This is a genomic window from Streptomyces sp. NPDC058864, assembly GCF_042742985.1.
GTDB lineage: Bacteria > Actinomycetota > Actinomycetes > Streptomycetales > Streptomycetaceae > Actinacidiphila.
This window is the reverse complement of sequence record NZ_JBHYMQ010000029.1, coordinates 1-57301: the sequence shown is the minus strand read 5'-3', so window position 1 is coordinate 57301 and position 57301 is coordinate 1. Positions and strand designations below refer to the sequence as shown.

The following is a 57301-nucleotide window of genomic DNA, read 5'->3' as shown; positions in this document are numbered from 1 at the left end:
CCACGAGGTGGACGGCGTGCGCGAATTCCGCGTCCTCCGGCCTGATCCGCAGGCCGGCCTCCTCCTCCGCTTCCCGGACCAGGCACGCGACGGCGCTCTCCCGTTCGCAGTGTCCGGCGGGGAAGTGCCACTGGCCGCCGGCGAATGCGGAGTCGGGGTGGCGGAGTCCGAGCAGGACCTCACCGGCGGGGTTCTCCAGGTACAGGTGCGCGCCGACGACGTTCAGCACGCTCCGGCCGCCCGCCGGGGACCGCGTGCCCGGCGCGGCGGCCGGGCCGGCGTGCCGGCGGACGAGCTCCAGGGTCGCGTGCCCCAGCCGGAGCCGCGGCATGACCTCGGGCCGGAACCACCGGAGCATGACGCCTTCCGTCGGTTCCAGGCCGTCCGGGTCGCCGTTCCAGCGGGCGGTGAACACCTGGACCGGGAGGAGCGCCCCTCCCCGGTCGTGGACGTGCTCCACCGCGAAGGCGCGCAGCTCCGGCAGGTCGAGCCCTGCCTCCTCGCGCAGTTCCCGGCGGGCCGTGGCCTCCAGGGACGCGTCGTCCGGCTCACGGCCGCCGCCGAGCAGCGACCACGTACCGGGGTTCCGGATGTCCGGACGGTGGTCACGCAGGTGCAGGAGGTACTCGCCCCGGTCGTTGTGGACGAGCACCGAGGCGTTGCGGGGTTCTGCGGCCGGTTCAGCGGCGTGGATCGAGGTCAAGCGAGCCTCCAGGGCGGTTCCGGGGACGTGCGGTCACCAAGGTCAACGATCGGGTACGCCCAACGGCAGACCCGTTCCGGCCTTTCTGCGCCTCCCCCCGCCCGGACGGCCCGCGCGAGTCGGGAGCGGTGGCACCAACTCGCCGTTTCACCAGCTAAGTTGTGTGCAGATCAGATCGCGTATTCGAGTCTCCAGGGGATGGCCATGACCAGCGGCAGCGACGCTCCCAACGACTACGACTCCGCCGAGCAGCTCCGCAGGCGGATCGACACCACCAAGGCGCATCCGGCGCGCGTCTACGACGTCTTCCTCGGCGGCAAGGACAACTACCCCGTCGACCGCGAGGCGGCCGCGGCCGCGCTGGCCGCCAATCCCCGGGGCTACCTGGACGTGCGGCACAACCGGGACTTCCTGCGCCGCGCGGTGAACCACATCGCGGGCGAGACCGGCATCCGCCAGTTCCTCGACATCGGCACCGGACTGCCCACGCAGGAGAACGTGCACCAGATCGCGCAGCGCATCGTCCCCGAGGCGCGGGTCGTGTACGTCGACAACGACCCCGTGGTGCTGGCCCACGCGCGCGCCCTGCTGACCAGCGGCCCCGAGGGCCGGACCGACTACATCGACGCGGACCTGCGCGACCCCGCCGCGATCCTGCGCGAGGCGGCCGGCACGCTGGACCTCGCCGAGCCGGTGGCGCTCGTGCTCGTGGCGGTCCTGCACTTCGTCGAGGACGACGAGGCGTACGGCATCGTCAAGCACCTCGTCGACGCGCTGCCCTCGGGCAGCCACCTCGTGCTGAGCCACCTCACCTCCGACCTCAACGCGGAGCAGATCGCCAAGGTCGCCAAGACCTACCAGGACCGCGGCTTCTCGTTCGTGCTCCGCGAGCACGCCGAGGTCCTGCGCTTCGTCACGGACAACGGCCTGGAGATCGTGGAGCCCGGCCTCGTCCCCGTACACCACTGGCGCCCGGACAACGCCGACGACACCCTCGCCACCCACGCCGACGCCTCCCCGGAGTTCGTCGAGGGCCTCGAGGACATCGACGCGATCCGCTACCGCAGCATCACCGACGTCACCGACGCGGACATCAACGTCTACGCCGTCGTGGCACGCAAGCCCTGACGTCACGGCGCCCGGCGCCGCCCTCCCGGACCGGTGAACGGGGCGGCGCCGGGAGGCGGTCAGTCGCGGCGGTAGATCGTGATCGAGTGCCCCACCTCGTCGACCGGCTCGCTGCCTGCGATGAGCTCCGCCAGCCGGCCCTCCGCCTTGGCGACGGCCGAGTCCGACACCACGAGCAGCCCGTGCACCCGGTCCTCGGGGACCGTGCGCGGGTCGGCGGCGTGGATGCCGTAGTGGGCGGGCACTCCGCTGCCCTTGTAGACCAGCCACACCGTCTCGCCGGGGTACTCCTCGCGGAGCCGGTCGGCGAGACGGCCCAGGTCCTGGCCCCAGTCGACGTTGGAGTCGTGCAGCCGCAGATGGGTGTTCGCCGTGCCGCCGAAGGCCTCGTTGGAGTACTGCAGGTAGAAGGGGAAGGTCCGCAGCGAACTGACGGCGACGAAGACGACGAGCGCCGCGGCCGCCACGTGCGCCCACCGCCGTCGCAGGGCCGTGACGCAGGCCGCGGCGACCGCCCCGAACAGCGGCAGGAAGACCACGTAGCGGACCCCGAAGTCCCGCGAGCCGGTCATGGCGGCCGCCGTCAGCACGGCCGCGGGGACGAGCAGGTACGGGGCGGCGGGGCGCAGCCGGGGGACGGCGAGCAGCGCGGCGGTGCCGGCGAGCCACAGGGCGAGCATGCCGAGCGGGGTCTTCACCAGCACCGCGGCGGGCAGGTAGTACCAGAGCGCCCCGCGGTAGTGGCGGCCGAAGAGGAAGCCCTCGAAGGTCGAGTCCTCGAAGCCGAACTGGACCGCCATGCCGTCCCGGTACGCGCGGGGGAGCGGGAGCGCGTCCACGGCCAGGGCCCGCAGGCCGTGCAGGGCCGGCAAGGTGTCCGGCGCCGTCCAGCGCAGCCGCGGGTCGACGACGAGGTAGGCCGCCCACACCACCGCGACCGCGAGGAGCCCGACCCCGCCCGCCGCGATGGCGGCGCGCCGCAGCGACCGGGCGGTACCGGGCCGCTCCGCGCCCCGTCCGCCCGCGTGCCACACCGACAGCGCGGCCAGGAGCAGCAGGACCGGCACCGCGGGCAGCGCGCTCATCCGCGTGGCGAGCGCCGCGCCCAACGCCGCACCGGCGAGCGGCAGATGGAGCCGGGGACGCTGCCGGGCCCGCCACAGCGCCCACACCGACGTCAGCAGGAAACCTGCCGCCGGGACGTCCAGCGTGGCGAGCGAGCCGTGCGCGATGACATCCGGTGAGAACGCGTACAGGGCGAGCGCGAGCAGCCCGCCGGCGGGCCCGGTGAGGTCGCGCGCGAACGCGAGGACCACCAGCCCGAACAGCAGCGTCAGCACGATCACCGGCAGCCGGGCCGCCAGCATCAGGCGCCACGGGTCGTTCCCCGACTCGTAGAGCACGCTGCGCCCGAGCTCGGTCTGGTCGCCCTCGAAGGCCGGGTCGAGGTGCGGGTGGGCGAACACCAGGCCACTGGCGATGACCAGCTTGCCGAGCGGCGGGTGCTCGGGGTTGAAACGCAGGCTGTGCTCGTGCAGGTAGACCGTCGCGGTGCCCACGTACACCGGCTCGTCGATGGTGGGCGTCTGCTGGACGGCGGTCGTGACCATCGCGAGGGCCATCTGCGCGAGGAGTGCCAGCACGGCAAGGACGTACAGCGGGCGGCGGTGCCGCGGCGCAAGAGCCCGGAAGCGGCGGACCGGAACGGCGGTGACGGCGGCGGGCGTCGCCGGTTCGGGGGACACCGCGGCGGGCGAGGGCCGTTCCTGCGTCATGGTGCGCTTACCCCGTCGCCCGTCCCGGTGGCGCCACATCCGCGCGCCGGCGCCCTCCCGACGGGTGCCGCGGGACACACTAGCCCCGCCGCAGCCCCCGCGTGCGGGGTTGGGGCTGTTGCGCGGGGCGCGGGCCGGACGCCGTACCGTGGGCGCATGGCAGTCCCCGAGCTGATCCGCATCGTCTCCCGCTCCTCCCCGATGGCGCTGGCCCAGGTCGAGCGCGTACGCACCGAGCTGGCCGCGCTCCACCCCGCCATCCGGACGGAGGTCGTGCCCGTCACGACGTCCGGTGACCGCTGGATGGGCGACCTCGCCCGGCTGGGCGGCAAGGGCGCGTTCACCAAGGAGGTCGACGCCGCGCTGCTGGAGGGGAGGGCCGACCTGGCCGTCCACTGCGTGAAGGACGTGCCCGCCGACCGGCCGCTGCCCGCCGGGACGGTCTTCGCCGCCTTCCTGAAGCGGGACGACATCCGTGACGCCCTGGTGCATTTCGGCGGCCTCACGCTCGACCGGCTCCCGCCCGGCACGCGCATCGGCACCTCCTCCGTGCGCCGTATCGCGCAGATCATGGCCTCGCACCCGCACCTGACCTGCGTCCCCATGCGGGGCAACGCCAACCGCCGCCTGGAGAAGCTCGCGGCGGGCGAGGCGGACGCGCTGCTCCTGGCCGTGTCCGGGCTGGAGCGGATCGGCAGGACCGACGCCATCAGCGAGGTGCTGCCGGTGGAGACGATGATCCCGCCGATCGGCGCGGGCGTCCTCGCCCTGCAGTGCCGGGAGGGCGACGGCGAGACGATCGACGTCGTGAGCGACCTCGGCGACCCGGCCGCTCACCGGGAGACCACGGCCGAGCGGATGTTCCTGCACGTCCTGCAGGGCCACTGCAACAGCCCGATCGCGGGATACGCCCACGCCGAACGCGACGGCCGGCTCTCGCTCCGGGCGCGGGTCTTCTCCCCGGACGGCAAGACCGTCCTCGACGCCCACGAATGGGCGGGCCCCCTCGACCCCGCCACCCTCGGCACGTCGGTCGCCGTGGCGCTGCTGCGGCAGGGTGCCCGCGAGCTGATCGACAGCATCGGGCACTGACGGGAGGCGCGCCGCCGTTGACACCGGGCCGCCGTTGACGCCGGGCCGCGGTTGACGCCCGGGCGGCGCCGGGGAGACTGGTGGGCGCCGCTCGCCGTCCGTCACCGTCCTGGGAGAGCCGATTGTCCCGCCGCGACCCCCGTGTGCTCGTCTACACCCGCACCACCGACTACCGGCACGAGTCGATCCCCGACGGCGTCAGGGCCCTCACCGAGCTGGGAGCCGGGCACGGCTTCCGGGTGGACGCCACCGAACGGCCCGAGGACTTCGAGGGGGCCGGCCTGCGGCCGTACGACGCCGTGGTGTTCCTGTCCACCAGCGGGGCGGTACTCGGCGACGCGGGCCGGGCCGCCCTCGCGGCGCACCACGCTGACGGCGCCGGTTTCATGGGCGTGCACGCCGCCGCCTGCACGGAGTACGACTGGCCGTACTACGGGGAGTTGCTGGGCGCCCGCTTCACCGGGCATCCACCGCTGCAGACGGGCACGGTCCTGGTCGAGGACACCGCCCATCCGGCCACCGCGCACCTCGGCGCGGCCTGGAAGGTCACCGACGAGTGGTACGACTTCGACCGCAGCCCCCGCCCCGGGGTGCGGGTCCTGGCCTCCGCCGACGAGTCCTCGTACTCGGGCGGTTCGATGGGCACCGACCATCCGCTGGTCTGGTGCCACGAATACGGCGGAGGACCCGTCTTCTACACCGCGCTGGGGCACTCCGCGGAGGCCTACCAGGACGCGGCCTTCCGGGCCCATCTGCTGGGCGGGCTCCGGTCGGTGCTGCCCGGCGCCGCGGACTGAGCGGGCCCGCCGCCCCCGCCGTCAGAGGCGTCGCAGCACGGCGACCACCTTGCCGAGGATGACCGCCTCCTCGCCGGGGATCGGGTCGTAGGCCGGGTTGTGCGGCATGAGCCAGACCCGGTCGCCCTCGTGCTTGAGCCGCTTGACGGTGGCCTCGCCGTCGATCATCGCGGCCACGATGTCGCCGTGGTCGGCCGCGTCCTGACTGCGGACCGTGACCCAGTCGCCGTCGCAGATCGCGACACCCGTCATGGAGTCGCCGACCACCTTGAGGGCGAACAGCTCGCCCGCGCCGACGATCTGCCGGGGGAGCACGAAGACCTCGTCGATCTGTTCCTCGGCGAGGATCGGCGTACCGGCCGCGATCCGGCCGACCACGGGCACACGCGCCGACGGGGAGGCACTGACGGGCTCCGCGCCCGGCCCGGAGCCGTGCTGCGACGGCCAGGAGCACCGTACGCGGTAGGCGCGCGGCCGGTGCGGATCCTGCTCGAGCACGCCCTTGCGCTGCAGCACCGCGAGTTGATGGGCGACCGAGGACGTGCTGGCCAGGCCCACGGCCTCACCGATCTCGCGCATCGACGGCGGGAACCCGCGGTTCTCCACCGAGCTCAGGATCGCCTCGACGATGCGGGACTGACGGTTGGTCAGCCCGTCGGGGCCGGGGTTGTCCGAGCCCTGCGGGCGCCCACGGCGCACTGTCGTAGTGGTGGGCTCCATGCCCCGTCCCTCCCTGTGCGGATCTTGCTGCGATACGTAACGTTACCCTGCTCCACGGCGCTTTTGGAACGCGTGTACGAAATTCCGTGAAGATCTGTACACACACCGCGCGGGACCCGTGCGGATCGGCGGCCGATTCCCGCTGTCACAAACGGGGCCGCTGCCCGGTCGAAGAAAGGGGATCGTGCGTCCGGGGGCCGGAAGCGGAATGCGTCTCGAATGCGGGCGGAATTCCCGCGCCCGGCCGGGAACGCCCGTTCGGCCGCCGGCGTCGCCCATTCACACGCGCCCCCGGAAACACACCGGGCGCGGTGGCCCCACCCCTGAACTGCGCGGACCGGGCCCGGACACGGAGCGCCCCCCGGCCCGGAGGAAAACGCCCGCTGTGTAGGCTGGAACGGCCGGCCGGGCGGATGTGACGGTGGAGGAAAACGCGACGATGCAGCCAGCGGACGCAGAGCACGACGGCTCGCTCGACGAGGCCGCGGCGGTCTTCACGGCCCTGCGCTCCCGATTGTTCGGCATCGCCTACCGGATGCTCGGAAGCGCGGCGGAGGCCGAGGACGTCGTCCAGGACGTATGGCTCAGGTGGCAGGCCGCGGACCGCGACGCCGTGGAGAACCCGACCGCGTTCCTGACCACCGCGACGACCCGGCTGGCGATCAACGTCACCCAGTCCGCCCGTGTCCGGCGCGAGGGCTACGTCGGACCCTGGCTCCCCGAGCCGGTGGACACCCGTTCCGACCCCGCGCTGGGCGCCGAACGCGGCGAAGCGGTGGAGATCGCGGTGCTGTTCCTGCTGGAGCGCCTGACGCCCACGGAGCGGGCGGCGTACGTGCTGCGCGAGGCGTTCGACTACCCGTACCGGGAGATCGCCTCCGTGCTCGACCTGAGCGAGGCCAACTCCCGCCAGCTCGTCAGCCGCGCCCGCAAGCACATCGCCGCCGGGCGGCGCGAGCAGGTGGGCACCGCGGAGCACCGCCGGCTCCTCGAGGCGTTCGTGGCGGCCGCCAGGGCGGGCGACATGGCCGGCCTGGAGAAGCTGCTCGCCACGGACGTGGTGAACTACGGCGACGGCGGCGGAGCCGTCCGCAACGCCGCCAAGGTCCCCGTGGTCGGCAGTGTCAAGGTGGCGAAGTTCATCACCGCCTTCGCCCCGCGCTTCTGGGTCGACACGGAAGTGGTGTGGGTCGAGGCGAACGGGCAGACCGCGGCCCTCGTCGTCCACGCCGGCGCGCCGATGGCCCTGCTGTCCATCAGCGCCTCCGAGCAGGGCATCGACCAGCTGATGTGGGTGCTCAACCCGGAGAAGCTGACCGGCTTCAGCTCCGTCGCGGCGGGCCCGGCCGCGCCGTCCGCCTGAGTCCGGCCGCCGGCCGGCCCCCCGGCCGAACGGGAGGCCGCCGGGCGCGCTGTCAGGCGTCGGTCGTGGCCCGGCCGGTGGCGACCTCGCCCGCCCGCAGCAGCCGGAGGAAGGCCTTGAGGCCCGTGATGATCTCCTCGTTGTCGGTGAGCCGGTTGACCGTGGCCTCGAACTCCCGTGCCAGCGCGGTGATCCGGCGGTCGGCGTCCTCCGCCCGCTCGTACACCGCGACCCCCAGAGCGTCCACCGTGCGGCGCAGCTCGGCCAGGGCCCGGTACTGCTCCTCGGTCCTCTCCTCCAGGACCTTGATGCCGCTGTCCGTGTGCTCGACGCGCCGTTTCAGCTCCAGTACGTCGTCCCGCGGATGGGTGACGTCCTTCAGCAAAGTGCCCAGCCGCTGCCGCAGTTGTCCGAACCACGCCCCCGCCGGACGGAATACCGTGCTCAGCAGGAAGAACCCGGCGATCCAGTACCCGGCGCCGTGACCGGTCGCGACCGTGACGGCCACCACCCCGGCCGCCGTGAGCAGATGGCCCGCCAGGGCGACCCGCAGCATCGTCCGGGCGATCCGCGCGGCCTCGACGTCCCGCGCCTGAGGAACCGTCAGCCCCTTCTCCCGGCTCACCGCGATCTCGGCCAGCACCGCCCGTGCCCGGAAGTGGACGTTCCACGGCACTGTGAGCAGGACGAGCAGCCACAGCAGGCAGAGCACACCGGCACCCGCGCCCAGGACCACCGGAAGCGGCGCGCCCACCGCGTAGACCAGCGCAAGCGCCCCGGCGGTCACCGCCAACGCCAGCACCGCGCCCAGGAATCTCCCCATGCCCGTCTCCGACCTCCCTCTCCTGATGGTCCGTTGCCTCCATCGTCCTGGCACGGCGGGACACGGGCATGAGTACGCCTACTCACTCCGCCTCCGCCCCGGTGCGGTGCGGTGCCGCATGACCCCGTCGGGGGACCGCCCCGCAGCCGCGTGAATCCGTCCGCCGGAGCGTGATCCCGGTGCCCGGCGTGGCACTTCGCCGTGGAGAGCCACCTGGACGCAGTGTCCGGCTGCGTGCGCGGCTTCCTCGGGAACGTCGTCCACCGACCTCGCCGCGCCGGACGGGCGCTCAGGCCGGCCGGGTGATCGTCCGGTGCACGACGTACCCCTCGAGCCCGGTCGTACCGTCCAGGCCCGTCGCGGCCCCGTTGACGGGCACGGCGCCCGTACGCAGCCGGTGCGCGACGGCGACGGCGCGCTCGGGGTCGGCGGACCACACGCCGCCGGACAGGCGGTACTCCGAGTCGTTGGCCATCCGTACGGCGTCGCCGTCGCCGTCGTGGGCGATGACCGTCAGCACCGGGCCGGAGATCTCGTCCTGGGCGATGCGCATGCGGTGGTCGACGTCCGCGAGGACCGTCGGCGTCACGTAGTAGCCCTGCTCCAGGCCGGGAGGGACCCCGGAGCCCCCGGTCACCAGGCGGGCGCCCTCCTCGATGCCGAGGTCGATGTACGACATCAATCGCTCCTGCCGCTCGCGGCCGGCCATGGGCCCGATCGAGGTGTCCGGATCCGCGGGGTCACCCACCTTCAGGCACCCGACGGCGTCGGCGACCGCCGCGACGACCTCCTCGTACCGGCGGCGCGGGGCCAGGACGCGGGTCCGCGCGGCGCACATCCTCCCGTTGTCGCCGAGCGAGGCGAACAGCCCCCGCACCGTCCGCGCGAGGTCGGCGTCCTCCAGGACGATCGCGGCGGCCTTGCCGCCGAGTTCCAGACGGACCCGCTTGAGCTGGTCACCGGCGAGCGCGGCGACGCGGCGGCCGGCCCGGGTGGAGCCGGTGAAGACGATCGCGTCCACGTCCGGGTGGGAGACCAGGTACTCGCCCGTGTCCCGGTCTGCGGGCAGCACGCTCAGCGTGCCCTCGGGCAGCCCGGCCTCGGTGTACAGCTCGGCGAGCAGCCCCATGGCCAGCGAGTCCTCCGGTGTGACCTTCAGGATGACGGTGTTGCCCGCCAGGAGGGCGGGCGTCAGCCGCGCGGTGGCGGCGGAGAACGGGCACTGCATGGGGATGACCGCGGCGACGACTCCGACGGCCTCACGCCGCACGATGGTGTCGTACCCCGGGGAGGGGTCGCCGGGATGGACCGCCTCCTCCCAGCCCAGCTCCTCGGCGGCCTTGAGGCAGGCGTCGACCCGCCGGGTCAGGGAGGCCTGCTCCGCGTCCGCGAACCGGCGGGGCGTGCCCGTCGCGTCGGAGACCCGCGCGGCCGCCTCCGCGGCGCGCTCCTCGCGCAGCGCGTTGACCCGGCGGATCACCTCCTGCCGCTCCTCGGGGTCCGTGCGCGGCCACGGCCCGCCGTTGAAGGCCGCGCGCGCCGTGGCCACGGCGACGTCCGCGTCGCCCGGTGCGGCCTGGGCGGCCCGCCCGAGCAGGGAGCGGTCGTGGGGGGAGCGGATGTCCAGCGGCCCGGGATGTGCGGGGGCGGTCCAGACACCACCGATGTACAGCCTGTCGTACACGATCATCGAGTTTCCCTTTCGGCGTTCGGGTGTCCGGGTGTCCGGGGCCGGGTGCCTGCGGAGCGGGGTGCGGTACGGGCCCGCCGGCAGTGATCCGCCGCCACGAGGGGCGGCCGGCCGTCGTGCGCGGGCGCCTGGTCCTCGGGGCCACCGGCGACAGCGGGGCGGACCCGGCGGGGAGGCCGGTCCGCCCCGCCGGGCAACGCCGTCGCGTCGACCGTGGTGCGCGGTCCGCTGCGTGCGGCGCCGGCGGCCATGTCATGGTCCCGGCATGAAGACGGCCTTGGTCTCCAGGTAGGCCTCCAGCCCCTCGGGGCCGCCTTCGCGGCCCACACCCGAGGACTTCCGGCCGCCGAAGGGGACCGAGGGCGCCAGTTCAAAACCGTTGACGCCCAGCTGGCCGGTCGTCACCCGGCGTGCCACCCGGTAGGCGCGTTCGGGATCGGCGCCGTGGACGCTGCCGCTGAGCCCGAAGTCGGTGGCGTTGGCGATCGCGACGGCCTCGTCGACGTCCTCGTACGCCTGGACGGTGACGACCGGGCCGAAGATCTCCTCGCGGGCGATCGTCATGGCGGGCTCGACCCCGGCGAAGACCGTGGGCAGCACGTAGTGGCCGTGCTCGTGACCCGGGCTGCGTCCGCCGCCGGTGACCACCCGCGCCCCCTCGCGGCGGCCGGTTTCGATGTAGCCCAGCACGCGCCGGAGCTGCCGGCCGTTGAGGACCGGGCCGACCTGCGTCGTACGGTTCCAGGGGTCGCCGACCCTCAGCAGGCGGACGCGGTCGGCGTACGCCGTGACGACCTCGTCGATCCGGGAGCGCGGTGCGAGGATGCGGGTCTGCGCGAAGCAGACCTGTCCGGCGAAGGGCATGGTCAGCGGGGTGAGGGTGTCGAGGGCGTCGTGCAGGTCCACGTCGTCGAGCAGGATGGCGGCGGACTTGCCGCCCATCTCGAGGGTGACCCGTGCGAAGCGCTCCAGGGCGGCTCTGGCGACGGCACGGCCCGTCGTCACGCTGCCGGTGAAGCTGATCTTGTCCACGCCGGGGGAGGCGACCAGCGCCTGCGACTCCTCGCGATCCGCGGTGATCACGTTGACCACCCCCGGCGGCAGCCCGGCCACCGCGGCGCATTCGGCGATCACCAGGGCGTCCAGCGGGCTCTCCGGCGGTGACTTCACGACGACCGTGCAGCCCGCCGCGAGGGCCGCGGGGATCTTGTGCGCGAAGATGTTGAAGGTGGCGTTCCACGGGGCGAACAGCGCGGCGACGCCGACCGGTTCACGGGTCACCCGGGCGTGTCCCCGCGACGTGGGGCGGCGGTCGTGGAACGCGTACGAGCCGGCGAGTTTGGCGAAGTAGTCGAAGCGGCTCTCGCCGGCCTGGACGAAGCCCTCGGCGAACGCGACCGGCGCTCCGACCTGGGCCGTCCAGAGCCGGGCCAGCAGCGGCAGCCGCCGGCGCACCTCGTCGGCCAGGCGGCGCAGATGGGCGGCCCGCTCGGGTGCCGACATCCGCGGCCAGGGCCCCTGGTCGAAGGCCGTGCGCGCGGCGTCGACCGCGCGCTCGACGTCGCGGGTGTCCGCCAGCGGTACGCGCAGCAACTCCTCCTCGGTGGAAGGGGAGACCACGGGGGCCCGGCGGGTCCCGCTGGGGGAGACCCAGCGACCGCCGATGTGGAAGGCCTGGCGGGCCTCCCCGGACAGTGCTGAGGACAGGTCGATCATGGCGTCACCCCGAGGTCGGCCGGACCGTCGGCGCGCCATCGGCCGGGTCCGGCGACATGAGCCAGAGTGTCAGTGCGTTGACTGGGGGGATGTTTCACGGGAAACATCCCATATCGTGCAATTCGCCACCGGTTCGTCGTGCCGGGCGTTGCGCGGGTACGAAGAGCGGAAGCCGCGCCCACCGGTCTCCCGTGGGCGTGGCTTCCGCTTCCGTGAGGTGCGATCGCCGAAACGCTGGTCAGGGGCCTGTCGCGGCCGGTCGCCAGTTGTTCGGCGGGTGCCGGGGAACGGTCGTGGGCCGGTCTCCGGAGGAGGTCTTACCGACCGCCGCCACCGCCGCCGCCGTGGCCACCGCCACCGCCGCCGCCGTAGCCGCCGCCACCACCGCCGTGACCGCCGCCGCCACCACCGTGGCCGCCGCCGCCCCAGCCGCCCCAACCGCCGTAGCCGCGGTCGTAACCGCCGCCCCAGCCGCCGCCGTGGTCGCCGTAGCCGCGGTCATAGCCGCCGTAGCCGCCGCCACCATGGCCGCCGCCGCCGTAGCCGCCACCACCGTGACCGCCACCGCCACCGCCGCCGTGGCCACCGCCACCGCCGCCGCCACCGCCGTGTTCCGCGTAGCTGACCGCTGCTGAGGCCGGTGAGCTCGTCGGTGCCGCGACGGCCGTTGAGGCCGCACCCCCGAGCGCGAGCGCAAGGCCTGCCACTGCGGCGAGGGGCCACTTGGAAATACGCATGACAACTCTCCTAGCCAGGTCGGTTCCTGGGCGTGGACCTTGGTTCAAAGGCCACTGCGCCGGACGGTCCGCTCGGCACCCCACCCCCGCCGCGGGTCGTGAGGTCCCGCAGTCAAGTGGTGATGTTCGAAATGTTGCCTTTGCCACTATTCGTCCACGCCCCCCACGCTCCGACCGCCAGGTCGTGACGTCAAGGAGCGAGCCTGGTAGTGCCACTACCAGGCTCAGCGGAGGAAGGCCCCGGGGAGGCCGGCGACGCCGGCGGGACCCGGGACGTCAGTCGCTCGGCGAGTCGTCGTCGAAGGGTTCGTCGCTCCACCGGAACCAGGCCTGGTCGTCCTCGATGTGCAGCAGGAACTCGGGCACCGGACCCGAGGGCGAGGACAGCGTGACCACGCGGCGCACCTCCTCGTACGCCGACTCCCACGCGGCCCAGGGCTCGTCCTCCTCTGCGGGAGCGGTCATCGCGGCCTGCATCAGGGCGAGTTCCCGGGCGAACAGCGGCCCCACCCGGGCGAACGCCGGGGCGGGCGTGAACCGCCCCGACAGCCACGGGAAGTCGGCCTCCTCGACCGTGATGTCACCGACGGGCTCCCCGTCGCTCAGCACCCGCCAGACCTCGCCCACGAACCCCATCGTGTCCTCACCAGCCCTCAGTGACCCCCGGCGCCCGCCTGCTCGGGCTCCTCGTGCAGTGCGGAGTCGGCCGCGCCCCGGGTGAAGCCGGTGAACGCCACGCGCAGGCCCGCACGCTCGGGGGAGCAGCAGAACGGTCCCGCGCCGGCGTCGGCGTCCGGGGCGAGCGGCGCCAGCCGGACCAGCCGCCACGGATCGTCGTCACGGCGGGCGCGGATCGTCACCGCGTCGCCGGAACGGCTGGCGCGCACCGTGACGGAGTGCCCGGCCCAGTCGGGGACCGGAGCGAGCGACCAGTCGGACACCCCGCGGGTGACGACCGCGCCGAGGTGCGGCACGCCGTCGGACATCTCGATCCCGGCCTTGACCCAGGTCTCCGCGTCGACCCGGATCATGAGCCCGGCCTGGTCGTACAGCGTGTCGAAGTCCGCGCGGAAGGTCACCTCCATCGACGTGTCCGCCGGGAAGGCGGTGAGCAGGGCGTGTCCGTCGTCGCGGACGAAGCCGTAACTCGTGGTGCGCCAGAAGTCGCTGCGGTCGCGGGTGGTGACCAGCATCCCCGATCCGTCCGCCTCGGCGTGCTGCGGGGCGTTGAGCCACGTGGCCTCGTCCCAGTCGATCGGGCGCTGCTCGTTCATGGACCGTCCTTCCGATGGGGCGGGCCCCGGGACAGGATGCCGCGGGGCTGCCGCCGGCGTGGGCGGGCCCAGCGTAGATCAGCGTCCCGGCAGCGGAACACGGGCCGGGTCGACGGGGCGCGACGAGGGGTCATTTCCGCTCGGGGCCGAAGGGCGGCACCCGCGTGGAGGGACCGGGGTCGGGCCCGCCGGACAGCGCCGACGGCCCGTCGAGCACCCCCGGTTCGTGCGACAGGCCGATGCCCGCCGGCTCCCGCCGAACCGTGATCAGCGCGGCGTCGTCGCCGAGCCGTCCGCCGCAGTAGGCGAGAAGGTCCTCGCGCACGTGCCGCACCAGGTCCTCCGGGGTCCCCTGGCCCGGCCAGGACGCGACGCGCTCGGCGAGCGGGTAGAAGCGGCCGGAGGCGTCACGGGCCTCGGTCACGCCGTCGGTGTACAGCAGCAGGACGTCGCCGGGCGCGAAGGGGAAGGTGTCCACGCCCGGGTGCGAGGGCTGCAGCAGCCCCAGACCGATGGGCGGCGCCGGCTGGGTGGGGTCGAGCTCCGCCAGGCCGTCGCCGGTGAGCCGGAGCGGGGGCGGATGGCCGCAGTTGAGGATGCGGACCTCGGGCCGGTCGTCGGGGAAGTCCACCAGGATCGCGGTGATGAACGACTCCACCGACGCGTCCTCCGGCAGGCCGTCGGCGCAGCCCTGCGCGGCCTTCCAGGACACCGTCGCCTCCAGGTGCGCGTACATCGCGGGCAGCGGCGGAGCACGGTAGGCGACGCTGCGGAACGCCCCGAGCAGCAGGGAGGCGTCACCGATCGCCGGCAGGCCCTTGCCCCGGACGTCCCCGATGAGCAGCCGGGTGCCGCCGGGCGTGCGCACCGCCGCGTACAGGTCGCCGCCGATCCGGGCCTGGTCCTCGGCGGCCTGGTAGTCGAAGGCGATCCGCAGCGGGCCGATGCGCTCCGGCAGGGGCTGCAGGACGACCTGCTGCGCGGCCTCCGCCACCGAGCGCACCTGCTGGAGCTCGGCCTGGTGGCGTTCGCGGAGCCTCACGAAGAGCACGGTGAAGGCGGAGACGAGGACCAGCGCGATGATCTCGCTCTGGCGGTACGACGTGGTGATGGTGCCGTCCGCCACCGACACCACGGTGAGCGACGCGACCGCCAGCGCCCCGATCAGGCCGGTCAGCCGGAGCCCGCCGAACGACGCCGTCAGCGCGGGTGCCACCACCAGCAGAGGGCCCAGGTGGCCTTCCGTGGGGATCACCAGGTCACTGATGACGATCGCCACGATCAGCAGCACCGGAACCGCGATCAAGGCGGGGTTCCGCTCCGCGGACCAGTAGCTGCCTGCGCGTGGTGCAAGACGCATACCTCTTGCTTACACCCCTCCTGCCGACCCCGCCCGTGGCGGGACGCGGGGGGACACGGGCAACAGGAGCGCCGTCACGTTGTCATGGCCGCCGGCGTCCAGCGCGTGACCGACCAGCGAACGCGCGCCGTCCAGGGGCGCCCCGCCGCCCGCGGTGGCGGGCGTGGATGCCAGCCGGGCGCGCAGCGACTCCGCGCCCGGAAGGTACCGCCACAGTCCGTCGGTGCACAGCAGGAGGCGTCCGCCGACGGCCGGCCGGCTGCTGCGCAACCGCGGCGCGGGCTCGCCGTTCCCGGCGCCCAGCCAGCCGGTCAGGGCCTCCAGTTCGCCGGTGTCGTCGTCGGTCAGCGTGATGGCCAGGCCCGAGTCCGGCAGCCAGTAGGCGCGGCTGTCACCGATCCACGCGCACCACAGGCCGTCCGGACCGGTGACGCCCGCGACGAAGGTGCAGGCCGGTGCCTCGTCCGGGGAGACGGCCAGAGCCGCGACCGCGCGTCCCGCGCGCCGGGTGGCGTCCTCCAGCGCGACCTCGGGCACGGTGCCCGCGAGCAACGCCGACGCCAGCGCCCCCGAGGCGACGTCCGCGGCGAGCCGGGCGGCCCGCTCGGACCGGGGCGACATCGACACCCCGTCGCACACCACGCCGATCGTCCACGCGCCGGCCGTGGCCACGGCCATCGCGTCGGCGTTCACCTCACGCCGCCTTCCCCGGTCGGTGACCCCCGCCGCGCCGCCCGCGGTGACCTCCACGCGCGACCTGAACCCGGGCTGGGCGACGCCGCAGTCCCAGCAGTGTCCATCCGGGGCCACCGTCCCGCCGCACCGCTCGCACGCCGGCGTACCGCCCCCTTGTCGTCCGTCCATGGGAGGACCCTACGAGGGGCCGAACCGTACGAGGAAGGCCTGATGGGCCGGGATCAGGACGGCGCGTGGCGCAGCGGTGCCAGGGCCTTGGTCCAGGCCAGGACCTCGTCGAGGACGACGTCCAGTTCGCCCGCTCGGCGCGGACCGGGCTCGAAGCGGCTCATGTCGGCGAAGTCGCGGAAGAGGGAGAGCGCCACCTGCGCCCGGACGGTGGCCACCCGCAGTTCGGCCATCACCAGCCGCAGGTGCTCCACCGCGCGGCAGCCGCCGACGCTGCCGTACGCGACGAATCCGGCCGCCTTGTTGTTCCACTCGGCGAAGAGGTAGTCGATGGCGTTCTTGAGCGCACCGGGGATCGAGTGGTTGTACTCGGCCGTCACGAAGACGTAGCCGTCGAAGGAGGCGATCTTCTCCGCCCACGCGAAGGTGTGCGGACGGCTGTAGCGGCCCAGGGACGGCGGCAGCGGCTCGTCGAGCAGCGGGAGGTCGTAGTCGGCGACGTCGACCAGTTCGTACTCGGCGTCGCCGCGGAGCGCGGCGTTCTCGTACACCCATTGCGCGACGGCCTCGCCGAGGCGCCGGGGGCGTGTGCTGCCGAGGATGACGGCGATCCTGGTCATGGTGCTGCTCCTGGACGGTCCTGATGCGGTGGCCGGGCGGGGCGCCGGAGCGGCGGACCGGCGCGTCAGGCACCTTCCATGAGCGCCCGCCGGCGAACCGGGCGGGGCCGGGGGTTCACCCGATCGCCGACGCGGCCGGGGCGCGCCGCGCCTCAGCGGATCCGGGGCTCCAGGGAGATGCGGACCGTGATGCGCTTGCCCACCGGCTGGCGCTGCACGTCGAAGCCCTCGCACAGGGCGAGGATGATCTCCAGCCCGTGCTGGCCGATGCGCCCCGGCTCGGCGGCGCGGGCCAGGGGAAGGGTGCTGCTGGTGTCCCACACGGACACCAGCAGCGTCGCCGTGTCGACGTCCACCTCGAGGTCGAGCAGGCCGGGGCCCGGAGCGTACTTGCAGGTGTTGGTGACCAGCTCGCTGACGACGAGCTGCGCGGTCTCGACGGTCTCGACCGGCACCGGGACGCCGTGCTCGCCCTGGACGCGGCCGAGGAACCCGGCGGTGAAGCGGCGTGCCGCGGAGATCGCCTCCGAGTCGCCCTCGTGCGCGAACCCCGCGTGGATGCACGGCCAGTCGGCCAGGTGGTCGGCGCGGCCGTCCAGCCTCGGTTCCATGGTGGTGCCTTTCGTACTGCGTCCCGGCCGGCCGCGCGTCAGGCGCGGCCAGCCGTCCGTCTACCCCGTTTTCCGCGGCTGACGCCCACCCGCTTCCGGCCGCCTCACCGGCGGGGCAGTTTGGTGACCGTGTCCAGGTAGAAGGCGTCGATGCTGCGCACCGCCCGCTCGAAGTCGTCCAGGTTGACCGGCTTGGTGACGTACGCGTTGGCGTGCTGCCGGTAGGCGCCGGTCACGTCGTCGGGCGCCGCGGAGGTCGTGAGGACGACCACGGGGATCGCGCGCAGCTCCTCGTCGCCCTTGAGGATCGCCAGCAGCTCGTGGCCGTTCATCCGCGGCATGTTGAGGTCGAGGACGATCAGGTCGGGGTGCCGGTTGGCCGGGTCGCGCAGGTACTCCAGTGCGGCGAGGCCGTCCTCGACCTGGGTGAGGTTGCGGGCGCCGCGCTCGGCGAGGGCGTCCCCGATGAGCATGGCGTCCGCGGGGTCGTCCTCGACCAGCAGCACGTCATAGGGGCGGGCGGGGGCGATCATCATCATTGGCTCCGGGTCCGGTCGGTGCGCCGCGGGGGACGGTGGGGGGTGTCGCTGGTCACCAGGCCGGGCCAGCGGCGGCGGGCGCCCTGGCGGCTGATGTTGCAGGCTCGGCCGATCTGGGGGTATCCGGCACCTGCGGCGGCCGCCTGCTCGGCCGCGAGGTTCTCCAGGTGCCCGATCGCCTGCTGGAGGAGGTTGAGCATGTGCAGGTACGCCAGGGCCTCTCCCCGTGCTTCGGTACCGTCGTCGGCGGCGGTACCGGGGACGGTGAGCGGGCGGAGGGCGCGACGTGCCAGGCGCCGGGCGAGGTCGTCGACCGCGCCGATCGCCAGTGCGGCGAGATCCTCCTCCGGCAGACGCGGAGCGAAGTGGGTGCCAGGCATGGCCCCCACCTTAGGACCTGCCGAAACGCACGACAACAAGTGTTGTCGCAGGGCCGTTACAGTGGGTTCCGCCCTCGGGCATCCGGCGGCGGAGAGGGAAGCGGAGGACGCACAGCGTGGCAACGGGCGAGGGAATCGTGCAGGCGGCCGGCGGTCCGGAGGCGGCGTACGTCCCCGACGACGCCCGCGGTCCGGGACGGCTGTCGGCGTGGACGACCCGCCGGTGGCTCCGCGTCGGTGTGAGCCTCGCCCTCGCGGTGCTCGCCGTGCTCGGCGCGCTCGGGATATGGGCGCTGAACCGGAGCACCTCGCTGACCGACCAGCTGGTGGACCAGCGCTCCCCGGCCCTGGTCAACGCCATCCGGCTGGAGGCGGCGCTGGTGAACCAGGAGACCGGCGTCCGCGGGTACGGGCTGAGCGGGCAGCGGCAGTTCCTCGACCCGTACACCCAGGGCCTGGCGGACGAGCGGACCGCCCTCGACCGGCTGCGTCCCCTCGTCCAGGGCGACGCCCGGGCCCGTACCGACCTCGACGGCGTGACGGCCGCGGCCGGCGCCTGGCAGGGACTGATCGCGCGGCCGGTCGCCGCCGCCCCCGCCGTACCGGGGGAGCCGGTGCCGCTCGCCGTGCAGCGGGCCGACGAGGGCAGGACCGCCTTCGACCGGGTCCGCGACGCCCTCAGCCGCCAGCAGGAGCACCTGCGGCAGGCCCGCATCACCGCCGGCACCCAGCTCGACGCCGCCGTGCGGCTGCGCAACGGGGTGTTCACCGCCATCGCCGTGGTCATCGTGCTCCTGGCGGTACTCGTCTTCGAGGGGCTGCGCCGCGGCATCAACCGTCCCCTGGAACGGCTCGGCGCCGACGTCCGGCACGTGACGCGGGGCCGCTTCGACGACCCCATCACCGCGACCGGCCCGGCCGACCTGCGGCGGCTCGGCCGGGACGTCGAGGCCATGCGGCGCAGGCTCGCGGAGGAGCTCTCCTTCGCCGAACGGGCGCGGGAACTCCTCGACGAGCAGTCGGCCGAGCTGAAGCGCTCCAATGCCGAGCTGGAGCAGTTCGCCTACGTCGCCTCGCACGACCTGCAGGAGCCGCTGCGGAAGGTGTCGAGCTTCACCCAGCTCCTGCAGCGCCGCTACGGGGACCAGCTGGACGAGCGCGCCGACCAGTACATCGCGTTCGCCGTCGACGGCGCGAACCGCATGCAGACCCTCATCAACGACCTGCTGGCCTTCTCCCGGGTGGGCCGGGTCCACAACCAGCAGAACACCGTGGACCTCGAGCGGATCGCCGACGGCACGCAGGACGCCCTGAGCGTCGCCCTGGAGGAGTCCGGCGCGGAGATCACCCGCGACCCGCTGCCCACGGTGGTCGGCGACGCCACACAACTGGGCATGCTCTGGCAGAACCTGATCTCCAACGCGGTGAAGTTCCGCCACCCCGACCGGGCGCCGCGCATCCACGTGGAGGCCCGGCGCGACGGCGACCTGTGGCGGTTCTCCGTCACCGACAACGGCATCGGCATCGACCCCGAATTCGCCGAGAAGGTGTTCGTGATCTTCCAGCGGCTGCACACCAAGGACGCCTACCCGGGCAACGGGATCGGGCTGGCGATGTGCAAGAAGATCGTCGAGTTCCACGGCGGCAGCATCGGCATCGACCCGGAGTACGGCCCCGGCACGCGCATGGCCTTCACTCTCCCCGCACAGCAGCCCGGCCCGGGGCCCGAGTCCGAGACCGAGACCGAGACCGGGCTCGCCGCGGCGGACGGCGACGGGGGCACGGGGGAGCCCCGACCGTGACGGCACCCCCCACACCGCTCGCTCCCGTGACGCACCACAGGATCCTGCTCGTCGAGGACGACGCCGGTGACGCCCTGCTGGTGACCGAACTGCTCGCCGACACCTCCCTGCGGTACACCCTCGTCTGGCACAAGACCCTCGCCGACGCCTGCCACGAGCTGTCCCGGCGGCCCGCCGACTGCGTCCTGCTCGATCTGCACCTGCCCGACGCCGCGGGCCTCGGCGCCGTCGCCGAGATCCAGCGCGCCGACCCCGGTACCGCCGTCATCGTGCTGACCGGCCTGGCCGAGGGGCAGGCCGGTTCCGAGGCCCTCGCCACCGGCGCCCAGGACTACCTCGTCAAGGGCAGGGTCGAGCCGGAACTCCTGCAGCGCGCCGTGCGCTACGCGGTCCAGCGCAAGCAGGTCGAACGGGCCGGTGCCGACCTGCAGGCCGGCCGCCTGCGGGCGCAGGAGAACGCCCGCCTCGAACGGGGCCTGCTGCCGCAGCCGCTGCTGACCACCCCCGTCGTCACCGCCACCAGCCGCTACCTCCCGGGACGGGAGAGCGCACTGCTGGGCGGCGACTTCCTCGACGTGGTGCAGACCGACGACGGGCGCGTCCACGCCGTGATCGGCGACGTCAGCGGCCACGGACCGGACGCCGCGGCACTCGGCGTCTGCCTGCGCATCGCCTGGCGCGCGCTGACCCTTGGCGGCCACCACGGCCCGGAACTCCTGCGCCTGCTCGAGCGGATGCTCGTCGCGGAACGCTCGCACCCCGACCTGTTCACCACGTGCACCCTGCTCACGCTGGACTTCGCCGGGTCCCGGGCCACGGTGCACCTGGCCGGGCACCACGAGCCCCTGCTGACCACCGGCGGCGTCACGCGGCCGGCCGAAGCGGTCCACGGCGTCGCCCTCGGCATCGCGCCGGGCCTGGACCAGTGGCCCGCCACCGTCCTGGACCTGCCGGAGCGCGGCACCCTGACCCTCTACACCGACGGTCTCATCGAAGGCCACGCGGGCCCCGGCGCTGAGCGGCTCGGCTCGGAGGGCCTGCTGCGTCTGCTGGCCCGGACCCCCGTGACGGGGCCGGACGCCCATCTCGACGCGCTGATCGGGCAGGTCCGCGACCTCAACGAGGAACGCCACACGGACGACCTGGCGGTGCTGCGCCTTGACTGGGACGTGACGGCGGCCTGCGGTGCCGCCGTGCCCGCGCAGGCCGGCGGCGGCACGATCGGGCCCCGCCTGTCCGGCCCGGTGCCGGAACCCCCGCCGGACCGCGACTTCGGTACGCCGGCCCGCGACAGCTGACGGGCTGGGCCGTGTCGTCGAACGAGCTCCCCGGCGTGCGCCGGGAGGTGCCCCAGTGCGGTGCATCGCAGGGCAGAGCGTCGTCCTCGTAGTGGGCTGCTCGGACGATTCGACAACTCCGCCGGGCCGAAGGCCGGGGGAGAGCACATGACCGCACGACCTGGCCCCGGCAGGTGCGCCGGCACCGGCGGAAGAGACCCCGACGGTGACCGCGTCGGCCCCGCCGCCCCGTTCAGACGGCGCGGCGGGGCGCGGCCGGGGCCACTGAGTCCAGGCGCTCCAGGAGCAGCCCCTCGCGCGTGGACCAGGGGCAGATCTCCACGCTGTCCACGCCGCACATCTCCATCAGGGTCTCGGCCACCAGTGCCCCCGCCAGCGACTGACCGGCCCGGTGGCGTGAGATGCCCGGGAGCTTGGCGCGGCCCGCCGGGTCCTTGGCGGCCAGGACCGGCACGATCTCCCGCACCTGTTGCAGCGACAGCCGGTCCGGGCCCTCGTCGGACGTGCCGCGGGCGGCCGCGAGCCGCGCCAGCTGGGTGAACGTCTTCGAGGAGGCCAGCACCCGGCCGTCCCGCGGTGCCCGCGGCAGGGTGTCGCCCAGCTCGCCGACCGACGCGCGCAGACGGTCGCGGACCTCGTGCAGCCGCCGTTTGGAGGTCACCGCGTCCACCAGGTCCCAGCGCCGGTTGACGGCGCGGGCCCCGAGGGGGAACGAGTGGACCGCCCGCGGCTGCTCCCCGGTGCCGTCCGCGATCTCCACCGTGCCGCCCCCGATGTCCAGCACCAGCAGCGGCTGGCCGTCCTCCCCGGCCCACTGGCGGGCTGCCACGTAGGCCAGCCGGGCCTCCTCCTCGCCCGACAGGACCCGCAGCCGCGTGCCGGTGCTCCGGGCGACCTGCGCGATGACCTCGTCACGGTTCGGCGCGTCCCGGATGACGGAGGTGGCGAAGGCGTACACGGAGGGCAGCGAGTGCCCTCCGTCCGCCGCCAGGGTCCGGGCCACCGCGTGCTGGACGCTGCGCACGCCCGACCGGTCGAGCCGCCCCGCCGCGTCGAGCGTCTCGTGCAGCCGCAGCCGCACCTTGCGCGCCAGCACCGGTTCCAGCGGCGAGTCGTCCCGCCGTTCCACGACCGTCAGCAGGGCGCTGTGGCACCCGACGTCGAGCACTCCCGTTCTGCGTACCTTCCGTTGTGTCTTCAATCCCTGCCTCCACCCCGTTGTGGCATCGCATCTACCTCATTCCCCTCAACGACGGCTGTTCCTCCCGGGCGACGGGCAGCACGCCGTCCCATTCAGGGTCCGGCCCGCCGCCAAGTCAAGATCTTTTGACGAGATAGTTGCGGAGAGCACACAGCCGCTCACGGCCCCCGACGTGCCGCTGGAGCCCGTGGAGGGGAGAATTCCGCCCGGATGCCGGGCCGTTGACGGGTCACCGGGCCGGTCGCGCCAGTTGCGCCAGAGCGGCCGACGTCAGTGCGGTGACGCCCGCGGGGACGGCGAGCCGGGGGTCGGGACGGAACGCGGGGGAGTGGTTGGGGGGCAGGGCCGCCATCTTGGCCGCGGCCCCCTCACCCGGGGTCCGCGCCCACTGCTCCGGGCCGACGCAGCCCAGCATCCAGTAGGCGGTGCGAACGTGACCCGCCCCGTGGAGCGCGGCACCCGCCGGGCCGTACAGCGGGAAGTCCTCGGTGGCCGTGGACGCCGGCCAGACGGCCACGCGCCCCGCGCCCAGGGTCTCCTCGTGCGCCCGCCGTACGGCCGCGGCCGTGCCCGGGTCCGCAAGCGTGGGATGCGACGTCGCGAGGACCCGGACGGAGGGTTCGCGCGGGCAGCCGGAGGCCGCGCACTCGGCGGTGACGATGCGCCGCACGGCCGCCGTGACACGCTCCAGCGCCTCGTCGCCGAACGCGCGCACCGAGACCTCCAGCGTCGCCGACGGCGGCACGACGTTGCCCCGCGTGCCGGCGTGCAGTGAACCGACCGTCAGCACCACCTGCTCGGCCGGACTCGTCTCCCGCGACACCACGGTCTGCAGGCGCAGCACGATCGCGGCCGCGGCGACCACCGGGTCCACCGCCAGGTGCGGGCTGGCCGCGTGGCCGCCCGAGCCGTGCACGACGACCTCCAGCAGCCGGCTGCCCGCCAGCACCGGTCCGTGCGCGTGGGCGACCATCCCGGCCGGCAGCGGTGCGGTGTGCTGCGCCAGGACGGCGTCGGGGACCGGGAAGCGGGTGTACAGGCCGTCCTCCAGCATGGCGCGGGCACCGCCGAGGGTCTCCTCCGCCGGCTGCCCTACCGTCACCAGGGTGCCCGACCAGTGACCGGTGGCGGCCGCGAGCAGCGTCGCGGTACCGCCGAGGCACGCCAGGTGCAGGTCGTGCCCGCACGCGTGCATGACGGGCACCGGGCGGCCCTCCGCGTCGAGGCCGACGGCCTCGCTGGCGTAGGGCAGGCCGGTGGCCTCCAGGACCGGCAGCGCGTCCAGTTCGGCGCGCAGCATCACCACCGGGCCGGGACCGTTGCGGAGCACGCCGACCACGCCGTGTCCGCCGACGCCGGTGGTGACGTCGAGCCCGGCGCCTTGCAGTCGCTGCGCGTGCCGGGCAGCGGTGCGCTCCTCCGCACCGGACAGTTCGGGATGCCGGTGCAGGTCGAGGTAGTCGGCGATGGTGGGCCGCAGCACCGCGGGCAGGCCGCCGAGGACGGGGCCGTACGCACCGTTCGTGGAAGGGCTCACAGCTGGCTCCTGTCGAAGGGGAAGCGGGGCGGGAGGCCTGACAGCGGGGTGACAGCGGGACGCGCACGGATCTGCCAGCGCCACCCCTTAGAAAGGAACCCGGGTACGGCGCACGGGTGTGCGGTTGTCCGCAACCGGCGCCCGGAGCCGCGCCCTTGTCGTCGCGTTCACCGATGGGCCGACCGGCCCGTTCCCTCAGGAGGAGACACGATGCCGCAGAACTCGCTGGAGTCGCTCGCCCAGGAGATCCTGGAGCTGGAGTCCGAGACCTTCGAGATCACCGACTACTCGGACGCGAGCGAGGTCATGCTGGGCTCGTCGACCAGCTGCTCGAGCACCAGCACCTGCTCCAGCACCACCAGCACCACCAGCTGCACCGCCTGATCCTCCGGATCCGGGTCATCGCCCTCTGCGCCGCGGCACGCACCGCCGCGCAGAGGGCTTTGCCGTGCTCCGTCCCGGTCGGGGATCAGGGGAACGGGTGGGGGACGCGCCGCAGTTCGTCCTCCCCGAGGTCCGTCCCGCGCAGCCCCGCCCGGCGGAACGCCGAGCGCAGCCGGGGCATGTGCAGGGCACGCTGCCGGGTCCAGCCGAAGTCGATCGGCAGCAGCCCGGGGACCAGGGTGGACACGGTGCGCAGACCCAGTCTCTCCTGCTCCGGCGTCGTCTGGTCGACGGCGATCACGTCGAACCCCGCCCCGGTGAGGACGTCCCGGCACAGCCGGACGTCGTCGAGGAGGTCCCCGGTGCGCGGCAGTCGCCGCTCCCAGTCCGCGTACAGCTCACCCAGCGGACGTACGGCGGCCGGCCGCAGGTACGAGGCGGCGTGCACCGCCATCTCGGGCAGCCCGAAGAGCGCGGCATGGTCGGGCAGCCGCCGCACGAGCCCGAAGTCGCGGGCCATGGCAGCCAGTTCTCGCGGACGTTCGCGGACCTGCCCCGGCAGGTGGGGGATGTAGGTGAGGATCTCGGACACCGCCGACTCCACCGCGGTCTCCGGGTCGAAGGCCGCGCCCGCCGCGAAGGCCAGCGTGCCGGGGCCGCCGTCGCGGCGTACCGCGAGTCCGGTGGCGACCGGCACCGGCAGGTCCACCCGGTTGTCGAAGACGTGCACGTCGTATCCCTGCAGGGCGGCCCGGTCGACCATGGCGCGGATCGCCCCGCGGGTGCAGGATCCGAGGTCGATCTCCGTCAGCGGTGCGTTGCCGTACCAGCCGAGCAGGAAGGAGTCGCGCTCGATCAGCTCCAGCAGCCCGAACAGGACCGCCTCCTCCCAGCAGCTGCCGATGGCGCAGCCGTTGGAGCACTCGAAGACGAAGTTGTCCGCCGCCAGGCCCGCGCTGTAGTGGACGAGCCGGGCCGGGACGAGGACCGGCCTTTCGTCGCGCAGCGACCAGCCCCGCACCCACGGGATGGGGCGGTCCGGCGCGAACGGGCTCAGCATCGGGTCGTCGCGGTACGTCTCCGGCGCGTACAGGCCGCACTCGCGCGGATCGAGCGCCCGGTCGCCGAGAACGTCGTACGCCTCCGTCAGCAGCGGCCCGCGGCGCCGCCGGTGGGTGCCCGCGTAACGCTCCAGGCCCTCCAGGAAGGCCAGGTCACGGCTGGCCCGGAAGGAGTTGGCCTGGCCGCTCCAGGTGACGTCGGTCAGGCCCGCGTAGCCGCGCATGAAGACGCTCCCGGCGACCGGGGCGGTCGTCGGCGACTTCACGTCCGTCCAGGTGGTGGCGCCGAGGACCCCGCACACCGGGTTGGCCAGGGCATCGGCGGGCAGGCCGTACGAGCGCGGGGAGCGCAGCCGGTACGCCTCCGGCGACGGCTTGGGCCGGGGCGGCTGCGCCGTCACCAGTTCCGCGGCCGGTTCCGCCGCCGTCCCGTCCTCCGGGACGCAGTGCGGGCACAGCGGCTCGCCCAGCAGGGGCACCGTGGTGACCTGGAGGGTCGCCAGGTCCAGCCGGGTGACGCGGGGCAGCGGCCCGGACGGACCCGCGGTCAGCGCCCGCTCGTACAGGGAGGAGACGGCGTCGACGACGTAGCCGGGCAGGGCCGGCCACTCGCCCGCCGCCCGCGTCGCCGTGCCGGTCTCCCAGGCCTCGCGCTCCGAGCGGGTGCGCAGCCGCTGCCAGCGCATGGCCAGGCACTGGCCGCACGCCCGCTCCGCGGGGTCGGTGCCGCGCCAGGGGCCGATGAGCACGGCGTCCCAGGTGAGGTGGATCGTGGCGGCCGGGCGCTCGGCGCGGTGCGGATCGCGCCCGGGGACGAGGGAGTCGGCGGTGCCGAGCGGCACCACCCGCGGCGGCGCCGCGGGGTGGCGTTCGGCGAGGGCCGCGCGCAGCGCGCGGGCGGCGGTGTCCATCAGCGCCGCGGGCGGCGCCGTCGTGGGGGCGAGGTCGGCGGTCATCGGCGATTGCTCCAACGGAAGGTCCTGCCGGCGACCAGCGCGAACAGTGCTGCGAAACCGATGAGTCCGGCGCAGGACAGGGCGTAGTCGCCCGCGCTGCCGTGGTGGGTCTCCGACAGGACGCCGAGGACCCCGTCGTTGAAGTAGCGCAGCGGCAGGGCCAGGGACAGGTCGCGCACCCACGCCGGCATCAGGTCGGCCGGGAAGAACGAACCGGACAGGAACGCCATCGGCACCATGATGCAGTTGGCGATCGCCGCGACCGCCTCGGGTGTGTCCGCGAGGCTGCCCACCACCAGCCCCAGCGCCATGAACGTGGTGATGCCGAGCACCAGCACCGGGATCACCAGCGGCCAGCCCGAGGCCAGTTGCAGCCCGAATCCCGGCAGCAGCGCCACGCCGATGAACAGTGCGGCCTGCACCAGCCCCACCCCCACGGCTATGGCGTAGCGCGAGGCCAGCACGGACGTCAGCGAGGCGGGCGTGCGCCAGATGAGCCGCAGGATGTCGTCACGGCGCCAGTGCATCAGCGTGAAGGCCACGCCGAACATGGCCGCGTTGCCGACGCCCCACGACAGCACGCCGGGGGCGATGTAGTTGATGTAGGGAGGGCCGTCGTCCTTGACGGTCTGGCCCTGGAAGATCAGGCCGAAGACGATCAGGAAGAGGAGGGGGAAGGCGAAGGTGAAGAAGACGGTGGTCTTGTCCCGGACCGCGGCACGGTAGTTGGCCCGGGTCAGTGCGGCGTACGCGCTCACGGTCAGTGCTCCGATCCGGTCAGGGCGAGGTAGGCGTCCTCCAGGGTCGCGGTGCGGGTCTGCACCGCGTCGGGCCCGGCGATCTCGTTGACGGCGACGATCACCTGGCCGGCCACCCGGGTCTCCATGACGACCTCGCCGTTGTCCACCTCCGCGCGGTCCACGCCGTCGATGGCCAGGGCGCGTTCGACGGTGATGCGGTCGGCGGGCACCAGCACGCGGGTCGGTGCCTTGAGGGAACGCACCAGGTTGGCGGGCGTGTCCAGGGCTATCACCCTGCCGTGGGACATGATCGCCACCCGGTCGCAGAGGGCCTCGGCCTCGTCGAGGTGGTGCGTGGTGTGGACGATGGTGCGCCCCTGACCCTTCAGGCCCCGCAGCAGACTCCACAGCGAGCGCCGGGCCTCCGGGTCGAGTGCGGCCGTCGGCTCGTCCAGCATGATCAGTTCGGGCTCGTGGACGAGCGCGGTGGCGATCGCCAGACGCTGGCGCTGCCCACCGGAGAGGTCGTCGACGCCCGTGCCGCCCTGTTCGCCGAGCCCCACCTCGTTCAGCGCGCGGTCGGCGGCCTCGGGGCCGAGGCCGTACAGCGTGGCGACGGTCCGCAGGTGCTCCAGCGCGGAGAGCCGGGTGAAGAACGCGGAGGCCTGGGTCTGGACACCGAGCCGCCGCAGCAGCTCGGTGTTGCGCGGCCACGGGGACGAACCGAGCACGGAGACGGTGCCGCCGTCGGCGCGCCGCAGCCCCTCGACCATCTCGATGAGGGTGGTCTTCCCGGCGCCGTTCGGCCCGAGGATGCCGAAGAACTCCCCGCGGCGCACGGTGAGCGACACCCCGTCCACGGCCTTCAGGTCGCCGTAGCTCTTGCGCACGTCGTCGATCACCACGGCCTCGGCGGCCGGTTCCACTGGCGTCATCACTTGTTCCCTTGGTTCCCTTGCTGGGTGATGGTCGTCGCCGGCCGTCTTCCGCGGCAGGTGCGCGGTCACGGCGGGCGCGGTACCGGGTGGCCGCGCGGACCGCCGCGCGCCCTCGTCCCCGTCCGGCGGTGTGTGCTGGAGGCGCCCGGCGCGCGCGGCCAGGCCCAGCCGCCACAGCACGACGGCGGCCAGGAGGAGGAGCACCGGGGCCCAGCCGCCCACGGTGCCGTAGCGGTCGGCCAGCGTCCTGGCGGCCCGGAGCAGGAGCAGCGCGGCGGCTCCCGTGGTCAGGACCCCGGCCGCCAGGCCGTACGCGGTGTAGACGGCACGCGCCCGCGGCGGGTAGCCGCCGGTGCCCGGGCCGCGGCCGAACCGGCCCGCGACGGCCGCGCCCAGGTAGGTGCGGCTGCCGGCGGCGAGCCGCTCCACGCCCAGGCCGTACCCGAGCAGCTTGTAGCCGTCCAGCGGGGGCAGCGGCAGGAGGTTGGCGAGCGCGAAGACCAGGCCCACCAGCAGCGCGCCGCCGAGCGCGGAGTGCCATGCTCCGGGCGGTGCCCACACCCACAGCGGCCAGAGCGGCAGCAGGAGGACGAGGTTCATGGCGGGTCCGGCGGCGGCGGTCGCCATCTGGTGGCGGCGCCGGGCGAAGAACGGTACGTCCTGCACCAGGCAGTACATGTACGTCACCGGCAGGCGCCAGCGCAGCCCGATCTCCGTGACGGTGCCGCCGAAGGCGCGGCCCACCAGGCCGTGCGCCAGCTCGTGCAGAGCCATGCTGACCCAGAGACCGACGCCCACGGCCATCAACAGCACTGGTGTGTGGGCGAGTTGGTTCATGTCGTGGACCAGTGTGCCGAACTCGGCAGCCAAATGGATCATCATCGCGCAGACCAGCAGCAGCACCGTGCCCAGGAAGAACGGTGTGCGGGCGAAGGCGGTGCGCCGGTGCAGGGCCTCGATGAGCGCCCCGGCGTCGGACACCATGCGGACGTGCCCGCTCAGCACCGTGGAGCGGCCGGGCAGGGCGCCCTTCGGCACAGGTCCGGCGGCCGCGGGCGACCCCGCCGGGGACGCGCCTTCCGCGCCGGCCAGCAGACCGCGCCCGTACAGCAGTCCGAGCAGCTGCCGCCACTGGGCCTCACCGAGCCGCGCGCCGAAGCGCCCGGCGTACGCGTCGCCGACCTCTGCCAGCGTCCGTTCCCCGTCCAGGTGGTCCAGGACGAAGAACTCCTTGGCCCGCAGCTCGAAGCGGCGGCCGCTGACCGGGTCCTTGACGGGGTGCAGTTGCGCGGCCCCGCGCAGCACAGCGGGGCCGACGAGCAGGTCCGGGCGCCGCCGCGGCCGCGACTCCGGCATGCCGGGAGCTCTCATCCGGTCCCTCCCGTCGTCCCGTTCGCGTCCGTGCCCTCGCGCAGGGTGCGGGCGAGCACGTAGGCGAGGAAGGCCTCGTCGCGGATGGTCACCGAGAGCCGGTTGTTGGTCATGTGCATGTACGGGGACATCAGCATCGCCAACGCGTGCCGCTCGTCGGTGATGTGGAACTCCTCGCCCCCGCTCCAGCGCCGGAACACCAGCTCGCCGTCGGCCGCCAGCCGCCGCACCCGCCCCGCCAGCTCGCGGCAGTGCACCGCCCAGCCGCGCAGGAACGCCGGCAGTTCCTCCTCGGCGCCGCGGGCGATCGCCGCCCTGACCGAGGTGAACCGGCGGCCGAGTTCCGCGCCCATGTCCGCATAGGCACGGTCGTAGCCCTTGCGGGCGGTGAAGTCGGTCTCGGCGAAGGCACCGTCCCAGAAGGCGTGGTAGCGCTCAAGGAAGTGCGCCAGCTCCTCGTCGTCGTCCAGGAAGGACGCGGACATGACCATCATCAGCTGCGCGGCCGTCCCCAGCAGCACCGTGCGGACGTGCAGGTTCATGGTGCGCAGCGCCTCGATGACCAGGTCGCTGGAGCGCTGGAAGTGCCACTCCGCCAGGGCGACGCCCGCGGGGCCGCCGTACTTGCCGTACTCCGGCTCGTACGGTTCGGGGCTCACCGAGTTGTTGTCGCGCAGCAGCATCCGGCCGTCCGGTCCGAGCAGCTTCTCGCGCTGCTCCTGCGGGTACTCCAGCTCGAACAGCGTGTTGTAGAGGTCGGCGAGGAAACCCGCCTTGACCTCGTACAGCGCCGGGCGCGTGGTGAGGAAGCGCCGCACCGCCGACAGCGCGCGTTCGCGCACCTCGGCTTCGGCGGCCGTGGAGGAGGGCTTCAGGCGCAGCCGCACGTGCGGGCCCTGCAGCCAGTAGTTGATGAAGAAGTACCCGGAGAGCAGCCCGTCCCGGGTCAGTTCGTCGACCAGCGGCCTGACGCAGTCCAGGAGCAGCGGCCGCGGGCTCGCCGCGTAGAAGATGTGCAGGGCCTGCCAGTCGCCGGGCGCGCCGGGGCCGCCCGGTGCGGCGGGGCCGTCGGCGGGGCCGGTCAGGGCGGGTGAGGTCATGCCCGCTCACCATGTCCTTCCTCGTCGGGTACGGGGTTTGCCGGGCCGGTGGGGAAGAGCTCCACCGCGAGTTCCGCGACGTGCCGGCCGCGGTCCGAGGTGACGTGCAGGTCGTCCTCGGCGGGCAGCATCTCCTCCAGCACGACGCGCCCCGCGGGGTCCTTCACCAGGCCCTCCAGGGCCAGCAGCGACAACGGGCCGTCGAAGTCGACGTAGTGCGGCTTGGAACCGCCGGCCCAGCCCGCGGGCGCCCCGGCGCCGGGCAGCACCGTCGCGAAGGCCCGGGCGGGGACGCCGTGCCGCCGACGCCAGCGCTGCCAGCGCAGGAACCAGTCGGCATCGTCCTCCCCGGCGGTGCGCCGCGGCAGCGCCGTCGCGTCGGCGGTCCAGCGGCGCCGGCTCAGCACGACCGAGCCGTGGCGGACCCTCGGCCGTGTCGTCACCCCGTCGACGGCGGGCGCCTCGGGGACGCCGGTCCACACGTCGAGCGCCGTCTTGGAGGTGGGGGAGAGCAGCAGCAGGGTGCGGGGGATCTCGGGGAGCACCATCGGCACCAGATAGCCCAGGTAGAGCGGGACCACCTCCTTGCCGAGCCGGCGCGAGCGCACGACCAGCCGGTCCTCGGCCGTGTCGTGCTCGACGAAGAGGTCGTCGAGGTGGATCCGGGCCCCCGGGGGTGCCGAGCCGGTCTCCCCGGGGCACAGGATCTGGTAGTCCGTCAGCCGCCCGTGCAGGTTCAGGTTGGTGGTCGCCGAGCCCGCGGTGATCTCGGCGAAGACCGCGCCCTCCGGCTGCGCGGCGCGCAGCGTGGTGAGCAGGCGCTCCGACAGACCGGGGGAGTCGGCCGCGGTGTCGAAGCAGTGGGTGAAACGCGTGAAGGGGAAGCACAGGCCGCCGTAGGACCCGTTGAGGACGACCAGGGGGTCCCCGGCCCGGTCGGCGAGTTGCAGGAAGTGGCTCTGTGGCGCGAAACCCCGGGGGAGCGGGGCGAGTTCACCGGCGACCGCGTCCACGAGGCCGTCGTCGATCCGCAGCTCCCGCGCGCCCGGGCCCGTGTCCCGGTTCCGCCACGCCTCCCGCATGCCCGCCACGAAGGCGGCCCGCGCCCGGTCCAGCGCGGTGATCTGGGGCAGGCCCAGCCAGTTCTCCTCCGGCTGGTGGCCCTCCCGGCCGTCGTGCGGGGGACGCCGGGACGTGAAGAGCAGATACTGCTCGAACAGGTCCTCGTGGAAGTCGTGGACGAGCCTCAGCAGGTCGTCGCAGCGCCCGCCCCGGCCGTAGCGGGCCAGGAAGAAGCCCTTGAAGGTCAGCCGCTGCGCCAGGGAGACGTCGAAGGCCGGCAGGATGCGGGCGAGCGAACGGAGCGGCGCCCCGGCCAGCTCCGTCCACCGGCGCAGATCGGCGGTGACCGGACCGTCCGCGGCCCGCGCGTCCTCGTACAGCAGGGTCTGCGGCAGCGTCGTCCCGGAGGTGCCCAGCGACTCCACGACGGCGGGCAGTTCGCGCCGCAGCCCGCCCAGCAGTTCACGCCGCCGGTCCAGAGGCGCGCCCGCGTAGGCCGCGACAGCCGCCGCGGTCTCCTCCAGCCTCCCGGCCAGCGCCGTGGCCCACGGCCGGCCGACCTCGCGCAGCGCCTCCCGGAAGTCCCGCAGCGGGTCGCGGCTGTGGACGTCCGGGTGGAGGGAGTTGAGCTGCACGATGCCGAGCTGCAGCAGCGCCGACAGATACCGCTCCGCCTCCTCGGCGGTCGCGCCGCGTTCACGGCACAGCCACGCCGCCAGGTCCCGGTGGCGCAGTCGCGGCCGCTCGCGCAACAGGCCGAGCAGACCCTCCAGGGCGCCGCTGCGGCGCAGGAAGAACAGCCGGTCGCGGGCCGCGTCGAAGCTGACGGCGGCCGAGTCGTCGCCCGCGGTCACCGAGCGCCGGACGAAGCGCACCCGCTCGTCGTCCAGCTCCCATCCCGAGGCCAGGGAGACCAGCAGGTCCCCGCGGCGCTCCGGGTCGGCGGCGATCGCGTCGGCCAGCCGCCGCAGCACCACCACGTTCAGCCGGGCGTGCCCCGTCCAGCGTTCGGCGACGCGGACGCTCCCGCCGGGTTCGCCGTCCGCGCGGAACTCCCCGACCGCGACACCGGTGAAGGTGCTGAACGGGCTGGTCTTGCAGGCGGTGCGGTACAGGTACGCGAGCAGCGACCGCTCGATCTTCCGGCCCCTCTTGCCGGACGCGGCCGCGTCGCCCCGGACGTAGGCGTCGAGCTGCCCGTCCAGCGTCGGCGAGGCCAGCAGCAGCCCATTCCGCAACTGCTCCCCGGCGGCGAGCTCGCGCAGAGCCGCCCGCCCCTCGCCGAACGCGGCCTCCAGCACCGTCCGGCCGAGGGCGCGCCGCTCCTCCCACGCCTGCCGGTCGCGCAGCCAGGCCGACAGCTCCACGCCCGTCGGGCCGTCCAGCCGGGCGGCGAGCGCGAGGGCGCCCGGCACGTCCTGGGGGAGGCGGTTGTTGAACACGGCACGGCGCAGCCGCAGCACTTCGCGGCGCATCGCGTCGTCGTCGTTGTCCGCGACGAGCGCGGCCAGGGGGTCGCTCAGCCGTGCGCCGGCCCCGGCGAGCCGGCGCTCCTCGTCCAGGACGTGGTTGGCCCACCGGCGGGCGTCCGGGCTGCGCAGCCGCTGCGCGGCCTCGACCGGCAGACCGGCCAGCCGCAGCATGAAGCGCGGGGACAGGGCCGCCGCATCGCGGGCGGTGGGCCGTTCGAGTGAGGTGCTCACCTGGCCTCGCCCTCCCGGACGGCCTCGTCGCCCTGCCCGCCGCGGTCCACCGCGGACGGCACGAGCTCGTAGCGGAAGTCGGCGGGGCGCGGCCGCTCGTGGCCGACGAGCATCAGCAGCAGCGGGAACTCCCCGGTGCCGGTGAGCCCGAGCTCCTCGGCGAAGGCGACGCTGTCGAAGCCGAGTGCCACGCCGCAGGCGGTCCCCGAGGCCGCGGCGGCCGTGTAGACCGCCTGAGCGGCCGCGCCGATCGCCGCGCTCACGAGCCGGTAGCCCCGGTCCCCGGCGGCGTCCAGGACGGCGTGGGTACGGACGGCCGGCACGATCACGGCGGCGGCCTGCTCCAGGTTGTAGTTGTTGAGGAAGTAGTGGTCCTGGAGGAAGGCGCCCGGCGAGCCCTCCTTCAGCAACCGCAGTTCCGCCGTCCCGCCGTCGTACGCGTACACGCCCTGAGCGACGCCCTCGACGTGGTTGACGAAGACGTACAGCGACGCCAGCCGCGGGCCGCCGGCCGGGGTGACGTCGGTTGCCAGGGCCGCGCCGGCCCGCGCCGCCTCCAGCGCGGCGGCAAGGTGCTCGGCCGCCAGCGGGCGGATGCCGGTGAACCGGCCGAAGCTGCTCCGCCGTTCCCGCAGCGCACGACGCACGCTCAACTCCATGGGCGCCGGGGGCGGCAGCGGCTGCCGCCGTCCGCCGGGCGGCACGGCGGGGGCCGCCGCGTCCTCCAGTGCCTCCGGCCCCGGACGGGCCGCGGCGCCGTCGAGCGTGGCGCGGTGCACCTGCCGCACGGTCTCGAAGCCCAGCACGCGGCGCGACCGCTCCCGCTCGGTGCGCCGGACCCCGGAGGTGGCCGCACCGCCCGCCGCGGCGGGGGCCGGGGGCCCCTCCCAGCGCAGCGGAACGACCGCGAACACCCCCTCCTCGTCCGCCTCCGCCCCCAGCAGCCGGCCCAGGCGCGGCTCGTCGAACCACAGCACCGGGTCGATCCGCAGTCCGCGGGCCTGCGCCCACATCCGCCAGGTCTGCAGCAGCGCGCCGGTGTCCATGGTCACCACGTGGTAGCTGAAGCTGTTGTACTTGAACGCGTTCTGCCAGAACTTCACGCCGAGCACGAGGAACTGGTCGGTGTCCCGGTGCAGCCCGGCGTCCCCGATCGCGGCGCGGACCTCGCCCGACACGTCGCCCGTCAGCAGCCGCCGCACGGCGTGGTGCGAGGGCGTGTAGTGGTACACGCCCGGTGTCATCGGGCCGGAGGCACCGCTGACCCAGTGCACGCCCACCGGGTACAGGCCGCCGCCGGAGGCCGTGCCGCGCGACCAGTTGGCCTGCGTGTACATCGGCAGCGTGCCCAGGTCGGTGTTGGCCTGGACGGCCAGACGGCGGCCGACCAGTCCGTACGAGTCGCGCAGCATCCCGCCGAGCAGCGGCAGCGTGAACGGGGCGTCGCCGTGCGGCCCGGCCAGGCCCCGGCCGACGCCCGCGTCGTCCGGGAAGTCCCCGTCGGGCAGCGGAAAGCGTTCCGCGCCCGGGTAGTACTTCTCCTTCCTGGGCCGGTCCACCCAGTCGGGTACGAAGTCGGCGGGCTCCATCGCGACCCTGCCGCGCCGCATCACCGCGGTCGCGTACTCATGGGTGTGCCCCATGTCCGGTCCTCTCTGTCTGCGGGTCTGCGGCTGCTGCCGCTGTGCACGGGCGGCGGTTCAGGGGAAGGGGTGCGGGGCGAGGTTCAGCTCGCCGGTCCGCAGGTCGTGGTCGGTGAACCCGGCCTCGCGCGGCGCGGTGCGCAGCCGGGGCATGTGCAGGGCGCGCTGGCGGTGCCAGCCGAAGTCGATCGGGACCAGTCCGGGCACGAGGACGGACGCCGTGTGCAGTCCGACGTCCCGCTGCTCGGGCATCGTCTGGTCCACCACGACGACGTCGAACCCGCGCGCGGTGACGGCGGCCACGGCCGCCTCCAGGTCCTCGCGCAGGTCCGCGGCGGGCGGGCGGCCGGTCCGCAGGTCGGCCACGGCGAGCGGCGGCTCCGGCACCGGTTCCTCCCGGTCCAGCAGGAAGGCGGCGTGCCGGGCCATCTCCGGCAGCCCGTACATCAGCGGATGGTCGTGGAGCACGTGGACCCTGCCGAAGTCGGCCGCCATCGCCGCCAGCCGGTCGTGGTCCCGCTCGGTGCGGCGGCGCAGCTTGACGGCGTCCGTGGCGATCTCCGCCAGGCCCGCGGCGAGGGCCGCCTCGGGGTCCCAGGCGGCCCCGGCGCCGAAGCAGAGCGCGCCCGTGCCCCCGTCCACGCGCTGCGCGACGGCGGTGACGACGGGGACGGGGAAGGTGATCCGGGTGTCGAAGAACCGGGCGCGGTAGCCGTACATCGCCAGCCGATCGACCATGTGCCGGGTGGCGGCGCGGCCACTGCCGGCCGGGTCGATCTCCCGCAGCGGCAGCCCGGCGTACCAGGCGATGAGGAAGGCGTCCCGCTCGACGGCCTCCATCAGCCCGAAGAGTACGGCCTCCTCCAGACTGCCGCCGGAGGCACAGCCGTTGGAGCTCTCCTGCACGAAGCGGTTCTCCAGGCCGCCGGGCGCGTGGTAGTACGCCAGCACCTCGGGCACCAGCAGCGGGCGCCGGTCGCGCAGCGAGTACCCCCACACCCACGGGACCGGCCGGTCGGGCGCGAACGGCCGCACCACGTCCTGCGCCCGGTAGAAGGCGTCCGAGTAGACCCCGCAGGTCCGGGGGTCGAGCGCGTCGTCGCCGAGTTCGGTCAGCGGGGCCACGACGGCGGTCCGCTTGCCGCGGGCCCGCATCCCGGCCAGCCGTTCCATGCCCTCCAGCACCCCGACCCGCACGCTGCGGGCGTAACTGCCGGTGTGACCGCCCCAGTAGGACTCCCGCAGGTACGCCCCGGAGCGCAGGGTGAAGGCGCCGACGGTGGACGCGGTCGACGCCGAGGTCAGGTCCGGGGCCACCGACGGCCCCAGCATTCCGGTCACCGGGTTGACGAAGGCCTCCAGAGGGAGGTCGTACGCCTCGATCGGCCGGGCGCGGAAGCCCGCGGGATCCGCCTTCGGCACGCTGCGGGGCGTGACGGTCGCGCCGTCCGCGGAGTCCGGGACGCGGCGGTCGCAGTCCGGGCACTCGGCGTCGGGGACGACCACGGCCCGGTTCACCTCCAGGCTCTCCAGGTCCAGGAGGTGGACGACGGGATGACGGCCGGCCGCCCCCGTGCTTTGGGCGCGCTCCGCAGCGGCGGCCAGGAGCGCGGCGACCGCGTCCATCGCGAAGGCGGTGGTGAACGGCCACGGCCCCGCCGGCCGCGTGGCGGAGCCGAGTTCGAGGGCGTCACGGAGGATGCCGGGGCGCACGGCCTGCCAACGTCGCGCCAGGCAGCGGGTGCACGCCGCCGTCCCGTCCGCGCCGCTCACCGGCCCCACCAGGGCGTGGTGACCGTACAGGTGGACCGGCGCGGCGGGGGAGCGGGGCGTCTGCCCGGCGGGGACCCGCTGCTCGTCCCGGAAGCCGAGCAGTGTGACCCGCGGCGGCGCGCCGGCGGCCGGGTGGCGGCGCAGGCCGTCGCCCAGCAGCCCCTCCACGACGTCGGCGGCGGATGTCGGCACGCTCACGAGATCCCTCCCGGAACGCCCGGGCCGTCAGGCCGTGGAGGAACCGGACCTCTGCGGAGCAGGGCACGCGACGGGGTCCCGCTCCGGCGGCGAAAGACCGGCGGGCAGTGTGTCCGCCGTGCCGGGCGGGAACCGGGCGGGCACAACGGCGCGTTGCGGGAACCCGGCGCGCGCCACCTCCGCTCCGCCGCGCGCGGCCGGGCAGGTCCGGTCCCGGCCGGTGCCGAGGGAGTACGGCCTTGCGGGCCGCCGACCTGTGGGGCTTCCCGAGCCGGGAAGCCCGCTGCGTCAGCAGGCGGAGGGTTCACGTCAGAGGGCATCCACGGCCCCGTGCGTCAGCAGGACCCGGGCGACGTGGACACCGGCCGACCGCAGGTCGGCGGATCCGGTGGCGACGACGAGGGCGTCGAGGCCGTGCTCCCTCACCCGGCGCAGCACTTCGGCGCCGTCGGCGGCCGCAGTCCCGTCCTCCGCCTCGCCGGTGACGGCGACGGTTACGGGGTCGAGGTCGCCCAGGAGGGGGTCGCCGGTGTCGAGGGGCGCGGTCAGCGCCTCGTCCCGGCCGAGCTGCACCTGACCGAGGAGGTCGCGCAGCGCGCCGACCGCGGCCTCGCGCGCGGTGGGGGCGGCGTCGGCCGCCCAGAGCGCGCGCCCGGTGTGCGGGTCCGCCGCGCGGGCGAACATCACCGGGGCGAGTCCGTCGGCGCCGCCCAGCTCAAGCAGTTCGGCCTCCAGCCCGAGGTTCACCGCCGAACGGCGGAGGAAGACCAGCTCCGGGTCGTCACCGGACCACCGCGGGCCCGTCAGGGCCACCGCGCACCGGGAGCGCAGCGCCGCGGTCAGCGTGTGGAGGACCACGGCGGAGTACAGGGCGCGCACCGCGGCCCGCGACGGCGACGGAGCCGCGGCCGTCCCGGCCGAGGTCGCCACGAAGAGCCGGTCGTGGTTGTGGCCGCCGAAGGTCCGTACGGCCGCGGCCGGCACCAGGACGGTTCGGGCATCGCCGAGGGACGCGGCCGGGACCCAGGCACGTACCGATTCCGCGGTCGCGCCGGTGCCGGAGGCGATGTCCAGGGCGGCGGGGGCCAGCAGGGGCCACTTCTCGCGTGCCACCTCCAGCGCGGCGCCCGCCACGACCCCCCGCTGCGGGACGACGTGTTCGGCGTACACCTCCGCGGCCCGGTACAGCGCCCGCAGCCGCGCGCCCGCCACATGGTGGACGTCGAAAGCCGTGATCTCCCGGGGGCCGCCGTGCCCCACGGACATCCTGACGGTCCCGGCCTTGAGCGGGGTCTGCTCCCACGCGTCGTCGCCGAACGCGACGAACACCCCTGCCCGCGTGCGGGTCAGCACCGAGCGGGCGTCGAGCGCGGCGAGCGCCTCGTCCGCGTCCGCCTCGGGTGCCACCTCACGGGGCCCGTTCTCCGGCAGGTCCTGCCGGTCCCGGCCGTCCCGGCCGTCCTGGGCGTCCGTCAGCTCCGCGGCGGCGAGGGCGGCCCCGGCGGACGTCTCCTCGTCCTCCCGGCAGAACGGGCAGCGCGGGTGCGGCAGCAGCGGTTCGGTGACCACGTCGAGGGAGTCGAGGTCCTGCAGCACCAGGCGCCCCTCGGTCTCCGCGGCGAGCACACCGGTGACCAGCCGGAACACCTCGTACGCCAGCAGGTTGCCGAGCATGGCCGCGGGTGGCCCGGAGATCCGCTCCGGCTCCGCCTGCCCGGGGTCGTCCAGGCGCACCCGGCTCCACAGGTCCGCGGCCGCGCCGGGCTCGCCGTTGGCGCCCAGGCGCAGCGCGGCGCAGGACCAGCAGCCCGCCGTCCCGGCCGTCATGACCGGGCCCACCACCGCCTGGTCGCCGAAGGTCCAGGCGGGAAGCAGCCGCACGCCCTGCGGAACACCGGCCTCCAGCAGCCGCAGGGCGGCTCCGGGGGCCCCGGTGGTCAGGACCACGTCGTAGCCGGCCAGGTCGTCCCAGCCGTCGTCGCCCGTCACGTCCCACCGGACGACCTCCACGGGACAGCCCTCGTCCGCCAGTCCCGCCGCCTCGCGCAGCGCCTCGGCGAAGGGGTCGGCCCCGGGACCCGCGGCGGCCGGGAGCGCGAGCGCCGCGCAGCCGTTGCGGACCAGGCTCAGCGCGCACCACCGGGCCACCGGGTCGTCGCCCAGCACCGCCACGCGGGTGTCGCGGAAGCGCCGGAAGCGGCTCCCGGCCTCCCCCACGTAGTGGTCGATGTAGTCCACCTGCGCGGCGAAGCGCTCCGCCACCTCGGGGGCCAGCTCGGCGAGCCCGTCGCTGCCCGGGACGACGTCGCGGGCGAAGCCCCTCCCGTACAGGGCGCCCACCAGCTCCCCGACCATGGCCCGCTGGTGCTCGCCCAGACCCGCGCAGATCTCCTCGACCCGGTTCGTCCCGTTCAGGTGGGGAACGACCAGCGTCGCGAAGCGGTAGGCCGATCTGCCCCGCAGATTGAATCCGCCGTGGGCGTTATGGAATACGACACCGTCCGGAGTCCCGGTGAAAAGGACGTCACGGCGGATACGGGGACGGGAATGCGCGACTTCCTCGTACGCAGCGGTCATGCCGTCATTACTCCCATTCGGGCGCGGTCAGCTGACAACGGATACCGGCGGTAACTCCCCCGAACCGCCGGGGTGGCGTTCAGGTGCTGGATGGCATATCGGGACCGGACGCCTCCGTCCGTAATTCCATCGCCCCGCGGGCGAGAATCCGGAGGGAGTCGTGCATTCGGTAGTGGCCGTCCGGGTCCTCCTCCAGGAGGCCCGCCCCGACGAGTGTTTCGAGGACCTGTGCGGCACCCCGGGACAGCAAAGGCCTTCCGGTCGCGGGTCCCGCTCGCGCGATATCGGAACGGCCCCCGGAATGGTCTCGACCACTGGCGGCGGAATGCGGGCGGTAACGCCCGGGAGGGCCGGCCGACAGGTCTTCGCCGCGCAGTACCGCCAGCTCCAGCCGCTGGAGCGCGGGTCCCGGGTCGACGCCGAGCTCGGTGCGCAGGTACTCCTTCACCACCCGGTACTCGCACAGCGCCTCGGCGCGCCGCCCGGTGCGGTGCAGCGCCTCGACGAGCTGCGCCCAGAAGGGCTCGTGCGCCGGGTGGGAACGGGCGACCGGCCAGAGCTCGGACAGCACCTGGCGGCAGCGGCCCAGCGCGAGTTCCAGGTCGAAGACCCGCTCCATGGCGCGCAGCCGCTCCTCGGTCAGCCGGGGCACGACCTCGCGCTGGAGGATGTCGGAGTGGATGTTGGCCAGCAGCGGGCCCTGCCACAGGGCCAGCGCGGTCCGCAGGATGCGCAGCTCCCGCTCCGGGTCGGCGGCCCCGTCGGCGGCGCGCAGCAGGTCGCGGAAGGCGATCAGGTCGAGCGAGCCGGCGTCCGCGCCGATCCGGTAGCCCCCGGGGACGGCCTCGATGAGGGTGCCGGCGATTCCGTACTTCGCGAACAGCTGCCGTAATCGCTGCACGCACGTGTGCAGCGCCGACCTCGCGCTGACCGGGCGCTCCTCGCCCCACACCACCCGCTGCAGGAATTCCGCGGAAACCGTGGAATTGGGATGCAGAAGAAGGGCCGCGAGGAGATTTGCGGGCTTCGACGGCTGAAGTGCGATGACGTTGCCGTCGTCCGCTATCCTCACCGGTCCGAGCATGAGGAACTTCGGACTGAATTCGTCCGAATCTAATAACGTGTTCGGTCCGAGGTCACCGGACGCTTCTTGGACACGGTCGACAGATTGCCTTTTATGCATTTCCGCCCACACTCCCCGCTGACGCCGGGAACGTATCACGCACACGAACTCGTCACAAGGGGTCCGCAAGGCGTTCCCAGGGGATTGCCGCGGCGGTGCGCGTACTATTTAACATAAAACATCTACGCGTGTCGACCCTGGGGTGCGAAAAAGTCCTGAGGACCCCTTCGGGTGACTTCGGTCATTGCTCCACGAATGTGCGGAAGTCGGTGCGGAGGGTGCCGGGAAGCACGGTCCTTTCGCGTCGCGGCTCCGGCGCCGACGGCCGGACGGCGGCCCCCGCCGTCGCCCGGGGAGCCTGCCGCGCGGAGGTCCGTTGCGGCAGGGGGCGTACAGATGCGAGGACCCGGCGTAAAAACGCCCTGCATCGGGTAAAGAGGGCTCCGTGGCCGTCTCCGGCAGGAGGCGACCTCGGGTCACGCAGTCGGCGTGGCTCTTCAGCTGGCACGTGAAGGATGGACGCGGTGGCGACAGGCGTCGTGAAGTGGTTCAACTCGGAAAAGGGCTTCGGCTTCATCGCACAGGACGGAGGTGGCCCCGATGTGTTCGCGCACTACTCGAACATCGCCGGCAACGGCTACCGCGAACTGGTCGAGGGTGAGGCCGTGACGTTCGACGTCACCCAGGGGCAGAAGGGACCGCAGGCGGAGAACATCATCCGCAACTGACGGTCCTCGACCGGGGTGGCCGGGTCGTCACCGGTGGCGTCCCCATCGCCGCCGGGGAGACCCGGCCACCCCGTCCCCGTCCCCGGCCCGCTCCCGCGGGACCCCGCCGTCGGGCCCGCGCCCGCGGCGAGGACACTGGGCCGGTATGACGCACTGGTACGAGCGACGCGACGTCGAGGACGGCCTCGTCCGCATCAGCGAGCCGCACGTCCATCAGATCGTGAAGGCCAACGTGTGGTGGCTGCGCGGCACCGAACGGGACCTCGTCGTCGACGCCGGTCTCGGGGTGGTGCCCCTGCGCCGGGAGCTCCCCGCCGTCTTCACCCGGGACCCGCTGCTGCTCCTCACCCACGCGCACCTCGACCACGTCGGCGGGGCCCGCGAGTTCGCCGAGCGCGCCGCCCACACCGCGGACGCCGCGGCCCTGGCGCGCGGGGTGCCCGCGAGCCTGTACGGGCCCGAACTCGCCGAACGGCTCGGCACCGAGGACGTGGGCGACTCCTTCCCGCCGCTCCTCCTGGACGCCCTGCCCGACCCCGGGTACGACCCCGGCGGCTACGACATCGGCCCCGTGACCCTCACCCGCACCCTGGGCGGCGACGAGCGGATCGACCTCGGCGACCGCGTGCTCACCGTCCTGCACCTGCCCGGCCACACGCCCGGTTCCGTCGCCCTCCTCGAGGAGCGCACCGGGACGCTGTACTCCGGCGACGCCGTCTACGACGGCTACCTCGTCGACGACCTCCCCGAGTCCGACGTGCCTGCCTACCGACGCACCGCGGCGTTCCTCGCCGAGCTGGACGTCTCGGTCGTCCACCCCGGCCACGGGCGGAGCTTCGGCCGCGACCGCCTGCGCGAGGTGGCGGAGCGCTACCTGCGCCGCAGCGCTCCCGCCGCCGACGCGCCGTCGGACGACCACGCAGTGTCCTGAGAGGCCGCGGGGGGCGGCAGGCGATAGTCCCTCAGTGCAGTCGCAGGGTGACGTACGCGATGGTGTCCCCGGGCAGCACATAGCGTTCGACCTCGACGAAGCCCCGTGCCCGGGCGAAGCGCAACCCCTCGGTGTTGGACGCCAGAACGACCGTTTCGACCGTCTCCGCGCCCATCCCGCGCGCCCGCTCCAGCCCTCGTATGTACAGCTGGGTGCCGAAGCCCTGCTCCCGGTGGCCGGGGAGCACCCGGGCGATGACCGTGGCCGTGGCCTCCTCGCCGGTGGGCGGCCGCACCGTCGTGCAGCCCACGAGGGCGTCACCCAGGTACGCGACCTCCAGGTGGTTGCGCTGCGCGCGCTCACGCACGTCGTCGAGGGAGAGCGGGCCGGTGGGGATGATCGTGTTGTGGACGAACCGCCAGTCCTCGAGCATGGCGTCGCCATGGGGCCGTTCGATGCGAAGGGTCGACATCGCAGCAGGAAACCGGTGCGCGGCGAGCGGCGTCAACCGCATTTGCCGGCGCCCGGACCACGCCGGCCGCCGCGCCCCGACGCGTCGTTCGGCCCGGTGGCGGAGCGCAGCGGTTAGCGTGGTCCGGGATCTTGAGGAGGGCCCTGGTGCAGACCACCCTCGCCGTGCTGTTCGCGCTGCTCGCGGCGGTCAGCAACGCCCTGGCCACCGTGCTCCAGCGCTACGCGGCCCGTACCGTCCCGCTCTCGGTCGGGCTGCGTCCGGCCCTCATGGGCGAACTGCTCCGCAAGCCCGTGTGGCTGGCGGGGTTCGGCGCGGTGATCGCGGCGGCCGCGTTCCAGGCCCTGGCGCTGCTGAACGGTGCGCTCTCGCTCGTCCAGCCGCTGTTCGTCCTCGAGCTGCCCTTCGCCCTGTTCATCGGCGGCATGGTGCTGCACCGCCGGCTTCCGCCGCGCGGCTGGGCCGCCGTCGCCGCCATGGTGGTGGGGCTGGGTCTCGGGCTGTGGGCGGCCTCGCCCAGCGGCGGGGTGGACCGGCCGCACACCGCCATGTGGGCGATGGCGCTGCCGAGTTGCGCCGCCGCCGTCCTGGTGCTGGTCGGCACGGCCGTCCGGCGCCCCGCGGGCCGGGTGCGCGCCGCTTGCTTCGGCCTGTCGGCGGCCGTCTGCTACGCACTGACCGCCGGACTGCTGAAGGACGCCACGCAGGTGTGGGACACCGACGGGGCGGCCGCCTTCTTCACCGCGTGGCAGACGTACGGCTTCGCCCTCGTGGGGGTCGCGGCCGTCTTCCTCCTGGAGAACGCGATGCAGTCCGGGCCCCTGGTGGCGTCCCAGCCCGCGCTGACGCTGGGGGACGCGACCGTGAGCCTCGCGCTCGGCGTGACGCTGTTCGAGGAGCGCCTGCGGGGAGGCTGGTGGCTGCTGCCGATGCTGCTGGGGGCGCTGCTCGTGGTGGCCGGGGCGTTCGTCCTCGTCCGGGTCCCGTTGGTGCGCACGCTGGTGGCGCCGGACGCGCCCCGCTGAGCGGCACCGGGCGGGCGTGAGGCGTTCACCCGCCCGGAACCGGCAATTTCGGCCATGCTCTTGTCAAGCGGATGTACGCGCACGGACCCGGCAGGCGTTCCCCCTCGCCGGTGCCTGCTGATCGTGGCCTCGCTCCCTCGTAGCCCAACGGGCAGCCGGGGCCGTCCGGCCACCCCTGCAACGACCTGGGTGTGGCCTGCTCCGGCCCCTGGTGGCTGCAGCCCTGACGGCGCGTCGCGTCCGCCGTGCCCCCGGCGCGGCGGGCGTGCGGGGGTTCCGTTCCGGTGGCGTGTCCTAGTCGAAACCCAGGTCGCGCAGGTTGGTCTTCGCGAGCTCCACGATCTCGTCCGCCCGTCCGGACAGGATCGTGCGGGTCGCGAAGAGCGTGAACCCCTTGAGCTGCCCGTAGGTGATCTTCGGGGGCAGGGACAGCTCCTGGCGTGCGGTACGGGCGTCGACCAGGGCGGGGCCGTCGTGCTCGAACGCGGCGGGAAGCGCCTCCTCGAGCTGGCCCGGCCGTTCGGCCCGGGCGCCGAACAGCCCCGCCGCCCGGGCGACCCCGGCGTAGTCCGTCTCGCCGAGGTCGGTGCCGAAGTTGACGATGCCCGCGGCCTTCATCTCCAGCTCCACGAAGGAGAGCGCGGTGTTGTTGAAGACCACGATCTTGACCGGCAGGTCCAGCCTGCGCAGCGTCAGCAGCTCCCCCATCAGCATGCTCAGGCCGCCGTCCCCGCACAGGGCCACGACCTGACGCCCCGGGTGGGAGGCCTGGACCCCGATGGCGTGCGGCAGCGCGTTGGCCATCGTGCCGTGGTTGAACGAACCGATCAGCCGCCTGCGGCCGTTCATCGTCAGGTAGCGGGCGGCCCACACGGTGGGGGTGCCGACGTCGGCCGTGAACACGGCGTCCTCGGTCGCGAGCTTGTCGACGGCCGCGGCCACGTGCTGGGGGTGCATGGGGGAGTCCGACGGTCCGGCGGCCGCGAGGTGGTCCAGCCGGCCGCGCACCTTCCGGTAGTGGCCGGTCATCCGGTCGGCGAAGGACCGGTCGGTCCGGGGCCTCAGCAGCGGGAGCAGCGCGGCGGCGGTGTCCTTGACGGTGCCGACCAGCGGGACGTCGACCTCGGTGCGCCGCCCGATGTGCTCCCCGCGGACGTCCACCTGGACGACCGGCACGCCGGGGCCCGGGTAGAACTGGCGGTAGGGGAAGTCGGTGCCGAGCATCAGCAGGGCGTCGCAGTGCTCCATCGCCCGGTAGCCGGAGCTGTAGCCGATCAGGCCGGTCAGCCCCACGTCGTACGGGTTGTCGTGCTCCAGGAACTCCTTGCCGCGCAGCGCGTGCACCACCGGCGCCTTGAGCGCGTCGGCCAGGGCCACCGCCTCGTCGTGCGCGTCGTGGCAGCCCGCACCGCCCAGGACGGTCACCCGCTCCGCCCTGTTGAGCACCTCCGCCGCGCGCGCCAGATCGGCATCGTCCGGCCGTACGTGGGAGGACGTCCCGACCACCGGCCGGGGCGGCGCGGGCAGGTCGGCGTCGGCCAGGAAAAGCTCGCCCGGGACGACCAGCACCGCGACGCCCCTGCGTTCCAGCGCCGAGCGCATCGCGATCCGCAGCAGCCGCGGCACCTGCTCCGGCAGGCTCGCCATCTCGCGGTAGACGCTGCACTCGCGGAACAGCTCCTGCGGATGCGTCTCCTGGAAGTACTCGCCGCCGATCTCGGCCCGCGGGATGTGCGCGGCGACCGCCAGCACCGGCACACGGCTGCGCTGCGCGTCGAACAGGCCGTTGATGAGGTGGAGGTTCCCCGGCCCGCAACTGCCCGCCGCCACCGCGAGCCGCCCGGTGACCGCGGCCTCGCCCGCCGCGGCGAAGGCGGCGGTCTCCTCGTGCCGCACGTGGACCCACGAGACGGCCCCGTTGCGCCGCAGGGCGTCGGTGAAACCGTTCAGCGAGTCCCCCGGCAGGCCGTACACCCGCCGTACGCCGGAGGCCGCGAACGCCGCGACCATGACATCTGCGACGGTGGTACCCAAGAGGACTCCCTGGCGGCTCGTCGTCGGAACGCCTGCGGTGCCCGTGGCACCTCGGATATTTTGTGACATCTCACGCGTTCCGCGGCCAGCGACACGGCGCTCAGAGGATCCGCAGGGCCTCGCCCAGGTCGGGGCCGGCGTTGTGCCAGCACTGGATCTCGCCGTCGTCGCCGATCAGGTCGCCGAGGTGCCAGTCGCCGTCGGCGCTGCGGACGACGCAGATGCCGTCGATGGCGATCGCGAGGTCGGCCCGAAAGGCCGCGCCCTGGTGGGTGACCGTGCCGATGGTGTCGAGGAGCCGGGCCCCCGGGCAGCCGGTGAGGCGCTGCACGTCGGCCAGGCTCCAGGGATCCGGCAGGCGTTCGTCACGCTGTTCACCCACGGGGAGCAGTTCCGCGACGGCGTGTCCCAGCCGGGGCCGAATCCAGTCGCCGTCCCGCTCCAGGCCGAGCACGCCTCCCAGGAACGCCATGTCGAGGGTGCCCGCGGGAGTCTCCCAGCGGAACGGCACCCGGGAGACGTGTGAGGGGAAGTCCGCCTCGTTCGATCGGCCCGGTCCGAAGGCGTCCTTGGGCGCGGGCCCGTCGTCGGTGTAGCGGTGCGCGAAGAATGCGTCGATCCAACCGGTGACCCAGGAACCACCCGACTCCGAGCGGTACTTGTAGATCGATCGCCAGAAGTCCTCGTCGACGCCCCGGCCCGCGGCCGTCGCCGCGATCTCGTCCAGGACGGGCTGCAGACCCCTGAAGTAGGGCCGCAGCCCCTCGAACCGACCGGCGAGCTCCCGGGCCCGCGCGGCCAGCAGCCGCCAGTCCTCCGGCGTGCCCTCCAGCCGGATCCGGGGGATGCCGCACAGGGACCGCCAGCGGAATCGGTAGTACGGGCTGACGACGTCCATGAGGGCCACCAGGGCGGCGGTGGCGTCGGCGGGGGTCGTGGTGGAGAAGACGGGCAGGAAGAGCTCGGCCGTACCCTCGCCGATCAGGGCGCGCAGCGGCTCCCGCACCAGGTTGACGGAGCGTTCCCAGTCCTCGGCGGCGTGGTCGTCCTCGACGAGGATCGTCTGCCGGTGACCGGGCGTCCGTGTGAACAGCCCCGCGTACGCCGATGAGTTGAGGCGCACATGGACCGCCACCTCGTGCACGACGGCGTACCACAGCACATCCGGTGAGAGGCTGAGCGGGAGGTGCGCGGTGAAGGCCGTGTGGAGTGCGCGGAGCAGCAGGCTCGACGTCGGTTCGGTGATCTCGGGGGCGTCGGTCGGCGTGCCGGACAGGCTCCGCGTGCTGCGGTGGTGGATGCGCGCCGGATCCCTGAGGACGGCGCGGAGGAAGCGTTCGTTGCCGACCTCGGTGAGCGCGCCGGCCAGCCGGGCCGCCTCCGCGTCCCGCTCCCCGTCGAGCGGCAGATCGATCTCGAAAGCCATGCGTACCCCCAGGTCGGCCGGGGCCACGATCCCAGATCCGCCCGCCGGGCCGCCCCGCAGGGGGCTCGGATCGCTCAGATCCACCCGCGACGGGTGGCCTCCATGGCTATCTGGAAACGCGTCTGCGCGCCGAAGCGCTGCATGAGCCGGGTGACATGGCGCTGGACGGTCCGCTCGCTCCAGCCCAGAGCGCGGCCGGCGGACTTGTCGGTGGCGCCCGCGGCGAGCAGCGTCAGCAGTTTCGCCTCCTCGGCGGTCAGCTCGTCCGGCGCCTGTTCCAGCCTCCCCGGGGAGCCGCCGTTCGGCGGCAGGCGCACCTGCACGCTGCGCTCCCACAACGCCTCGAACAGGGCGATGAGCGCGTCGAGCAGGGGAGAGGGGTGGATGAGGTAGGACGCCGTCACCGCGTGGTCGCCGGGGCGGAGCAGGGGGATGATGGCGAGCCGGTCGTCGGAGATGGCCAGCTTCATCGGCAGGTCGGCCGCGACCCTGGCCTGCTCGCCGTGCCGGACGCCGACGGTCACGTCCGCGAGCCAGCCGGGCAGGGCGAGCACGGTGCTGTCGTAGATGACGCGGTAGGCGACGCCGCGCTTGAGCAGTTCGAGTTCGACCGGGTTGGGCTCGGTGTGCTCCTCGTGCGAGGCGTACGGAGGCCGGTCGAAGCCCCGCACCTGCGTGCGCGTGCTCTGCTGCAGCTGCGCCCATCGGCGGTTGACGTCGTCCCGCCCCGAGACGACCTCGACGAGCTCGCCGGGGTTCACGAAGCGCGTGCCCGCGCGGTACAGGTCCATCAGGCCGGAGACATGGGAGCGCACGTCGTTCAACGCCCGTTCCCGTTCGCGCAGTACGGCCTCCAGCGCGCTGTCCGGGGAGACCGCGGCGTAGGTCACGGGGCGTCCGGTGGAGCGCACCGCGAGGCCGAGGGAGACCAGCGACCGCACGCTGCGGCGCGTCGCGGGAGCGGGCAGCCGGCAGTCGTGGGCCAGTTCCGTGACCGTGGCGTGCACCCTGCGTACAAGGGCCTCGTACACCGATTCGTCCTGCCGGCTCAGGCCGATGGATTCGAGCATGGTCCGTGGTCCGCCTTCGCGCTCTCTTCACGTGTCGTACTTCCGTCACCTGACAGGAAGTCGCCCTGCGATCATCTTGTCAGGCTGGCGAAGTGGATGTCAGCGTTCCCCGCGGTACGCCGTCATTCCGGCGCGGGGACGTGGACCCACGTCGCACGAGGCAGCGCCCATGCCGTCGCCCGCCCGCCCGCCCGCCCGCCGTTCGCTCCGAACCGCGCTGCCCGGACGCCAAGCCCGCGCATCCCCTGGACGACCTGCCCGGCGCCCCGCGCGCGCTGCGCGAGGACCTGACCATCGCGCGAGGCGGTCCCGCGCGGCGCGACCGTGGTGGTCGCCTCCGCCGTCGCCGACCGCGACCCGGCACGGTTCGCCGAACCAGACCGCCGGGACATCGCCCGGGCGGACGCCGCGCCGCGAAGTCCTGCGCCGGTGCCCGCGGCCCGGCCGGCACGTCCTGCGTCACGGCGTCGACCGTCCCGCTCGGTTCCCAGGGCCGGATCCGATTCCGGGAACCCGTCACGGTGTCGGCGCGCGCCGTGCCGGAACGGGGGCCGCCCGGAACCGGGACCGGGAGGAAGCCCCGGTCCCCGCCGGCGCAGCCGGCTCAGCAGGGCTGTTCGGCCCAGATGGTCTTGCCGTCCTCGGTGTGGCGGCAGCCCCAGCGCTGGGTGAGCTGGGCGACGATGAACAGCCCCCGGCCGCTCTCGTCGAGCGTGCGGGCCCGTCGCAGGTGCGGGGTGGTGCTGCTGCTGTCGGAGACCTCGCAGGTCAGCCCGTTGTCGTGGCGGATGAGACGCAGCCGGAACGGCGGATGGGCGTAGCGGATGGCGTTGGTGACGAGTTCGCTGACGATGAGCTCGGTCGTCTGGGCCGCGTCCGGCAGGCCCCAGGCGGCGAGCTTGCCCGCCACGTGCTTGCGCGCGTTGGAGACGGCGGCGGGGTCGGGCGCCAGGTCCCACGTGGCGACGGCGCCGCTGCCGAAGGTGCGGGTACGGGCGGCGAGGACCGCGGCGCAGGGCCGTTCGGCCTCCGGCAGGGCGCGCAGGACGGTGCGGCACACGGTGTCGAGGGAGGGGCGGTCCTCCCCGGTGCGGGCGAGGGTGCGCAGGACCTCCTCCGCGGCCGGCTCGCCGAGGCCGGGGACGGTGTGCACCAGCAGGAGACTGCCCGCGGGGAGTTCCACCTCGGTGGCCCCGGAGGACGGCCGTGCCTTGCCCAAGGGCCGGGTAGGCGGGAGGGCGACGGTCGTTACCTCGCCTTCCGGGGTGACGAGGACCGGCGCCGGGTGCCCCGCGGCGGCGAGCGAACACCGGCCGGACACCGGGTCGTAGACCGCGTACAGGCAGGCGGCGCTGACCCCCGTGCCCGCGGGCCGCAACCGGCCGAGCACGTCGTCGAGGTGGGTGAGCAGCTCCTCCGGCTGCAGGTCGATGTCGGCCAGCGTGCGCACCGCCGCCCGCAGTTCGGCGGCCGCCGGGCCCGTCGCCGTCCCGATCTCGGCGGAGACCGAGCCCGCCACGAGCGCGACACGGGCGCCGGGCAGCGGGATGGCGTCGAGCCAGTGGGCGCTCGGCCCGGAATGGTCGCACGCGGGCATGCAGCGCCCGACGACCTCCACCGCCGCCGACCCCGGCAGGGGCGTCACCAGCATGCCGTCGGGGGCCGCCGAGGCGGCCTCCCTCCCGGGGGCAGACGGGTGCCTCGCGACCGTGACCTCGGGTTCCGCGGTGAAGCAGGTGCCGACCGCCGCGCACTGCCGGCGCTGCAGCCACAACCGGGCCCGGCAGAGCACGAGGCTGAGGGCGAAGGAGAACGCGGCCGCCAGGATGACGACGGTCCGGCCGCCCGCCGACACCCCCCGGATCGCGAAGCCGTAGATCACCACGCTGGCCGCGAGCGTGGCGACGCCGATGACGAAGGTGCGCCTGACGGGCAGCAGCGCGGCCGCCACCAGGGGCGCGAACGCCGAGTACTGCGACCACCGGACCAGCCCGCCCTCGGACGCCTCCAGCTGCACCGCGCAGATGGCGCCGAGGTAGCAGAGGATCAGCACGGGACCGATGCCCCACGGGAGGCGGAGCGCGATCATGCTCGCCAGCGCCCTGCCGTGACCGGTACGTCCCTCCGGCGGCGCCGTACGCCCGCCGCTCACGGGGCGGCCTCCGCAGGATGCGGCGACCGCGGGGCGGGCGGACCCTGGCCGGCGCCCGGCGCCGGCGGGCGCTGCACCGCCACCATCGCGAGGTCGTCGTCGAGGCGCCGTCCGGTGTGGGCGTCCAGGTCGTCGCCGACGTGCCGCAGCAGCTCGTCCGGCCCCTCCCAGTTCCAGGTGGCGGCCCTTTCCTGGAGGGGGTAGAAGCCGCCCGAGGCGTCCCGCGCCTCGATGGCCCCGTCGGTGTAGAGGAGCAGGGTGTCCCCGGCGGCGAAGACGAACGTGTCGAGCTGGAAGTCGTCCGGGGTGTCGCCGGCCAGCCCGAAGGGGGGCGCGGGCCGGTGCGCCTCCAGGGCCATGACCCGGCCGCCGTGCCGGACCAGCGGCGGCGGGTGCCCGCAGCTGACGACCCGTACGACGCCGGAGTCGTCGGGCACCTCCACCAGGAGGGCCGTGATGAAGCGTTCACCGGCCTCGGGGTCGGCCTCGGTGAGCTGGGCCAGGTGCCTCTCGACGCTGCGCTCGAGGGAGGCCGCCAGCGCCGGCAGGGCGGCGTGGTGGTGGGCGGCCTCGCGGAAGGCGCCCAGCAGCGCGGAGGCGTCCTCCACGGCCGGCAGCCCCTTGCCGCGCACGTCGCCGATCAGGAATCTCGTCGCGTGGTCGGTCCGGGTGGCGCCGAACAGGTCCCCGCCCACCAGGGCGTGCGCGGCGGCCGCGCGGTAGACGGAGGCGACCCGCAGCGGGCCCATGCGCGCCGGGATCGGCCGCAGCAGCACCCGTTGGGCCGCCTCGGACACCGCCCGTACCTCGTGCAGTTCCCTCAGGTCGCGGTCGTGCAGGGTGCGCGCGGCGATGACGAATCCGGAGACCGCCAGCAGCGCGCCGATGTGGATGGGCAGGACGGACGTGTGGAGCAGCCCGTCGTGCCGGTCGACGACCAGCATCGCGGCACTGGCGACGAGGGCGACGAACGCGGTGAACCGGGCGCGGGCGAACGCGGCCGTGGAGGTGGGGGCGGCCACCAGCAGCGGGGAGAGGTGGATCGCGACGGGCGCGAGGGACCCGGCCAGGGTGATCGCCGCGATCAGTCCGGCCGGCAGGGACATCTGGGTGCGGATGCCCGCCCTCGGGACGCGTTCGCCGGCCCGGCCGGTGCGCCGTGGGTGCCTCCCCCGTCCGCCGGCGAGGCGCGCTCCGGATGGGCGGGTGCGGTGCCCTGCCTGCGCTGCTGCGGGGACGGAGGAAGAGAAGAGGTTCATGGGGGGTCCTGCGGGTGGTTCGTACGCCGGGCGCGGACGGGACGCGTGCGGTGCGCGTGCGCCCTCCGGCACGGTGGGAACGCGTGACCACGCACCTGCGGACGGACGGGACGTCACCCGGCCCGGTGGTCGTCCGGCCGGTCGGCCGGAACGTTCAGGGGCGGCCTGCGCTGGGGGCCCGTGACACGGCCGCCGTCGCGGAACCGTGCGGGGCGGGCGGTAACACCGGCAGCCGCCGGTACGTGGCGAGGCATCCGTCATGGCCGGGTGCCAGGGGCGCCGGAACGGGGCCGGCACCGGCCGCGTCCGGGCACCGGGCGGCGCGCGGACTCGTCAGGATCATGGCTCCACCGTCCTCACTTTTGCCGCATCGTGGAAGCCATTGCCGCAATGCGGTATCCACTGTGCGACCCGCATTCGGCATCGTCAAGGCAACCCGGTCGACGCCCGAACACGATGGTCGCGGACGGCGGTGCGGGCCCCTTCGGACCGCAGGGGAATCGGGCCCCCGCGGAGCGGGGCAGGGGACTGAGTCCCGTCCCGGGACGAAGGTCCGTCGGGTCCGTCGGGTGGTGCGCGTGTCGTGCCGAGCGGGAACCGGGGACTCTCCCGGGCCGAAGGCCGGGGGTGCCCCCACCCCGCGTCGCTCCCCGAGCTCCGCTGGGAGGCGCCCCCGGGCCGCGTTGCCGAATCGTCCGAGCAGCCCACGACGAGGACGACTCTGCGCCTCGCGATGCACCGCAACGGGGCCCATGTGACGACAGTCCCTAGCGTTCGCTGCCGTGCCACATGCGCCCCTCGGCGATGGCCGAGGCGCACTCGATCGCCTGGGCGGCGAGGTCCTTGGCACGGGCGGGGGTGAGGCGGTGGGACGGCCCGCCGACGCTCACCGCGGCGATCACGCGGCCGTCGCCGGAGCGGACCGGGGCGGCCAGCGAGTTCAGGCCCGGCTCGAGTTCCTCCTCGGAGAACGCCCAGCCCTGCTCCCTGACCTCCTCGAGCTGCCCCCGCAGCACCGCCGGATCCACCACCGTCCGCGGGGTACGGGCCGTCAGGCCCTCGTCCATGACGAGGGCGAGGACCTCCGGGTCGAAGGCCATGAAGACCTTGCCCGCCGCGCTGGGCTGCAGGGGCATCACCTGGCCGACGTGGCCCCGGTAGACGATCGAGTGCGTCGACTGCGCCCAGATCACGGTCACCCGCCGGCCGCCCTGCCGGACCTGCAGGCCGCAGCACTCGCCGCAGTGGTCCCGCAGGGCCGTCACCAGGGGCCGGGCCGTGGCGATGAGGTCCGAGGCGGCGGTGGCGGCCGCCGACCAGGCGATCACCCGAAGACCGATGCTGTAGGCGGTGCCCTCGCGCTCGAGGAGGTTCTCCCGGACGAGCGTGCGCAGGATGCGCGCGACGGTGGAGGACGGCAGGCCGGTCCTGCGGACGATCTCCGAGGCCTGGAGGCGCGGTGTGGTCACGGAGAAGCAGTCCAGGATCTGGGCGGACTTCTGGACCACCTGGACGGAACCGTTGGCCGCCCCGTTGCGATCGCGATCAGCGGTCATGGCCGCATCGCCTTCTCTCGTCCTCGCATCGCGGGAAGCGGTCCCGCATCGTGGCACCTCCCTACTGTCGGTGCCGTGTCGCGAGGGGTCAAGCAAGGCGGCCCTTGCCCTGCGGGGCGGGGCCGCCGCAGGTCACGACCGGTCGAAGGCCGGGGGCACCGGCAGCGTGGACCACCGCGGCACCGGCCAGGCGACGACGAAGGCGCGGCCCACCACGTCGTCCACCGGCACGAAGCCGCCGCCCGGTTCGCCGACGTGGGCGCGCGAGTCCCGTGAGGCGTCGCGGTGGTCGCCCATCACCCACAGATGGTCCTGGGGGACGGTGACCTTGCCGACCGGGAGGTCGTCGCACGGCGTGGCGCCGGGGTAGACGTACGGCTCGTCCAGCGTCTTCCCGTTCACCGTGACCGGCTTGCCGCGTTCGCAGTCCACGGTGTCGCCGCCGACCGCGATCACGCGCTTGATGAGGTCCCGCTCGTCGGAGGAGGGCGCCAGCCCGACGTACGCGAGCGCCTTGGTGATCACGTTCCCGCCGGTCTGCTGCGGCTGGTCGTCAAGCCAGTTGCCGGGATCGCGGAAGACGACCACCTCGCCGCGCTGCGGCGTCGCCCCGAACCACGGGGTGAGTTTGTCGACCAGGACCCGGTCGCCCACCTGCAGGGTGTTCTGCATCGAACCCGAGGGGATGGAGAAGGCCTGTACGAAGAAGGTCTTGATCCCGAGGGCCATCACCAGCGCCACGAGGACGAGTATCGGCAGCTCCAGCCACCAGGGACGCTGTGCGCGGACCCGTCGGGGCCGTTTCCGGCGGGGCGGCGCCTCCGGCGCCCCGGGCGCGTCCTCGCCGGCGCCGCGGACATCCGTCCGGCCGTCCTCCCCAGCGGTCATGCCTGCTCCTTCACGGTGTCGGTACGACGGGCGCGGTGCGTGCCCGTACACCAGAACGATCAGGAGTTCCCGCATCGTTTCCGCTCGGCCGGAGGTCCCGGATGCGGGCACCGAACCGCAGCGCCGGCGGTGCCGCGCCGAGGGCGCCGGGGCCGGGTGGGCCGGTGGTCCGGGTGGGCCGGGGACGGTGTCCGGCCCCGGCCCACCCGGCGCGGGGTCAGCCGCAGTCGCCCGCGGGGCGGGAGCGGGTCACCAGGTCGAAGGACGTGGTGGTCGTGTCCAGCCAGAGCACACGGCCGCCGCCGGCGGCCACCGCGTACGTCTGGCGGCCCGGGGCGCACGAGACGCGTCCCAGCGGGGCACCCTTCGACGTGAACTGGTGCAGCTTGGTGTCCAGGTACGGCAGGCCCGTCGGGGACAGCGGGTCCACGGTGAGGGTGACGGCCGTGTCCGACGCGGTCAGGGTCCAGGCCCCGAGAGCCGCGGTCGAGGTCTCCGGGATCACGTCCTCGGTGCCCGAACCGTCGAGGCCGCTCCGGCGCAGGGCCGGCTGCCCCGCGTCGTAGGGGTCTCCGTCGGCGAGCCAGTACACCCCGGAGGCGGTCGCCACGGGCCGGCTGGTCCACACCGCGCGGCTCGGGGTGCCGAGCGCGGTCCTGCCCGTCCGCGTGTCGAAGACGTCGACGACGGTGCGCCGGTGACCGGTGTCGTCGCCCCACCAGCCGCTGACCGTGTACGCGATGTGCCCGTCCTTCACGGAGGGCGACTCGGCCCGGACGTCGGCGTCGGCGGTGGTGGCGTCGGGGCGGTGCAGCGGGACCGTGTGCGGGACGGGGTCGGACCCCTTGAGGTACCGCAGGGTGGTGCGGCCCTCGTCGCCGTTCTCGTACCAGGCGATCGTGTCGCCGTCCATGCTCAGGCTGCCGATCCAGGCGGAGGAGGTGCTGTAGAGCCGCTTCGCCGGGCCGCCGGCCACGGGGGCGGACATGAGCTCGTAGGTGTCGCCGACGGCGAGCCACACCACGCGCTTGCCGTCGGTGACGGGGCTGAGGTGGTAGCGCCCGTCCTCCGGCGAGACCTGACGGGCCTTGCCCTTGCCGTCCAGACGCCCGGTCCACACCGAGTACGGGGCCGCACTGTCGGCGCTGGAGCGGGGCACCGCCCACCAGCCGCCGCCCGCGGCGGGACCGATGTCGTTGGCGACACCGGTCTCCAGGGTGCCGAGCCGGCCGAGCAGGACGTCGCTGTCCAGGCCGAGGCCCTTCTCCCAGCCGGGGACGATGCCGTGGGCGTCGAAGGCCTGCTTCACCTTCGCCATGCGGTCGCCCTTGACGTGCAGCGCCTTTGCGGCGGCGATGACGGCGGCACGGCCTTCGGTGAAGCCGTCGAGGGGGGTGATGTAGGAGGTGAGCGCCTTGTAGACGATTCTGTCGGCGAGTTCACCGCCCAGGCTCTCGCGCATGTCCCACAGCGCGCCGCCGAAGATGTGCGAGTTGAGGTGCACACCTCCCTGGTCGCTGCGCGACCCCAGCGGCATGCTGATGAAGTCCCCGGTGCCCGCGCCGTCGTTGAGGTCCCGGAAGGCGCAGTCCTTCGGCGCCAGGGTGCGGCAGAGGTCGCCGCCGATCAGGCCGGCGTCGGGGTCGTCCATGGGAGTGCGGTTGACGGTGACGGCGATGGCGTTGCCGAGGTAGTCGGCGATCGCCTCGTTCATGGCGCCGGACTGGCCGGCGTAGACCAGGTCGGCGGTGTGCTCGACGACGCCGTGGGTCATCTCGTGGCCGACGACGTCCAGGTCGGAGGCGAGGGAGCGGTACTCGTCGTCACCGGTGCCGTAGACCATCTTGCTGCCGTCCCAGAAGGCGTTCACCCAGGGGTAGCCGAGTTCGGCGGTGACGCCGACGAGGGAGTTGATGGCCATGCCCTTGTCGTCGAGGCTGTCGCGCTTGAAGGTGCCGCGGTAGAACTCGTAGACCTTCCCGGCCGCCCAGTGGGCGTCCACGGCCCCGCTGTCGGTCATCTCCTGCGGCGCCTTGGTGGTCGGCATCGCGAACGGCACCACGCTCTCGGGCCACTGGCCGTCGAGGTCCATCCACCAGACGCTGGAGGCGTCCCAGGTCTGGATGACGTTGCCGGTCCTGCTGTCGGCCATGTGCGCCGAGTCGCGCAGCAGGTACTGGCCGGTGGCGGCGTCCTTGGTGAGGTTCAGCGGGACGGTCGCGCCGTTCAGCAGCCGGCCGCTGCCGGTGACGCCCGTCGATCCGCTCGCGGCTGCGGTGGGCGTGGCGCCCGCCGCCGAAGTGCCGCTCCCCGCCGTGCCGGAGGCGGATGCCGGGGCCGTGAGGGTCCGCAGCGCTCCGGCCTCGAAGCGGAGCACCCCGGTGGCGGCGTCGACGTAGACCTCCTGGACCACGGGCGCGCCGGTGGCGGGGTCGGTGCCGCGCACGGTGACGTGGCGGGCCAGCACGCCCTTGCCGGTGGGCAGCACGGTCAGCCCGCGGTCCGTGCCGGACAGACCGGCCCTCGCCGCGGACCGGGACGGCACCGCCGCACCGCCGGCGGTGGCGCGCGGTCCTCGGGCGAGCGTGTCCTCCACCTGCCGCACGGCACGCTCCACCGCGGTGGGGGCGGGGAGGGTGGGGCGGGTGGTGTCGAGGTCGAGGGCGGTGAAGTAGGAGCCGGAGGTGCCGGTGACGGTGCGCTTGCCGTCCTTGTGGGTCATGCGGACGACGTACTGGGCGCCCAGGACGGGGATGCCGCGGTACTTCTGGCCCAGGCGGACGGTCTCGGTGCCGTCGGGGTCGGTGGTGACGGTGTCGGTGACCAGGTCGCGGTCGGGGGCGGGGATGCGGTAGCGGTCCTGGTGGCCGGCGAGGTGGCCGCGGGCGGCGGTGGCGGCGGGCACGGAGGCGTCGGCCGCTTCGGTGAGGCCGTCGACGAGGGCGGGGGTGTCGGTGGTCGGCTGCGGCGTCGGCGCCGCCCCGGTGCCGGTGCCGGTGGGGGGGCCGGCGGCGTGGGCGGGGGCGGTCAGGCCGGTGACGCCCAGGGCGACGGCGGCGGCCAGCAGGACGGACAGCCCGGTGCGGCCGGTGCGGTGAACC

45 protein-coding genes (1 of these 45 cut by a window edge) are annotated in these 57301 nt (G+C 74.1%); 11 read left to right on the top strand and 34 right to left on the bottom strand.

The annotated features are described in order from the left end of the window. Positions 1-703 carry the 5' portion of an NUDIX hydrolase gene (locus ACFW3D_RS22330; protein WP_500506224.1) on the bottom strand. Its footprint begins 206 nt before the window's first position, so only the first 703 of its 909 coding nucleotides appear in the window; its start codon is at positions 701-703; the stop codon falls past the left edge of the window. 204 nt (positions 704-907) lie between these two features. Here ACFW3D_RS22330 and ACFW3D_RS22325 point away from each other — a divergent pair, with 204 nt between their 5' ends. Then, on the top strand, positions 908-1831 hold the full coding sequence (locus ACFW3D_RS22325; protein ID WP_500506303.1) for an SAM-dependent methyltransferase: 924 nt from the start codon (positions 908-910) through the stop codon (positions 1829-1831). A 59-nt stretch (positions 1832-1890) separates the two neighbouring features. Here the strand turns inward: ACFW3D_RS22325 and ACFW3D_RS22320 are convergent, their stop codons facing one another. Continuing rightward, positions 1891-3606, bottom strand: a complete 1716-nt coding sequence (locus ACFW3D_RS22320; protein WP_500506221.1) for an ArnT family glycosyltransferase — start codon at positions 3604-3606, stop codon at positions 1891-1893. A gap of 156 nt (positions 3607-3762) precedes the next feature. Here ACFW3D_RS22320 and hemC point away from each other — a divergent pair, with 156 nt between their 5' ends. Together hemC and ACFW3D_RS22310 are read left to right on the top strand one after the other, a co-directional pair. Beyond that, on the top strand, positions 3763-4698 hold the full coding sequence (gene hemC / locus ACFW3D_RS22315) for a hydroxymethylbilane synthase (RefSeq protein ID WP_500506219.1): 936 nt from the start codon (positions 3763-3765) through the stop codon (positions 4696-4698). A 122-nt stretch (positions 4699-4820) separates the two neighbouring features. After that, on the top strand, positions 4821-5495 hold the full coding sequence (locus tag ACFW3D_RS22310; protein WP_500506216.1) for a ThuA domain-containing protein: 675 nt from the start codon (positions 4821-4823) through the stop codon (positions 5493-5495). A 21-nt stretch (positions 5496-5516) separates the two neighbouring features. On the opposite strand, the gene lexA is transcribed toward ACFW3D_RS22310, so the two are convergent. Continuing rightward, positions 5517-6215: a transcriptional repressor LexA gene (gene lexA / locus ACFW3D_RS22305; RefSeq protein WP_500506214.1), complete on the bottom strand. Its 699-nt coding sequence runs from the start codon at positions 6213-6215 to the stop codon at positions 5517-5519. Positions 6216-6654: 439 nt separating this feature from the next. On the opposite strand from lexA, the gene ACFW3D_RS22300 reads away from it, so the two are divergent. Continuing rightward, the gene (locus tag ACFW3D_RS22300; protein ID WP_500506211.1) at positions 6655-7578 is read left to right on the top strand and encodes an RNA polymerase sigma-70 factor; all 924 of its coding nucleotides are present in this window, start codon (positions 6655-6657) and stop codon (positions 7576-7578) included. 52 nt (positions 7579-7630) lie between these two features. On the opposite strand, the gene ACFW3D_RS22295 is transcribed toward ACFW3D_RS22300, so the two are convergent. From ACFW3D_RS22295 to ACFW3D_RS22285, 3 genes are all read right to left on the bottom strand, one after another. Beyond that, positions 7631-8401, bottom strand: a complete 771-nt coding sequence (locus ACFW3D_RS22295; RefSeq protein ID WP_500506209.1) for a hypothetical protein — start codon at positions 8399-8401, stop codon at positions 7631-7633. 289 nt (positions 8402-8690) lie between these two features. Further along, on the bottom strand, positions 8691-10091 hold the full coding sequence (locus ACFW3D_RS22290) for an aldehyde dehydrogenase family protein (protein ID WP_500506207.1): 1401 nt from the start codon (positions 10089-10091) through the stop codon (positions 8691-8693). A 252-nt stretch (positions 10092-10343) separates the two neighbouring features. Further along, positions 10344-11807 (bottom strand): aldehyde dehydrogenase, encoded by a 1464-nt coding sequence (locus ACFW3D_RS22285; RefSeq protein ID WP_500506205.1) that lies wholly within the window; start codon positions 11805-11807, stop codon positions 10344-10346. Positions 11808-12100: 293 nt separating this feature from the next. Here ACFW3D_RS22285 and ACFW3D_RS22280 point away from each other — a divergent pair, with 293 nt between their 5' ends. Continuing rightward, a complete protein-coding gene (locus ACFW3D_RS22280) occupies positions 12101-12442 on the top strand; it encodes a hypothetical protein (RefSeq protein ID WP_500506202.1) in 342 nt (113 codons plus the stop codon). A gap of 378 nt (positions 12443-12820) precedes the next feature. Here the strand turns inward: ACFW3D_RS22280 and ACFW3D_RS22275 are convergent, their stop codons facing one another. From ACFW3D_RS22275 to ACFW3D_RS22240, 8 genes are all read right to left on the bottom strand, one after another. Beyond that, positions 12821-13180, bottom strand: coding sequence for a hypothetical protein (locus ACFW3D_RS22275; protein WP_500506199.1), 360 nt, complete (start codon positions 13178-13180; stop codon positions 12821-12823). A 17-nt stretch (positions 13181-13197) separates the two neighbouring features. Beyond that, positions 13198-13818 (bottom strand): DUF1349 domain-containing protein, encoded by a 621-nt coding sequence (locus ACFW3D_RS22270; protein WP_500506196.1) that lies wholly within the window; start codon positions 13816-13818, stop codon positions 13198-13200. Between the two features lie 130 nt (positions 13819-13948). Continuing rightward, on the bottom strand, positions 13949-15178 hold the full coding sequence (locus ACFW3D_RS22265) for a PP2C family protein-serine/threonine phosphatase (RefSeq protein WP_500506194.1): 1230 nt from the start codon (positions 15176-15178) through the stop codon (positions 13949-13951). A gap of 9 nt (positions 15179-15187) precedes the next feature. Next, positions 15188-16042 carry a PP2C family protein-serine/threonine phosphatase gene (locus ACFW3D_RS22260; RefSeq protein WP_500506192.1) on the bottom strand — a complete coding sequence of 285 codons (855 nt, stop codon included), beginning with the start codon at positions 16040-16042 and terminating at the stop codon, positions 15188-15190. 53 nt (positions 16043-16095) lie between these two features. Continuing rightward, entirely contained in the window at positions 16096-16662 is a 567-nt protein-coding gene (locus ACFW3D_RS22255) for an NADPH-dependent FMN reductase (protein WP_500506190.1), read from the bottom strand. 152 nt (positions 16663-16814) lie between these two features. Further along, positions 16815-17273 (bottom strand): ATP-binding protein, encoded by a 459-nt coding sequence (locus ACFW3D_RS22250; protein WP_500506187.1) that lies wholly within the window; start codon positions 17271-17273, stop codon positions 16815-16817. Between the two features lie 104 nt (positions 17274-17377). After that, positions 17378-17809 (bottom strand): response regulator, encoded by a 432-nt coding sequence (locus ACFW3D_RS22245; RefSeq protein WP_500506300.1) that lies wholly within the window; start codon positions 17807-17809, stop codon positions 17378-17380. After that, entirely contained in the window at positions 17809-18192 is a 384-nt protein-coding gene (locus tag ACFW3D_RS22240) for a hypothetical protein (protein WP_500506185.1), read from the bottom strand. The genes ACFW3D_RS22245 and ACFW3D_RS22240 overlap by 1 nt, the downstream gene beginning before the upstream one ends. 137 nt (positions 18193-18329) lie before the next feature. On the opposite strand from ACFW3D_RS22240, the gene ACFW3D_RS22235 reads away from it, so the two are divergent. Both ACFW3D_RS22235 and ACFW3D_RS22230 read left to right on the top strand, forming a co-directional pair. After that, positions 18330-19994: a sensor histidine kinase gene (locus ACFW3D_RS22235; protein ID WP_500506298.1), complete on the top strand. Its 1665-nt coding sequence runs from the start codon at positions 18330-18332 to the stop codon at positions 19992-19994. After that, complete coding sequence (locus ACFW3D_RS22230) at positions 19991-21292, top strand: PP2C family protein-serine/threonine phosphatase (protein WP_500506183.1); 1302 nt, start codon at positions 19991-19993, stop codon at positions 21290-21292. Before ACFW3D_RS22235 ends, ACFW3D_RS22230 begins: the two co-directional genes overlap by 4 nt. Positions 21293-21524: 232 nt before the next feature. Here the strand turns inward: ACFW3D_RS22230 and ACFW3D_RS22225 are convergent, their stop codons facing one another. After that, complete coding sequence (locus ACFW3D_RS22225; protein WP_500506181.1) at positions 21525-22460, bottom strand: Ppx/GppA phosphatase family protein; 936 nt, start codon at positions 22458-22460, stop codon at positions 21525-21527. 262 nt (positions 22461-22722) lie between these two features. Next, on the bottom strand, positions 22723-24030 hold the full coding sequence (locus tag ACFW3D_RS22220) for an amidohydrolase (RefSeq protein ID WP_500506178.1): 1308 nt from the start codon (positions 24028-24030) through the stop codon (positions 22723-22725). Between the two features lie 210 nt (positions 24031-24240). On the opposite strand from ACFW3D_RS22220, the gene ACFW3D_RS22215 reads away from it, so the two are divergent. Next, positions 24241-24414 (top strand): thiazolylpeptide-type bacteriocin, encoded by a 174-nt coding sequence (locus ACFW3D_RS22215; RefSeq protein ID WP_089228050.1) that lies wholly within the window; start codon positions 24241-24243, stop codon positions 24412-24414. An 85-nt stretch (positions 24415-24499) separates the two neighbouring features. Here ACFW3D_RS22215 and ACFW3D_RS22210 read toward each other — a convergent pair whose 3' ends face one another. The 9 genes from ACFW3D_RS22210 to ACFW3D_RS22170 form a co-directional block, all read right to left on the bottom strand. Continuing rightward, complete coding sequence (locus tag ACFW3D_RS22210; RefSeq protein ID WP_500506176.1) at positions 24500-26431, bottom strand: TOMM precursor leader peptide-binding protein; 1932 nt, start codon at positions 26429-26431, stop codon at positions 24500-24502. After that, positions 26428-27189: an ABC transporter permease gene (locus ACFW3D_RS22205; protein ID WP_500506173.1), complete on the bottom strand. Its 762-nt coding sequence runs from the start codon at positions 27187-27189 to the stop codon at positions 26428-26430. The genes ACFW3D_RS22210 and ACFW3D_RS22205 overlap by 4 nt, the downstream gene beginning before the upstream one ends. Before the next feature lie 2 nt (positions 27190-27191). Then, positions 27192-28106, bottom strand: coding sequence for an ABC transporter ATP-binding protein (locus ACFW3D_RS22200; RefSeq protein ID WP_500506295.1), 915 nt, complete (start codon positions 28104-28106; stop codon positions 27192-27194). Positions 28107-29476: 1370 nt separating this feature from the next. After that, complete coding sequence (locus tag ACFW3D_RS22195) at positions 29477-30580, bottom strand: lantibiotic dehydratase C-terminal domain-containing protein (RefSeq protein ID WP_500506170.1); 1104 nt, start codon at positions 30578-30580, stop codon at positions 29477-29479. Continuing rightward, positions 30577-33345 carry a lantibiotic dehydratase gene (locus ACFW3D_RS22190; protein ID WP_500506168.1) on the bottom strand — a complete coding sequence of 923 codons (2769 nt, stop codon included), beginning with the start codon at positions 33343-33345 and terminating at the stop codon, positions 30577-30579. The genes ACFW3D_RS22195 and ACFW3D_RS22190 overlap by 4 nt, the downstream gene beginning before the upstream one ends. After that, a complete protein-coding gene (locus ACFW3D_RS22185; RefSeq protein WP_500506165.1) occupies positions 33342-34988 on the bottom strand; it encodes a nitroreductase family protein in 1647 nt (548 codons plus the stop codon). The genes ACFW3D_RS22190 and ACFW3D_RS22185 overlap by 4 nt, the downstream gene beginning before the upstream one ends. Before the next feature lie 57 nt (positions 34989-35045). Continuing rightward, on the bottom strand, positions 35046-36959 hold the full coding sequence (locus tag ACFW3D_RS22180; protein ID WP_500506162.1) for a TOMM precursor leader peptide-binding protein: 1914 nt from the start codon (positions 36957-36959) through the stop codon (positions 35046-35048). A gap of 309 nt (positions 36960-37268) precedes the next feature. Further along, positions 37269-39536 carry a TOMM precursor leader peptide-binding protein gene (locus ACFW3D_RS22175; RefSeq protein ID WP_500506160.1) on the bottom strand — a complete coding sequence of 756 codons (2268 nt, stop codon included), beginning with the start codon at positions 39534-39536 and terminating at the stop codon, positions 37269-37271. 79 nt (positions 39537-39615) lie between these two features. After that, on the bottom strand, positions 39616-40608 hold the full coding sequence (locus ACFW3D_RS22170; RefSeq protein WP_500506158.1) for an AfsR/SARP family transcriptional regulator: 993 nt from the start codon (positions 40606-40608) through the stop codon (positions 39616-39618). A 575-nt stretch (positions 40609-41183) separates the two neighbouring features. Here ACFW3D_RS22170 and ACFW3D_RS22165 point away from each other — a divergent pair. Next, on the top strand, positions 41184-41387 hold the full coding sequence (locus ACFW3D_RS22165; RefSeq protein WP_018557881.1) for a cold-shock protein: 204 nt from the start codon (positions 41184-41186) through the stop codon (positions 41385-41387). Positions 41388-41532: 145 nt separating this feature from the next. Then, a complete protein-coding gene (locus ACFW3D_RS22160) occupies positions 41533-42318 on the top strand; it encodes an MBL fold metallo-hydrolase (RefSeq protein WP_500506156.1) in 786 nt (261 codons plus the stop codon). A 31-nt stretch (positions 42319-42349) separates the two neighbouring features. Here the strand turns inward: ACFW3D_RS22160 and ACFW3D_RS22155 are convergent, their stop codons facing one another. Next, entirely contained in the window at positions 42350-42790 is a 441-nt protein-coding gene (locus ACFW3D_RS22155; RefSeq protein WP_500506155.1) for a GNAT family N-acetyltransferase, read from the bottom strand. Positions 42791-42936: 146 nt separating this feature from the next. Between ACFW3D_RS22155 and ACFW3D_RS22150 the strand changes: the two genes are divergently transcribed. Beyond that, positions 42937-43815, top strand: coding sequence for a DMT family transporter (locus ACFW3D_RS22150; protein ID WP_500506153.1), 879 nt, complete (start codon positions 42937-42939; stop codon positions 43813-43815). A 294-nt stretch (positions 43816-44109) separates the two neighbouring features. Here ACFW3D_RS22150 and poxB read toward each other — a convergent pair whose 3' ends face one another. From poxB to ACFW3D_RS22110, 8 genes are all read right to left on the bottom strand, one after another. Beyond that, the gene (poxB, locus tag ACFW3D_RS22145) at positions 44110-45849 is read right to left on the bottom strand and encodes a ubiquinone-dependent pyruvate dehydrogenase (protein WP_500506151.1); all 1740 of its coding nucleotides are present in this window, start codon (positions 45847-45849) and stop codon (positions 44110-44112) included. A 100-nt stretch (positions 45850-45949) separates the two neighbouring features. Beyond that, the gene (locus ACFW3D_RS22140; RefSeq protein WP_500506149.1) at positions 45950-47275 is read right to left on the bottom strand and encodes a DUF4419 domain-containing protein; all 1326 of its coding nucleotides are present in this window, start codon (positions 47273-47275) and stop codon (positions 45950-45952) included. A 74-nt stretch (positions 47276-47349) separates the two neighbouring features. Further along, positions 47350-48345 carry a helix-turn-helix transcriptional regulator gene (locus ACFW3D_RS22135; protein ID WP_500506147.1) on the bottom strand — a complete coding sequence of 332 codons (996 nt, stop codon included), beginning with the start codon at positions 48343-48345 and terminating at the stop codon, positions 47350-47352. A gap of 604 nt (positions 48346-48949) precedes the next feature. Then, on the bottom strand, positions 48950-50497 hold the full coding sequence (locus ACFW3D_RS22130; RefSeq protein ID WP_500506145.1) for a SpoIIE family protein phosphatase: 1548 nt from the start codon (positions 50495-50497) through the stop codon (positions 48950-48952). Next, entirely contained in the window at positions 50494-51603 is a 1110-nt protein-coding gene (locus ACFW3D_RS22125) for a PP2C family protein-serine/threonine phosphatase (RefSeq protein ID WP_500506143.1), read from the bottom strand. The genes ACFW3D_RS22130 and ACFW3D_RS22125 overlap by 4 nt, the downstream gene beginning before the upstream one ends. A 920-nt stretch (positions 51604-52523) precedes the next feature. Then, entirely contained in the window at positions 52524-53312 is a 789-nt protein-coding gene (locus ACFW3D_RS22120; protein WP_500506141.1) for an IclR family transcriptional regulator, read from the bottom strand. A gap of 132 nt (positions 53313-53444) precedes the next feature. Beyond that, entirely contained in the window at positions 53445-54200 is a 756-nt protein-coding gene (lepB, locus tag ACFW3D_RS22115; protein WP_500506138.1) for a signal peptidase I, read from the bottom strand. A 217-nt stretch (positions 54201-54417) separates the two neighbouring features. After that, positions 54418-57301: M4 family metallopeptidase (locus ACFW3D_RS22110; protein ID WP_500506135.1), on the bottom strand; the 2884-nt coding region annotated here is incomplete at its 5' end.

What these genes read in the sequence shown, in the direction of transcription:
- ACFW3D_RS22325 (WP_500506303.1), top strand. Translation starts at nt 908, where the DNA reads ATGACCAGCGGCAGCGACGCTCCCAACGACTACGACTCCGCCGAGCAG.
- ACFW3D_RS22320 (WP_500506221.1), bottom strand. Translation starts at nt 3,606, where the DNA reads ATGACGCAGGAACGGCCCTCGCCCGCCGCGGTGTCCCCCGAACCGGCG.
- hemC (WP_500506219.1), top strand. Translation starts at nt 3,763, where the DNA reads ATGGCAGTCCCCGAGCTGATCCGCATCGTCTCCCGCTCCTCCCCGATG.
- lexA (WP_500506214.1), bottom strand. Translation starts at nt 6,215, where the DNA reads ATGGAGCCCACCACTACGACAGTGCGCCGTGGGCGCCCGCAGGGCTCG.
- ACFW3D_RS22300 (WP_500506211.1), top strand. Translation starts at nt 6,655, where the DNA reads ATGCAGCCAGCGGACGCAGAGCACGACGGCTCGCTCGACGAGGCCGCG.
- ACFW3D_RS22295 (WP_500506209.1), bottom strand. Translation starts at nt 8,401, where the DNA reads ATGGGGAGATTCCTGGGCGCGGTGCTGGCGTTGGCGGTGACCGCCGGG.
- ACFW3D_RS22290 (WP_500506207.1), bottom strand. Translation starts at nt 10,091, where the DNA reads ATGATCGTGTACGACAGGCTGTACATCGGTGGTGTCTGGACCGCCCCC.
- ACFW3D_RS22285 (WP_500506205.1), bottom strand. Translation starts at nt 11,807, where the DNA reads ATGATCGACCTGTCCTCAGCACTGTCCGGGGAGGCCCGCCAGGCCTTC.
- ACFW3D_RS22275 (WP_500506199.1), bottom strand. Translation starts at nt 13,180, where the DNA reads ATGGGGTTCGTGGGCGAGGTCTGGCGGGTGCTGAGCGACGGGGAGCCC.
- ACFW3D_RS22270 (WP_500506196.1), bottom strand. Translation starts at nt 13,818, where the DNA reads ATGAACGAGCAGCGCCCGATCGACTGGGACGAGGCCACGTGGCTCAAC.
- ACFW3D_RS22265 (WP_500506194.1), bottom strand. Translation starts at nt 15,178, where the DNA reads ATGCGTCTTGCACCACGCGCAGGCAGCTACTGGTCCGCGGAGCGGAAC.
- ACFW3D_RS22260 (WP_500506192.1), bottom strand. Translation starts at nt 16,042, where the DNA reads ATGGACGGACGACAAGGGGGCGGTACGCCGGCGTGCGAGCGGTGCGGC.
- ACFW3D_RS22255 (WP_500506190.1), bottom strand. Translation starts at nt 16,662, where the DNA reads ATGACCAGGATCGCCGTCATCCTCGGCAGCACACGCCCCCGGCGCCTC.
- ACFW3D_RS22250 (WP_500506187.1), bottom strand. Translation starts at nt 17,273, where the DNA reads ATGGAACCGAGGCTGGACGGCCGCGCCGACCACCTGGCCGACTGGCCG.
- ACFW3D_RS22245 (WP_500506300.1), bottom strand. Translation starts at nt 17,809, where the DNA reads ATGATGATCGCCCCCGCCCGCCCCTATGACGTGCTGCTGGTCGAGGAC.
- ACFW3D_RS22240 (WP_500506185.1), bottom strand. Translation starts at nt 18,192, where the DNA reads ATGCCTGGCACCCACTTCGCTCCGCGTCTGCCGGAGGAGGATCTCGCC.
- ACFW3D_RS22215 (WP_089228050.1), top strand. Translation starts at nt 24,241, where the DNA reads ATGCCGCAGAACTCGCTGGAGTCGCTCGCCCAGGAGATCCTGGAGCTG.
- ACFW3D_RS22210 (WP_500506176.1), bottom strand. Translation starts at nt 26,431, where the DNA reads ATGACCGCCGACCTCGCCCCCACGACGGCGCCGCCCGCGGCGCTGATG.
- ACFW3D_RS22200 (WP_500506295.1), bottom strand. Translation starts at nt 28,106, where the DNA reads ATGACGCCAGTGGAACCGGCCGCCGAGGCCGTGGTGATCGACGACGTG.
- ACFW3D_RS22195 (WP_500506170.1), bottom strand. Translation starts at nt 30,580, where the DNA reads ATGACCTCACCCGCCCTGACCGGCCCCGCCGACGGCCCCGCCGCACCG.
- ACFW3D_RS22185 (WP_500506165.1), bottom strand. Translation starts at nt 34,988, where the DNA reads ATGGGGCACACCCATGAGTACGCGACCGCGGTGATGCGGCGCGGCAGG.
- ACFW3D_RS22175 (WP_500506160.1), bottom strand. Translation starts at nt 39,536, where the DNA reads ATGACCGCTGCGTACGAGGAAGTCGCGCATTCCCGTCCCCGTATCCGC.
- ACFW3D_RS22160 (WP_500506156.1), top strand. Translation starts at nt 41,533, where the DNA reads ATGACGCACTGGTACGAGCGACGCGACGTCGAGGACGGCCTCGTCCGC.
- ACFW3D_RS22155 (WP_500506155.1), bottom strand. Translation starts at nt 42,790, where the DNA reads ATGTCGACCCTTCGCATCGAACGGCCCCATGGCGACGCCATGCTCGAG.
- ACFW3D_RS22140 (WP_500506149.1), bottom strand. Translation starts at nt 47,275, where the DNA reads ATGGCTTTCGAGATCGATCTGCCGCTCGACGGGGAGCGGGACGCGGAG.
- ACFW3D_RS22135 (WP_500506147.1), bottom strand. Translation starts at nt 48,345, where the DNA reads ATGCTCGAATCCATCGGCCTGAGCCGGCAGGACGAATCGGTGTACGAG.
- ACFW3D_RS22125 (WP_500506143.1), bottom strand. Translation starts at nt 51,603, where the DNA reads ATGTCCCTGCCGGCCGGACTGATCGCGGCGATCACCCTGGCCGGGTCC.
- ACFW3D_RS22120 (WP_500506141.1), bottom strand. Translation starts at nt 53,312, where the DNA reads ATGACCGCTGATCGCGATCGCAACGGGGCGGCCAACGGTTCCGTCCAG.
- lepB (WP_500506138.1), bottom strand. Translation starts at nt 54,200, where the DNA reads ATGACCGCTGGGGAGGACGGCCGGACGGATGTCCGCGGCGCCGGCGAG.